54 protein-coding genes (2 of these 54 cut by a window edge) are annotated in these 56807 nt (G+C 66.2%); 29 read left to right on the forward strand and 25 right to left on the reverse strand.

Annotated features, from left to right (window positions below):
• A protein-coding gene (locus AC1MDG_RS20530; RefSeq protein ID WP_479806496.1) for a phosphotransferase enzyme family protein crosses the window boundary here: on the reverse strand, window positions 1-125 show its beginning. 916 nt of this gene lie to the left of the window's left edge; only the first 125 of its 1041 coding nucleotides appear in the window; its start codon is at window positions 123-125; the stop codon falls past the left edge of the window.
• A 300-nt stretch (window positions 126-425) separates the two neighbouring features.
• Here AC1MDG_RS20530 and AC1MDG_RS20535 point away from each other — a divergent pair, with 300 nt between their 5' ends.
• Together AC1MDG_RS20535 and AC1MDG_RS20540 are read left to right on the forward strand one after the other, a co-directional pair.
• Complete coding sequence (locus AC1MDG_RS20535) at window positions 426-1784, forward strand: aspartate aminotransferase family protein (RefSeq protein WP_479806498.1); 1359 nt, start codon at window positions 426-428, stop codon at window positions 1782-1784.
• A gap of 51 nt (window positions 1785-1835) precedes the next feature.
• Complete coding sequence (locus AC1MDG_RS20540; RefSeq protein ID WP_479806500.1) at window positions 1836-2579, forward strand: GntR family transcriptional regulator; 744 nt, start codon at window positions 1836-1838, stop codon at window positions 2577-2579.
• A 27-nt stretch (window positions 2580-2606) separates the two neighbouring features.
• Here AC1MDG_RS20540 and AC1MDG_RS20545 read toward each other — a convergent pair whose 3' ends face one another.
• Window positions 2607-3113 (reverse strand): hypothetical protein, encoded by a 507-nt coding sequence (locus AC1MDG_RS20545; protein WP_479806502.1) that lies wholly within the window; start codon window positions 3111-3113, stop codon window positions 2607-2609.
• Between the two features lie 160 nt (window positions 3114-3273).
• On the opposite strand from AC1MDG_RS20545, the gene AC1MDG_RS20550 reads away from it, so the two are divergent.
• The 3 genes from AC1MDG_RS20550 (at window position 3274) to AC1MDG_RS20560 (ending at window position 6645) form a co-directional block, all read left to right on the forward strand.
• A complete protein-coding gene (locus AC1MDG_RS20550) occupies window positions 3274-4182 on the forward strand; it encodes an SRPBCC family protein (protein ID WP_479806504.1) in 909 nt (302 codons plus the stop codon).
• 162 nt (window positions 4183-4344) lie between these two features.
• Window positions 4345-5655, forward strand: coding sequence for an HNH endonuclease (locus AC1MDG_RS20555; protein ID WP_479809152.1), 1311 nt, complete (start codon window positions 4345-4347; stop codon window positions 5653-5655).
• A 372-nt stretch (window positions 5656-6027) separates the two neighbouring features.
• The gene (locus tag AC1MDG_RS20560) at window positions 6028-6645 is read left to right on the forward strand and encodes a uracil-DNA glycosylase family protein (protein ID WP_043485421.1); all 618 of its coding nucleotides are present in this window, start codon (window positions 6028-6030) and stop codon (window positions 6643-6645) included.
• 7 nt (window positions 6646-6652) lie between these two features.
• Here AC1MDG_RS20560 and AC1MDG_RS20565 read toward each other — a convergent pair whose 3' ends face one another.
• Together AC1MDG_RS20565 and AC1MDG_RS20570 are read right to left on the reverse strand one after the other, a co-directional pair.
• Window positions 6653-7882, reverse strand: a complete 1230-nt coding sequence (locus AC1MDG_RS20565; protein ID WP_479806506.1) for a type II toxin-antitoxin system HipA family toxin — start codon at window positions 7880-7882, stop codon at window positions 6653-6655.
• Window positions 7879-8193: a type II toxin-antitoxin system Y4mF family antitoxin gene (locus AC1MDG_RS20570; RefSeq protein WP_479806508.1), complete on the reverse strand. Its 315-nt coding sequence runs from the start codon at window positions 8191-8193 to the stop codon at window positions 7879-7881. Before AC1MDG_RS20570 ends, AC1MDG_RS20565 begins: the two co-directional genes overlap by 4 nt.
• Window positions 8194-8380: 187 nt before the next feature.
• Here AC1MDG_RS20570 and AC1MDG_RS20575 point away from each other — a divergent pair, with 187 nt between their 5' ends.
• The 11 genes from AC1MDG_RS20575 to AC1MDG_RS20625 all read left to right on the forward strand — a co-directional run bounded on the left by AC1MDG_RS20575 (window position 8381) and on the right by AC1MDG_RS20625 (window position 21067).
• Window positions 8381-9076: a FadR/GntR family transcriptional regulator gene (locus tag AC1MDG_RS20575; RefSeq protein ID WP_043485427.1), complete on the forward strand. Its 696-nt coding sequence runs from the start codon at window positions 8381-8383 to the stop codon at window positions 9074-9076.
• Window positions 9077-9119: 43 nt separating this feature from the next.
• Window positions 9120-10163 carry an asparaginase gene (locus AC1MDG_RS20580; RefSeq protein WP_479806510.1) on the forward strand — a complete coding sequence of 348 codons (1044 nt, stop codon included), beginning with the start codon at window positions 9120-9122 and terminating at the stop codon, window positions 10161-10163.
• A gap of 66 nt (window positions 10164-10229) precedes the next feature.
• Entirely contained in the window at window positions 10230-11645 is a 1416-nt protein-coding gene (locus tag AC1MDG_RS20585) for an aspartate ammonia-lyase (protein ID WP_479806512.1), read from the forward strand.
• 27 nt (window positions 11646-11672) lie between these two features.
• Window positions 11673-13223 (forward strand): amino acid permease, encoded by a 1551-nt coding sequence (locus tag AC1MDG_RS20590; protein ID WP_052500650.1) that lies wholly within the window; start codon window positions 11673-11675, stop codon window positions 13221-13223.
• A 224-nt stretch (window positions 13224-13447) separates the two neighbouring features.
• On the forward strand, window positions 13448-14395 hold the full coding sequence (locus tag AC1MDG_RS20595) for an L-lactate dehydrogenase (protein WP_479806514.1): 948 nt from the start codon (window positions 13448-13450) through the stop codon (window positions 14393-14395).
• 105 nt (window positions 14396-14500) lie between these two features.
• The gene (locus AC1MDG_RS20600; RefSeq protein WP_479806516.1) at window positions 14501-14986 is read left to right on the forward strand and encodes a hypothetical protein; all 486 of its coding nucleotides are present in this window, start codon (window positions 14501-14503) and stop codon (window positions 14984-14986) included.
• Window positions 14987-15127: 141 nt separating this feature from the next.
• Window positions 15128-15748: a DUF305 domain-containing protein gene (locus AC1MDG_RS20605; protein ID WP_479806518.1), complete on the forward strand. Its 621-nt coding sequence runs from the start codon at window positions 15128-15130 to the stop codon at window positions 15746-15748.
• Between the two features lie 83 nt (window positions 15749-15831).
• Window positions 15832-16710 carry a F510_1955 family glycosylhydrolase gene (locus tag AC1MDG_RS20610; RefSeq protein WP_479806520.1) on the forward strand — a complete coding sequence of 293 codons (879 nt, stop codon included), beginning with the start codon at window positions 15832-15834 and terminating at the stop codon, window positions 16708-16710.
• A 116-nt stretch (window positions 16711-16826) separates the two neighbouring features.
• On the forward strand, window positions 16827-18143 hold the full coding sequence (locus AC1MDG_RS20615; RefSeq protein ID WP_043485456.1) for an ATP-binding protein: 1317 nt from the start codon (window positions 16827-16829) through the stop codon (window positions 18141-18143).
• A 64-nt stretch (window positions 18144-18207) separates the two neighbouring features.
• Window positions 18208-19473 carry a low temperature requirement protein A gene (locus tag AC1MDG_RS20620; RefSeq protein ID WP_479806522.1) on the forward strand — a complete coding sequence of 422 codons (1266 nt, stop codon included), beginning with the start codon at window positions 18208-18210 and terminating at the stop codon, window positions 19471-19473.
• Window positions 19474-19555: 82 nt separating this feature from the next.
• On the forward strand, window positions 19556-21067 hold the full coding sequence (locus tag AC1MDG_RS20625; protein ID WP_479806524.1) for a carboxylesterase/lipase family protein: 1512 nt from the start codon (window positions 19556-19558) through the stop codon (window positions 21065-21067).
• Here the strand turns inward: AC1MDG_RS20625 and AC1MDG_RS20630 are convergent.
• Together AC1MDG_RS20630 and gluQRS are read right to left on the reverse strand one after the other, a co-directional pair.
• On the reverse strand, window positions 21064-21669 hold the full coding sequence (locus AC1MDG_RS20630) for an HD domain-containing protein (protein WP_479806526.1): 606 nt from the start codon (window positions 21667-21669) through the stop codon (window positions 21064-21066). The genes AC1MDG_RS20625 and AC1MDG_RS20630 overlap by 4 nt on opposite strands.
• Window positions 21670-21678: 9 nt before the next feature.
• Complete coding sequence (gene gluQRS, locus AC1MDG_RS20635; protein ID WP_479806528.1) at window positions 21679-22575, reverse strand: tRNA glutamyl-Q(34) synthetase GluQRS; 897 nt, start codon at window positions 22573-22575, stop codon at window positions 21679-21681.
• 367 nt (window positions 22576-22942) lie between these two features.
• On the opposite strand from gluQRS, the gene AC1MDG_RS20640 reads away from it, so the two are divergent.
• The 3 genes from AC1MDG_RS20640 to AC1MDG_RS20650 all read left to right on the forward strand — a co-directional run bounded on the left by AC1MDG_RS20640 (window position 22943) and on the right by AC1MDG_RS20650 (window position 25630).
• The gene (locus AC1MDG_RS20640; protein ID WP_479806530.1) at window positions 22943-23410 is read left to right on the forward strand and encodes an Lrp/AsnC family transcriptional regulator; all 468 of its coding nucleotides are present in this window, start codon (window positions 22943-22945) and stop codon (window positions 23408-23410) included.
• A gap of 85 nt (window positions 23411-23495) precedes the next feature.
• Window positions 23496-24983: a WXG100 family type VII secretion target gene (locus AC1MDG_RS20645; RefSeq protein WP_479806532.1), complete on the forward strand. Its 1488-nt coding sequence runs from the start codon at window positions 23496-23498 to the stop codon at window positions 24981-24983.
• 86 nt (window positions 24984-25069) lie between these two features.
• Window positions 25070-25630 (forward strand): hypothetical protein, encoded by a 561-nt coding sequence (locus AC1MDG_RS20650; protein ID WP_043485465.1) that lies wholly within the window; start codon window positions 25070-25072, stop codon window positions 25628-25630.
• A gap of 31 nt (window positions 25631-25661) precedes the next feature.
• Here the strand turns inward: AC1MDG_RS20650 and AC1MDG_RS20655 are convergent, their stop codons facing one another.
• Entirely contained in the window at window positions 25662-26117 is a 456-nt protein-coding gene (locus tag AC1MDG_RS20655) for an Lrp/AsnC family transcriptional regulator (protein ID WP_479806534.1), read from the reverse strand.
• A gap of 105 nt (window positions 26118-26222) precedes the next feature.
• Here AC1MDG_RS20655 and AC1MDG_RS20660 point away from each other — a divergent pair, with 105 nt between their 5' ends.
• Window positions 26223-26918 (forward strand): LysE family translocator, encoded by a 696-nt coding sequence (locus tag AC1MDG_RS20660; protein WP_479806536.1) that lies wholly within the window; start codon window positions 26223-26225, stop codon window positions 26916-26918.
• A 16-nt stretch (window positions 26919-26934) separates the two neighbouring features.
• Here AC1MDG_RS20660 and AC1MDG_RS20665 read toward each other — a convergent pair whose 3' ends face one another.
• From AC1MDG_RS20665 to AC1MDG_RS20690, 6 genes are all read right to left on the reverse strand, one after another.
• Window positions 26935-27294 carry a nuclear transport factor 2 family protein gene (locus AC1MDG_RS20665; RefSeq protein ID WP_479806538.1) on the reverse strand — a complete coding sequence of 120 codons (360 nt, stop codon included), beginning with the start codon at window positions 27292-27294 and terminating at the stop codon, window positions 26935-26937.
• 94 nt (window positions 27295-27388) lie between these two features.
• Window positions 27389-28354 (reverse strand): hypothetical protein, encoded by a 966-nt coding sequence (locus tag AC1MDG_RS20670; protein ID WP_479806540.1) that lies wholly within the window; start codon window positions 28352-28354, stop codon window positions 27389-27391.
• A gap of 42 nt (window positions 28355-28396) precedes the next feature.
• Window positions 28397-28897 carry a DUF456 domain-containing protein gene (locus tag AC1MDG_RS20675; RefSeq protein WP_479806542.1) on the reverse strand — a complete coding sequence of 167 codons (501 nt, stop codon included), beginning with the start codon at window positions 28895-28897 and terminating at the stop codon, window positions 28397-28399.
• A gap of 126 nt (window positions 28898-29023) precedes the next feature.
• Complete coding sequence (locus tag AC1MDG_RS20680; RefSeq protein WP_479809153.1) at window positions 29024-30232, reverse strand: NAD(P)-dependent malic enzyme; 1209 nt, start codon at window positions 30230-30232, stop codon at window positions 29024-29026.
• A 321-nt stretch (window positions 30233-30553) separates the two neighbouring features.
• Window positions 30554-31120, reverse strand: a complete 567-nt coding sequence (locus AC1MDG_RS20685; protein ID WP_479806544.1) for a TetR/AcrR family transcriptional regulator — start codon at window positions 31118-31120, stop codon at window positions 30554-30556.
• Between the two features lie 161 nt (window positions 31121-31281).
• Window positions 31282-32583, reverse strand: a complete 1302-nt coding sequence (locus AC1MDG_RS20690; RefSeq protein WP_043485477.1) for an MFS transporter — start codon at window positions 32581-32583, stop codon at window positions 31282-31284.
• A 99-nt stretch (window positions 32584-32682) separates the two neighbouring features.
• Between AC1MDG_RS20690 and rraA the strand changes: the two genes are divergently transcribed.
• From rraA to AC1MDG_RS20705, 3 genes are all read left to right on the forward strand, one after another.
• On the forward strand, window positions 32683-33204 hold the full coding sequence (gene rraA / locus AC1MDG_RS20695) for a ribonuclease E activity regulator RraA (protein ID WP_479806547.1): 522 nt from the start codon (window positions 32683-32685) through the stop codon (window positions 33202-33204).
• A 116-nt stretch (window positions 33205-33320) separates the two neighbouring features.
• Window positions 33321-34985, forward strand: coding sequence for an MDR family MFS transporter (locus AC1MDG_RS20700; protein WP_479806549.1), 1665 nt, complete (start codon window positions 33321-33323; stop codon window positions 34983-34985).
• 245 nt (window positions 34986-35230) lie between these two features.
• On the forward strand, window positions 35231-36670 hold the full coding sequence (locus AC1MDG_RS20705) for a sugar porter family MFS transporter (protein ID WP_479806551.1): 1440 nt from the start codon (window positions 35231-35233) through the stop codon (window positions 36668-36670).
• 133 nt (window positions 36671-36803) lie between these two features.
• On the opposite strand, the gene AC1MDG_RS20710 is transcribed toward AC1MDG_RS20705, so the two are convergent.
• The 6 genes from AC1MDG_RS20710 to AC1MDG_RS20735 all read right to left on the reverse strand — a co-directional run bounded on the left by AC1MDG_RS20710 (window position 36804) and on the right by AC1MDG_RS20735 (window position 43085).
• The gene (locus AC1MDG_RS20710; protein ID WP_479806553.1) at window positions 36804-38030 is read right to left on the reverse strand and encodes an MFS transporter; all 1227 of its coding nucleotides are present in this window, start codon (window positions 38028-38030) and stop codon (window positions 36804-36806) included.
• Between the two features lie 25 nt (window positions 38031-38055).
• Window positions 38056-38505, reverse strand: a complete 450-nt coding sequence (locus tag AC1MDG_RS20715) for a MarR family winged helix-turn-helix transcriptional regulator (protein WP_479806555.1) — start codon at window positions 38503-38505, stop codon at window positions 38056-38058.
• 111 nt (window positions 38506-38616) lie between these two features.
• Window positions 38617-39147: an N-acetyltransferase family protein gene (locus AC1MDG_RS20720; RefSeq protein ID WP_479806557.1), complete on the reverse strand. Its 531-nt coding sequence runs from the start codon at window positions 39145-39147 to the stop codon at window positions 38617-38619.
• 24 nt (window positions 39148-39171) lie between these two features.
• Window positions 39172-40326 (reverse strand): mannitol-1-phosphate 5-dehydrogenase, encoded by a 1155-nt coding sequence (locus AC1MDG_RS20725; RefSeq protein WP_479806559.1) that lies wholly within the window; start codon window positions 40324-40326, stop codon window positions 39172-39174.
• Window positions 40326-42299, reverse strand: coding sequence for a PTS mannitol transporter subunit IICBA (locus tag AC1MDG_RS20730; RefSeq protein ID WP_479806561.1), 1974 nt, complete (start codon window positions 42297-42299; stop codon window positions 40326-40328). Before AC1MDG_RS20730 ends, AC1MDG_RS20725 begins: the two co-directional genes overlap by 1 nt.
• Before the next feature lie 57 nt (window positions 42300-42356).
• On the reverse strand, window positions 42357-43085 hold the full coding sequence (locus AC1MDG_RS20735; protein WP_043485492.1) for a TetR/AcrR family transcriptional regulator: 729 nt from the start codon (window positions 43083-43085) through the stop codon (window positions 42357-42359).
• Between the two features lie 161 nt (window positions 43086-43246).
• On the opposite strand from AC1MDG_RS20735, the gene ptsP reads away from it, so the two are divergent.
• The 5 genes from ptsP (at window position 43247) to AC1MDG_RS20760 (ending at window position 47508) form a co-directional block, all read left to right on the forward strand.
• Window positions 43247-44932, forward strand: coding sequence for a phosphoenolpyruvate--protein phosphotransferase (ptsP, locus tag AC1MDG_RS20740; RefSeq protein ID WP_043485493.1), 1686 nt, complete (start codon window positions 43247-43249; stop codon window positions 44930-44932).
• A gap of 33 nt (window positions 44933-44965) precedes the next feature.
• The gene (locus AC1MDG_RS20745; protein ID WP_479806564.1) at window positions 44966-45244 is read left to right on the forward strand and encodes an HPr family phosphocarrier protein; all 279 of its coding nucleotides are present in this window, start codon (window positions 44966-44968) and stop codon (window positions 45242-45244) included.
• 61 nt (window positions 45245-45305) lie between these two features.
• Window positions 45306-45704, forward strand: coding sequence for a helix-turn-helix domain-containing protein (locus AC1MDG_RS20750; protein ID WP_479806566.1), 399 nt, complete (start codon window positions 45306-45308; stop codon window positions 45702-45704).
• A gap of 98 nt (window positions 45705-45802) precedes the next feature.
• Window positions 45803-46033: a hypothetical protein gene (locus tag AC1MDG_RS20755; protein ID WP_011693832.1), complete on the forward strand. Its 231-nt coding sequence runs from the start codon at window positions 45803-45805 to the stop codon at window positions 46031-46033.
• Between the two features lie 107 nt (window positions 46034-46140).
• Window positions 46141-47508: an FAD-binding protein gene (locus AC1MDG_RS20760; RefSeq protein WP_479806568.1), complete on the forward strand. Its 1368-nt coding sequence runs from the start codon at window positions 46141-46143 to the stop codon at window positions 47506-47508.
• A gap of 9 nt (window positions 47509-47517) precedes the next feature.
• Here AC1MDG_RS20760 and AC1MDG_RS20765 read toward each other — a convergent pair whose 3' ends face one another.
• A complete protein-coding gene (locus tag AC1MDG_RS20765; RefSeq protein ID WP_043485500.1) occupies window positions 47518-48738 on the reverse strand; it encodes a PucR family transcriptional regulator in 1221 nt (406 codons plus the stop codon).
• A gap of 236 nt (window positions 48739-48974) precedes the next feature.
• On the opposite strand from AC1MDG_RS20765, the gene ald reads away from it, so the two are divergent.
• Window positions 48975-50093, forward strand: a complete 1119-nt coding sequence (gene ald / locus AC1MDG_RS20770) for an alanine dehydrogenase (protein WP_479806571.1) — start codon at window positions 48975-48977, stop codon at window positions 50091-50093.
• A 107-nt stretch (window positions 50094-50200) separates the two neighbouring features.
• Here the strand turns inward: ald and AC1MDG_RS20775 are convergent, their stop codons facing one another.
• From AC1MDG_RS20775 to AC1MDG_RS20795, 5 genes are all read right to left on the reverse strand, one after another.
• Entirely contained in the window at window positions 50201-51289 is a 1089-nt protein-coding gene (locus AC1MDG_RS20775; RefSeq protein ID WP_479806573.1) for a Gfo/Idh/MocA family protein, read from the reverse strand.
• 109 nt (window positions 51290-51398) lie between these two features.
• Window positions 51399-53108, reverse strand: coding sequence for an ABC transporter family substrate-binding protein (locus tag AC1MDG_RS20780; RefSeq protein ID WP_209741926.1), 1710 nt, complete (start codon window positions 53106-53108; stop codon window positions 51399-51401).
• A gap of 55 nt (window positions 53109-53163) precedes the next feature.
• Window positions 53164-55419, reverse strand: a complete 2256-nt coding sequence (locus tag AC1MDG_RS20785; RefSeq protein ID WP_479806575.1) for a dipeptide ABC transporter ATP-binding protein — start codon at window positions 55417-55419, stop codon at window positions 53164-53166.
• Window positions 55416-56432 carry an ABC transporter permease gene (locus AC1MDG_RS20790; RefSeq protein ID WP_479806576.1) on the reverse strand — a complete coding sequence of 339 codons (1017 nt, stop codon included), beginning with the start codon at window positions 56430-56432 and terminating at the stop codon, window positions 55416-55418. Before AC1MDG_RS20790 ends, AC1MDG_RS20785 begins: the two co-directional genes overlap by 4 nt.
• Before the next feature lie 2 nt (window positions 56433-56434).
• Window positions 56435-56807, reverse strand: the 3' end of a protein-coding gene (locus tag AC1MDG_RS20795) for an ABC transporter permease (RefSeq protein WP_479806577.1). It continues 614 nt past the right edge of the window; 373 of the gene's 987 nt are visible here — the last part of the coding sequence; its start codon lies beyond the right edge, outside the window; the stop codon is at window positions 56435-56437.

The raw sequence follows: 56807 nt of genomic DNA on the forward strand, positions 1-56807 counted from the left end.
ACGGTCCGGGCCGGATTGAGGCCCCAGGCGGATGTTACGGCGTCGCCGATCCACGCAGGGGCCGGTTCCCCGCGGCGCAGGCCGTTGAAGACGGCAAGCGGGGAAGTGTCTGTCATGGTGTTCATGGATGCTCCTCGGAGGCGAGGAGGGTTGGGCTCCAGTAGCGAGTATGGCACGGCAGAACCGGCCAGACCGCGCCGATCCGGAGGAATTTACGGCCTCGAAACAAAGCCGCGACTCGGAAACAAACCGTTCAATTTAGGGCCGCTTTTAGTAACGCCGCCTTAATGTGCCGGCGGTTTTCGGCGGCGACGCCCAAACATACTGGAAGGACAGAAATTCGATCCGAGGGTTGGGCCCGCCAGGACGACAATTGCACGCTTATGCACCGAACTCTTATGCACCGAACAGCGAGGACACCGACCATGGTCATCCGTTCCACCATCATGGACACCAACAGCTTCCGCACGGAGGACGCCGCCGGCCTCGATCCGGCGACGCGGCTGCTGACCGAGCGCAGGGACACCGTCCTGGGCGCCTCCTACCGGCTCTTCTACCGCAACCCGGTGCACCTGGTCCGCGGCGAGGGGCAGTACCTGTGGGACGCTGCCGGCCGAAAATACCTCGACGCCTACAACAACGTGGCCAGCCTGGGCCACTGCCACCCGGCCGTCACGGCAGCCGTGACCGCCCAGATGCAGCAGCTGAACACGCACACCCGTTACCTGCACGAACGGATCCTGGACTACACGGACGACCTCCTCTCCACCATGCCGGCCGAGCTCGACAAGGCCATGTACATGTGCACCGGCTCCGAAGCGAACGACCTCGCCATCCGCGTGGCCAAGGCGTATAGCGGCGGCGAGGGCATTATTGCCACCACGGAGGCTTACCATGGCACCTCCGAACTGACCTCGGGGGTCTCCCCGGCGCTGGGAACCGGGCAGCCGCTCGCGCCCACCGCCCGCCTTGTGGCAGCACCGGATGCCTACCGGCTGGGTGCCGAGGCCGGTCCGGACGGCGCCGGGCTCGGCACCTGGTTCGCCAACAGGATCCGCGCGGCGATTGCGGACATGGAGGCGAACGGCATCCGGTTCGCCGGGTTTATCGCCGACTCGATTTTCTCCTCCGACGGCGTCCTGCCGGGGCCGGCCGGTTACCTGCGCGAAGCAGCCGAGGTCATCCACCGTGCGGGCGGCATCATCATCGCGGACGAAGTACAGCCCGGTTTCGGGCGGACCGGCGAGGCGTTCTGGGGGTTCCAGCGGCACGGCATAGTGCCCGACGTCGTCACGCTCGGCAAGCCGATGGGGAACGGGATTCCGGTCTCCGGACTCGTGGCCAAGGCCGACGTCCTGGCCTCCTTCAGCGACACGATCCCCTACTTCAACACGTTCGGCGGCAACCCGGTTTCCATGGCTGCCGCCCAGGCGGTTCTGTCCACGATCCGCTCCGAGGGCCTGCAGGAGCACAGCCGGGTTGTCGGAGCGCACCTGCTTTCAGCGCTTGCCGGTTTGGCGGACACCCACGAGTCGGTGGGTGATGTCCGGGGCGCCGGCCTGTTCATCGGCTTCGAGCTGGTCAAGGACCGCAGCACCCGCGAACCGGACCGCGAGCTGGCGCTGGCCGTGCTGGAACAGCTCCGGGACCGCGGCGTGTTGACGTCCGTGGCAGGGCCGCACGGGAATGTCCTCAAGCTGCGCCCGCCGCTGGCCTTCCAGCCCATGGACATCGACTGGCTGGTGGGAGCCCTCGACGAGTCGCTTTCCGCACTCGGTGCCTAGTTTGTATATTTTGGGACGATGGTGACGGGCACAGGCGGAGAGCCGGACAGAATGACGGCTGCCGATGCCGCCCATGCGGCACTGGCACGGTTCGCGCGGGCGGAGATGTTTCGCCCGGGCGAACTGATGGGCAGTGAACGCGCTTTGGCCGAGCGGCTGGGCATTGGCCGCGCCGTCCTCCGGCAGGCGATCGACCGGATGGAGGCCGAGGGCACGGTCCGGCGGGTGCTGGGCCGCTCGGGCGGAGTGTTCTTCAACGACGGCCGCATCCAACGGCACCTGAACACCGTTGAGGGCGTGCCCCAGATGGTGCTGCACCAGGGCCGCGCCATCTCCACGACCGTGGTGCGCGCCGAGATGGGCCTGCCGCAGCCGGACGAGCGGCGGAACCTGCAGCTGAACGCGGGGGATGCAGTCCTGCGGATCCAGCGGCTGCGGCTGGTGGACGGGACCTCGTGGTCCCTGGACCTGTCCGTGCTGCCGGCCGCCCGCTTCCCGGGACTGCTCACCCATCCCCTGACGGGTTCGCTCTACCACCTGCTGACCACCGGGTACGGCCTGGAACTGGATCGGGCCGACGAGACGGTGGAGGCCGTGCCTGCCACGTCCGAGCAGGCGGGTGTGCTGGATGTGCCGCCGGGATCGGCATTGCTGGAAATCCGCAGGGTGGCCTGGGACGTACAGGGAACTCCGGTGGAGTTCGCACACGATTTCTTCCGCGCAGACCGTACGCGCGTTCACATGCAGAAGTACGGAACCAACTGGAAACGGACGGTGCGGCTGGGACGCGACTAAACCCTTGGCTTCTGTGCCGTCCGGAGCCTAGCCCTTGACCCGGGCCTGCACCAGGTTGGCGAACGGCAGGCGGCCGTACGCCTCCCGGAAGTCGGCGTGATACTTGGCCTCAGCCTGGTTAAGCCCGCCGGCGGGCAGCTCTTTCCAGGCGATGAGCAGGGACCTGGCGTTTGCGAGTTGCCAGATGAGCCGCCCGTCCCAGTGCCCGGGCGGCTTGCCGTTGCCAAAGTCGAGGAACTCCTGGATCTGCCGGCGCAGGCCGCGGTTGCCCTTGCTCCCCGGTCCGGCCTTTCCGACGTAGAGGGTCTCCGCACCGTCCACCCATTCGGCAGCGAGCTTTTCCGTGGGGAGCGAGGGGTCCTTTTTCTTGAATACCCCGGCCGTGCTTTTCGCCAGGAACTGCACCTGGAATCCGTCGGGCTGGAGGACGGCGAAGATACCTGGTGCCTGCGGAATCCGGTTGATTTCGACGTCAGCGATGGTCCTGAAACCGGCGAATCCGTCTTCCCGGAGCGCCTGTTTGGTGACCTGCATGGTGGGGTTCCTTAGCTCGTGAACTCGTGGAACGGCGGGGGCCGCCAAAGAAACTCTAGCCGGATGGCGGCATCAAAGTTATAGTAAGCATGCTGATTAGTTGGCGAAACCATCGTCATCGCCAGGCAACGTACAAACCGTCCTAGTCAAAGGAGACACCATGAGCACGAAGGTCGAGAAACGCATTCTGGTCAACGTCCCGGCAAGCACGGCGTACAACCAGTGGACCCAGTTCGAGGAATTTCCACACTTCATGGGTGGCGTGAAGAGCGTGACGCAGCTCAGCGACGACCGTCTTGAATGGGTGGCTGAGATTGCCGGTGTGCGCCGGCAGTGGGAGGCCAAGATCGTGGAGCAGGTCCCGGACCGCAAGGTCGCGTGGGCCGCAACTGAGGGCGCGACAAATGCAGGGGCTGTGACGTTCGAAGACGTGGGCGGCGGCCAGACCTCGGTGCAGCTGTCGCTCGAATACGAGCCGGAAGGCATCGTGGAGACCATCGGAGACAAACTCCATGTCGTCGACCGGCAGGTTGAGGGGGACCTGAAGAGGTTCAAGGACTTCATCGAGGACGAGGGCTACGCGAGCGGAGCCTGGCGGGGAACCGTCAACGAAGGCACCTCGACAGGGACTCCGGGAGTGGAGGCGGCCGCAGCTTCACGCGGCGATTCCGGCAAGGCCGGCGTCTCCGGAAAGGTCGCAGCCGGAGTCGGAGTCGCCGCGGCAGCGGCGGCAGGCGTGGCCGCGAGCATGCGGGACAAGGACGCGGAGCCCGCCCGCACCACGGCGCCCGTTTCAGGGACCCCCATCACCGCCGTACCGCCCACCAACGCTTCCGGCTATGTGGAACCCGCGGAAGCAGCTGGCACTGCATCCGGCGTCGGTTCCGGTTCCGCGTTGAGTGACGACCGGATTGCGAAGCCGTTCGACCAGACCAACGGCCTGGTCGATTTCGAAGGCGACTCGGATGAGACCGCCGACAGCGACACGCGAAGCGCCGCCGAGCGCAGGGACGAAGAGAACCGCGACGGCGGCCTTCCGCCTGCGGCTGGAAGCCTCGGCCAGCACTAGGAGCGCAAACAAGGGGCGTCGCCTCGGGTCCCGGGACCTGAAGCGACGCCCCTTCCCCATGACCACTTAAATGTCGGCGGTCGCGGGGAAACTTAATGCATGGAGCGCGGTCAGGGACCTGAGCGAGTCTCGAATACAACGGGCGGTGTGTCGGTCACGGAAATGATCCGCACACTGGCTGACACGCGGCCGGCCGCGGACAGCGCAGGGATGATCGACCAGCTCCGTGAACTTGAGGATCTGAAATCCGCTGCCGCCGCGCGGCAGGCCCGGATCGCGGTCGCGTTCGACCTAAAGCAACGCAGAGAGCAGGCCCGCGCTGGCGTCCCCACCGAGCAGCTCGGTACCGGTGTCGCTGCGCAGATCGCTCTCGCCCGGCGGGAATCACCGGCCAAAGGCAGCCGGCTCCTGGGCCTGGCGAAGGCGCTCGTCACCGAGATGCCGCACACCCTTGCCGGCCTGCAGTCGGGCCAGCTCAACGAATGGCGTGCCACGCTGCTGGTGCGTGAGACCGCATGCCTGTCCGCGGCTGACCGCAGTGCCGTCGACGAGGAGTTGGCGTCCGACGTCGGGACGTTAAGCGGGGCAGGCGACCGCGCCGTTATTGCCGCGGCGCGGTCCGCCGCCTATCGGCGCGATCCGAGGTCCGTTGCGGACCGCGCCAGCCACGCCGCCGCCGAGCGCCATGTCAGTCTCCGCCCCGCGCCCGACACCATGTGCTATCTGACGGCGTTCCTCCCGGTCGCCGAGGGCGTGGCCGTCCAAACCGCCCTCAGTAGACACGCCGACACGTTCCGATCCGACGGAGACGCTCGTTCCCGCGGCCAGCTCATGGCAGATGCTCTAGTTGAACGAGCCACGGGAACGGAAGGTGGAATCAACGGAGTCGAGATCCAGCTTGTCATGACCGACCGCACACTGTTTCAGGGAGACAGTGAACCGGCCCGGCTTGCGGGCTACGGAGTTGTGCCTGCGGGGTGGGCGCGGAAGATCGTTGCCCGGGATCAGGTCAAGCCCATGAACCTGTGGCTCCGGCGGCTTTATACCGCACCGCGAACCGGGGAACTCGTGGCGATGGAGTCGAGGGCACGGCTCTTCCCGCCGGGACTGCGCCGCTTCATCCAAGTGCGGGACCACACCTGCCGCACGCCATATTGCGACGCCCCGATCCGGCATCTGGACCACGTCTTCCCCTGGCACAGCGGCGGCACGACGAGTGAAAGCAACGGCGCGGGGCTTTGTGAAGCATGCAATCACACCAAAGAAGCCCCGGGGTGGAGCGCCCACTCCCGTCCAGGAGCCCGGCACACACTCCAACTGACAACACCTACCGGGCACAGTTACGAGTCCACGGCCCCGCCGTTGCCGGGACATGAGCCTCCCGAAAGAGCAGCATCCCGCCACCGCCGTGAGCTCAGGCACCGGGCCAAGGCGCTCAAGCGCGTCAGGATAAGGGCCGCGGCCGCGGCGTGAGGGGGCGGCGGGTTATCCGGCTGACGCGCGTACCAATCAGAGCGCTGACGCGCACCTGAATCACCGCACCGGAATCACAAAAGACCGTCTTAAACAGCAAAGACCTGCAGGTACCTTCGCGATCTCGCTATGAGACGGCCCGGACATTCGCATGTCCCGAACGGCCCGCGTTATCTGAACGGTTACCTGCAGGCGCTTTAAGCGTACGCCCGGGCGGGCCTCCTGAAAATAGGTCGGGAGCCTCTTGCCGTGAAGCCCGGATGCGGTGCGGGAACCACCTCCTTTGGAAATCCGCTGAACATCAACCCCGGCCAAAAGCGTAGAGTGGAACCAGACGCCTGATTCTGGACGCCGTGTGCTGAGGGAGAAATCGTGACGATTGACTGGGACGAAAAAAAGGCCCTGCTGCAGGAACCGAACATCGCTGCTGTAACCCAGCTTTGCGACGAACTCATGGAAAAGAAGCCGGGATCCGTAGTCCCGTACATCGACCCCGTCCATGACGAGGACGAATGCAGGATCGTCAGTCTCCATGTCAGCCCGGGCAAAGGCACCGAATCGGGCTTCGTTTCGCATTTCAACGACGATGAAGCAGCCCGGCGGGCCACGTCAATCTACGAGATCGTGGAACTCGACCCCCGGTACGTCATGCCGTGGAACGCCTACCCCTGGGTACGCGATCCCGATCTCCCCTCCGCCCTCAACGTCCAGGAAAAGACGGACGGCCTCCGTCCCTTCCGCCAGTTCCTGAAGATCAACAGGCGCGTCTCGGCCATCATCGCCCATGGCACGGACGCCCAGACCTTCCTGACCCTCTTCGAGAAGACGTACCACCAGTCCCTGAAGAACTCCGGAATCAAGATCTACAAGGCCAGCGCCCTCGGCGGCCGGGCCTTCGCGGTTTCAGCGAACAAGCAGGAAGAACTTCTGAGCAAGAGCGTCGAGATCTACCGGGACGCGATGCAGCGCGCCGGGATCCAGCACCTCTAATCGCTTCCTACGCTTCCAGCAGCCTGCGCCGGTGCCTGAGCTCCTTGAGCCACTGCCTGGTGACCATCGACGAAAACGGTGAGGCGCCGTCGTCGTTCGTTCCGGCAAAAGCCGTACCCGCCTCAAGGTCGGCCACCAGCGGACCCGACGCCTTCAATCCCAGCTCCAGCACCTGCACGGCGGCGCGTTCCGCCAGCCCCAGGCCGGCGGCCCATGCCAGGAAATGCTTCCGCGAGATCCCGGTCCGTTTGCCGTCCAAGGTCAGGGCGAGCGTTTTGTCCCCGTAAACCACTGTGGAGGGGATGTCGTAGACCGGCGCGATGGACCACTCCCCCGACGGCTGCTGCACCATCGACACATTCTTGGCGTGCAGATCGCCGTTCCCGCTCAGCCACGCGAACGCCGCCTGGATGGCCAGGTTCCGCAGCGCCGGCAGCGGTGCCGCGCAGTACTCCGCGAGGGCGCGGCACACCTGCCCGTACGCCACGTTGTACTTGTCCGCGGGATACAGCCCCAGCACCTGGGCGCCGTCCTCGACGGCGAGCCGCTGCACCGCACCGTGCGCACCGCCCGCCAGCGGGATCCGGTCGAACCGCTCCACCAGGAGCCCCGGCCGGCCTTCGACATCCCGGATCAGCCGGACCTTGCTCAGCGGAATCCGCAGTTTGGCGGCATAACGGAACATCACCAGCTCGTTCTCCACCACATGCGGGAACTCCGGCGCATTGAGCTTGAGAATGTAGCGCCTGCCTGCACTGGCCACCGGCATGGAGATCATCCCGGCGGAGAGCTTGTCCTGCACCCCCGCGAGGGCCACGGGGTCGATCAGCCCGGAGTCGCCCAGCAGTGCGTCGAAATCGACCGGCGCCTTCGGGTTCAGCTCGACGGCGTGTTCGTCCGGGTCCAGCGGCTCACCGTGGCCAATGATCTGCACATCACCCACCGGGTTGGCGCCGGCGGCGATCAGGAGCGAGAGTTCGTCATCAACGCTGGTCTTCACCGATCGCCGCAGCGCATTCAGCCGCCTGCCCTCCGGCAGGAGGCCGGTGAAGTACGGCGGCGCGGCCCCCGCCGCGGACAGCACCGGCTCGGTGCCCAGCGGCAGCGAGCTGGCGACGGCGGGACCTCCCGCCGCGAGGTATGCCGGCAGGTAGCTGAACCTGGTGCCGCCGTCGTGCCGCTCCAGCCGCGCGGCCAGGACACCGGCCTTGTAAATATCTGCGACGCGGTGCCTCATGACCGGCCTTCGGGCAACCGCTTGACGGCGGCGGATCCGCCCTCAGCGGTGCGCGGGCCGTTATGTGCGCGGGCTCCGTCAATAGCGCGGGCCGCGGGGCGCGCCCGCGTGGTCAGCTGAAGCTCCAGGCCCAGCGTCTCCAGCAGCGCCAGAAGCGAGTCCAGCTGCACGCTGCGCTTCCCCTGTTCCACGAAACGGACGAAGCGCTCCGACACCCCGGCAAGGTGGGCAAGGTCGTACTGCGTCAGCCGCAGGGCTGCGCGCCTGGCTCTGACCTCGGCCGCGAGCCGGTCAGCAAACTCCTCTGTCATGCCCGACCCTTCCGATAGGCACGATCGTACCGTTTCTGCTCTGATTCCAGTGTAGGGTCCTCGGCCCGACCCGGTAAAGGGCGAAATCGGAATGAACGTGCCGAATACCCGTGGTGCGGGCCCGGTCGGCCTTGGAGCGGCCCGGCTCACAGTTGACACCTCGTGTGACCCGTGCCATATTTTAAGCGTGAACCTGTCAGACAGCCGGACAGCAGGACAGCCCCTCGCCCGCCTCAGCGCAGCCGAAGCCGTCTTCAACGTCCTCCGCACCGACATCGAGTCCGGCAAGCTCGAAATCGGTGCCAAACTGAGCTCCGAAGCCACGCTCTCCCAGCAGTACGGGGTGAGCCGTTCCGTGGTCCGTGAAGCGCTGCGCTCGTGCAACGCCCTCGGCCTCACCACCACCAAAACCGGCCGCGGCACCTTTGTGGTCGCCAACCGGGTAGCCAAGGACCTGGTCCTCGGCCAGTACTCGGCCCTGGACCTCACCGAGGCCCGCCCGCACATCGAAGTTCCGGCCGCCGGTCTGGCCGCCGAGCGCCGGACGGCCGAAGAACTGGAAGGCCTGCGGGATATTGTGGCCGCCATGGCCGCCGAGGACGACCCCGAAGCCTGGGTGGCCCTCGACTCCAGCTTCCATGCAGCCATCGCCCGGGCCAGCCACAACAAGGTGTTCGAAAACGTGGTCTCCGACATCCGCGACGCCCTCGCGCACCAATCCGAAACCCTCAACATGGTGGCCGACCGCCAGCACGCCTCGGACCAGGAACACCAGCGGATCCTGGCCGCCATCGAATCCGGCGATGCCGCCGAGGCCAGCGCCGCAATGCAGGAACACCTGCATGCCGTCGGCGTCGCCCTCGACTCCATCCTCAGCCAATAACCGCAACACCCAACCGACGCCAGTCACCGATCCCAAGGACTCCATGCTCTCCCCTGCCTTGCCCGTCCACGCCCAGGCCCCGGCCCCGGACCTCACTGCCTTGCCGCAGCACGTTCCCCTGGCCGTGCAGACCCGCGACGGGCTCGTGGAAAGCATCCACTACGGCTCGGTGATCGCAACCGCCCCGGACGAATCAGCCGATGGCGGCCTCCGCACGCTGTTCTCCGCGGGCGCCCCGCTGGCACCTTTCTACCCGCGCTCATCGCTCAAGCCGCTGCAGGCCGTGGCGATGGTCCGTGCCGGCCTCAACCTTCCGGCCGACCTCCTGGCCCTCACCGCAGCCAGCCACTCAGGGGCAGCAATGCACCGTGACGGCGCCCTCCGCATCCTCGAAATGCACGGGCTGACGCCCGAGGCGCTGGAAAACAGCACCGACCTGCCATACGGGCCGGACGAACGTGAGGAATGGCTCCGCAACGGCGGCACGGCCACCCAGCTCACCCAGAACTGCTCCGGCAAACACGCCGCCATGGCCGCGACCTGCGTCATCAACGGCTGGCCGGTCAGCGGCTACCTGGATCCGGAACACCCGCTGCAGCAACTCGTGGCCGCCACCGTCCGGGAACTCACCGGCGAAGAGCCCGAGCGGACCAGCACCGACGGCTGCGGCACCCCGCTGTTCGCCCTCACCCTCCGCGGCATGGCCCGGGCCTTCGGGCGCCTTGCCGCCGCAGTGCTGACCGATCCCGGAAGTCCGGAAGCCACCGTCGGCCGCGCCATCATCCAGCACCCCGACATGGTGGCGGGCGAAGGCCGCGATGTCACCGAATTGATGCGCCTGCTCCCCGGCGCGGTGGCCAAGGACGGTTTCGAAGGGGTCCAGCTCGTGGGCCTCCCGGACGGCCGCGCCGTGGCCGTGAAAATTTCCGACGGCGGGGACCGCGCCCGCATGCCGGTCACCGTCCGCGCACTGGAGGCCCTCGACGTCGACACCGCACCGCTGGCGGGCATCGCCACGGCAGCCGTCCTGGGCGGCGGCCGTCCCGTCGGCGAGCTGACTGCAACCGCCTTCCTCCCGGCAACCTAGCCGCCCGCCCCAACCTTCCAACCTCCCCCGCCACGCCACGCCACGCCACGCCTCCCGAGGATACCCATGACCGAAACCGCTTCCCCCGCCGCCTTCCGTTCCGAGCATGATCTCCTGGGTGACCGGGACGTTCCCGCCGCCGCGTACTGGGGCGTGCACACGCTCCGGGCCGTGGAGAACTTCCCCATCACCGGCCAGCCGCTCTCCACCAACATGTACCTGGTCCGCGGGCTCGCCGCCGTGAAACTCGCAGCCGCCCGCACCAACCACGAACTCGGCCTCCTCGACGCCGAACGCGCCCACGCCATCGAAGCCGCCTGCACCGACGTCATGAACGGCAAACTCAACGACCAGTTCGTCGTCGACGTCATCCAGGGCGGCGCCGGAACCTCCTCGAACATGAACGCCAACGAGGTCATCGCCAACCGCGCCCTGGAAATCCTCGGACACCCCAAAGGCCACTACACCCGCCTGCACCCCAACGACCACGTCAACCTCTCCCAGTCCACCAACGACGTCTACCCCACCGCGGTGAAACTCGGCACCATCTTCGCCGCCCGCGAACTCCTCGCCGCCCTGGCCGAACTCCAAGACGCGTTCGCCGCCAAAGCCACCGAATTCCGCACGATCGTCAAAATGGGCCGCACCCAGCTCCAGGACGCCGTGCCCATGACCCTCGGCCAGGAATTCGGCTCCTACGCCGTCACCATCGGCGAGGACCGGCTCCGCCTGGCCGAAGCGGACCTGCTGATCCACGAAATCAACCTCGGCGCCACCGCCATCGGCACCGGCCTGAACGCCCCGGCCGGCTACACCGAAGCAGCCTGCCGGCACCTGGCCGAGATCACCGGCCTGCCCCTGGTCACCGCGCCGGACCTCATCGAAGCCACCGCGGACGTCGGCGCCTTCGTCCACCTCTCCGGCGTCCTCAAACGCGTCGCCGTGAAACTCTCCAAAATCTGCAACGACCTCCGGCTGCTCTCCTCCGGCCCCCGCGCCGGCCTCGGCGAAATCAACCTCCCCGCCGTGCAGTCCGGATCCTCCATCATGCCCGGCAAAATCAACCCGGTCATCCCCGAAGTCGTCTCCCAGGTCGCCTACGAAGTCATCGGCAACGACGTCACTATCACCATGGCCGCCGAAGCCGGGCAACTCCAGCTCAACGCCTTCGAACCCGTCATCGTCCACAGCCTCCACAAGAGCATCTCCCACCTCGAAGCCGCCTGCCGCACCCTCACCGCACGCTGCATCCGGGGCATCACCGCCAACACCGAACACCTCCGCCTCACCGTGGAACAATCCATCGGCCTCGTCACCGCCCTGAACCCCCACCTCGGCTACACCACCGCAACCGCCATCGCCCAGGAAGCCCTCGCCACCGGCAAAGGCGTCGCCGAACTCGTCCTCGAACACAACCTGCTCACCGCCGAGCAACTCGAAGACCTCCTCAGCCCCCAACGCCTGGCCAACCTGAGCAAGTAGTCCCCAACCGAACCGCGAAGGACCCCCATGACACAGCCCCAGCAGGACACTGCCCAAAAGCAGGTCATCACCGACCACACCATCCCGGCGCACGCCCACGCCTCCGAAGCCTCCCTCCACCGCGAGGATGAGGGCTACCACAAGGGACTCAAGCCCCGGCAGGTCCAAATGATCGCCATCGGCGGCGCGATCGGCACCGGTCTCTTCATGGGTGCCGGCGGCCGGCTTGCCACTGCCGGGCCGGCCCTCATCATCAGCTACGCCGTGTGCGGCTTCTTCGCCTTCATGATCCTGCGCGCCCTCGGCGAACTCGTGATGCACCGCCCCTCATCCGGATCGTTCGTCTCCTACGCCCGTGAATTCTTCGGCGAGAAGGCCGCGTTCGTCACCGGCTGGCTGTACTGGCTGAACTGGGCGATGACCGCGATCGTGGACATCACCGCCGTCGCGCTTTACATGAACTTCTTCAAGAAGTACTGGGCACCCATCGCGGACGTTCCCCAGTGGACGTGGGCACTGACCGCCCTGATCCTGGTCCTCGGCCTGAACCTGATCTCCGTCAAGGTCTTCGGCGAGCTTGAGTTCTGGTTCGCGCTCATCAAGGTCGTTGCCCTGGTCACCTTCCTGGTGGTGGGTATCTACTTCGTCATCTTCGGCACGCCGGTGGACGGCCAGGAAGTGGGCTTCAGCCTGATCGCGGACAACGGCGGCTTGTTCCCCAACGGCCTGCTTCCGGCGATTGTCGTCATGCAAGGCGTGGTGTTCGCCTACGCTTCCATCGAACTGATCGGCACCGCGGCCGGCGAAACCGAGAACCCGGAAAAGATCATGCCCCGGGCCATCAACACGGTCATCTTCCGTATCGCGGTGTTCTACGTCGGCTCCCTGGTGCTGCTCTCCCTGCTCCTGCCGTACACCTCGTACAAAGCCGGCGAAAGCCCGTTCGTCACGTTCTTCGGTTCCATCGGGGTTGAGGGTGTGGACGCCATCATGAACCTGGTGGTCCTCACCGCGGCGCTGTCCTCGCTCAACGCCGGGCTGTACTCCACCGGCCGGATCATGCGCTCCATGTCCGTTGCCGGATCCGCGCCCAGGTTCGCTGCCCGCATGAACAAGGCCGGCGTCCCCTACGGCGGCATTGCCCTGACCGCAGCCGTAGCCGTCCTCGGTGTGGTGCTCAACGCCGTCGTTCCCGCCGAAGCCTTCGAAATCGTCCTGAACGTGGCGTCCCTGGGCATCATCAGCACCTGGGCCGTGATTGTGATGTGCCAGATGCAGCTTGCACGGCTCGCCAAGCGCGGCGAGCTCCTCCGGCCGGCGTTCCGGATGCCCGGCGCGCCGGTGACCGGCTGGATCACGCTGGCCTTCCTGCTGGCCGTTCTGGTGCTCATGGCCTTCGACTCACCCGTGGGCACCTGGACCATCGCCTCGCTGGTCATCGTCATCCCGGCACTGATGCTGGGCTGGCGCCTCTGCCGGGAACGCGTCCTGGAGATCGCCGCGGTCCGCGACGGCTTCACCGGCCCGTACCCGCTCGTAGCCAACCGCCCGGGCCCGGGGGCGAAGAACAAGAGCTAAACCCTCCGCCAGCCACGCGTTCCCACCAGCGCGAACGGACACTTGCGGCCCTGAAATCCTCGGATTGACGGGCCGCAAGTGTCCGTTCGCGCTTTGGCGCCGTGGCTTAAGCGTCCGTTCGCACTGGTGTGTGGCGGCTGCTATATCGGTACCATGAAGCCATTGCGGGCAGTTGCACCATCAGCGCGCGTCCTGGAACTCCGGGGCCGGGAAAGAGGTAGCTCATGTCAGGATCCAAACTTGCCGTGGTGGGCGCCGGAAGCGTGGGCACCTCGCTGGCCTACGCCGCCCTGATCCGCGGTTCGGCCAGCAACATCGCCCTGTTCGACGTCAACGCCCTCAAAGCCGAAGCGGAGGTCCTGGACCTTGCCCACGGCACCCAGTTCGCCGCCGCGGCTGCCACCGTCGCCGGCGGCGGCGACATCTCCGTGACGGAAGGCGCCGACGTCGTTGTGATCACTGCCGGCGCGAAGCAGGCTCCGGGCCAGACGCGCCTGGACCTGGCCGGGACGAACGTCGGCATCCTCGAACAGCTCATGCCGCAACTTCTTCAGCACGCCCCGGATGCGGTCTACGTCCTGGTCACCAACCCCTGCGACGTGCTCACTGTCGCGGCGCAAAAGATCTCCGGACTGCCCCCGGAGCGCGTCTTCTCCTCCGGTACCGTGCTGGATACCTCAAGGCTGCGCTGGCTGCTGGCCCGCCGCGCCGGCGTCTCGGTGGCCAGCGTCCATGCCAGCATGGTGGGCGAGCACGGCGACACGGAGTTCCCGGTGTGGTCCGGTGCCACCATCGGCCCCGTCCCCATCCTCGACTGGGAGGCTGACGGCGAACGCATCTTCACCCCGGAATACCTGGCCGAAACTGCCCGCGAGGTGACGCAGGCGGCCTACAAGGTCATCGCCGGCAAGGGTGCCACCAACTACGCCATCGGGCTCTCCGGCGCACGGATCGTGGAAGCCCTGCTCCGGGACGAGAACGCCGTGCTGCCCGTGTCCACCGTGCTGGACGGCCCCTACGGAATCTCCGGTGTGGCGTTGTCCCTGCCCAGCGTCGTGGGGCGCGGCGGCGTGCACCGCGTCCTTCACACGCCCATGGACGACGGCGAACTGGCGGCCCTGCAGCATTCGGCGGACACGCTGCGGAACGCAATGGGTACGCTGGGAATCTAAGAGCCGCACTCTTCGTTGAACGATGCGGGATCTACAGCCACTGCGCACTGAACCAAGGGAAGGGAGAACGCTGTGTTTCACATTGCCGGCTCCCTATCTTTCCCTGTGAGTCGCCTGCTTCGGACCGCACTGCTTCTGGGCGTCCTCGCAATCCTGGCAGGATTCATCGGCATGCACGTCTTAGCGTCCTCGCACACCCAGCACGGCGCGGGCGCCTTGGCGTCGGTTCCCGCCGGCGCCCACGCAAGCCACGCCGCGGCGCCGAGTGCAGCGGCACCTACCGCGCCGCATGCCATGGCGGACGGCACAGTGCACGCCGCAGCCCTGGACCCGGCCTCGGCCCGGCCCATGGGCAGCAGCGCACCGGAACCGCCGCCGTCGTGCGTCTCCACCGGCGAAACCGGTGAGATGTCGGCCCCGCACGCAAGCTGCATTCCTGCACCGGCCACCGCAGGCCTGTCCGCGCCGCCCCCGGGCTCCGCATCGTTCGCCGGCCCCGAACCGGCCGCGCATGCCGGCGGGGTGCTGTACGCCTCCACACACGTGCCCGGCAGTCCAACGCCCGGCGAACTCTCCATTAGCCGGACGTAAAACCGGGAGCTGCACCGTGGCGCTTCCGGTGCTTCCGCCTGACCCTGGATGCCGGCTCCCCGCGTTGACCCCCCGCGCCCCGAAGCCCGGCAGCCGCCCCTCCCGGCGCCCCATGCCGGATTCCCGAAGGACACCATTCACATGAAGAAACCACTCACCCTTTCAGCCGCTGCCCTGGCCGCCGTCATCACGCTCGCCGGTTGCGGCTCGAACGCCACCACCGGCTCCTCAACGATGCCCGCGGACCACGGGGCAATGAGCTCCAGTTCCGGGCCGGCGGGCGGCCCCGACGCCATGGGCCACAACTCGGCGGACACGTTGTTCACCCAGTCCATGATTCCGCACCACGCACAGGCGGTGGAGATGAGCAACATGATGCTCGGCAAGCAGGGCGTCAACCCGGCCGTCACCGAACTGGCCACCAAAATAAAGGCCGCACAGGGCCCGGAAATCGAGCAGATGAACGGCTGGCTCAAGGGCTGGAATGAACCCACTGCCATGGCCGGGCACGGCGAAGCAGGCCACAGCATGTCCGGCATGATGAGCGACGACGACCTCAAGGCACTCGATGCTGCACAGGGCAAGGAAGCTGACAAGCTGTTCCTCACCCAGATGATTGCGCACCACGAGGGCGCCGTGCAGATGGCAAAGGCCGAAATAGCCGACGGGCAGAACAGCGACGCCGTGAAGCTCGCCCAGGAAATCGTTGCCGCCCAGGAGGCCGAAATCAAGCAGATGCAGGACCTGCTGGCGACGCTTTAGCCCGCCGGTCCCCGGCGCCGGACCGGACCGCACCTGGTCCGGCGCCACCTCCCTTCCCACCTCAAGCTGCCGGAGCCCCCGCCATGACCTTTGCCCATGCCGCCCGCCGCACCGGCCTCACCGCCGTCGTAGCGGGCCTCCTCCTGGTGCTTGCCGGCTGCTCAGCCGGCCAGCAGCCCAATACTGGGAAAACCAGTCAGCAGGCGCCCCAGCGAGGCCTGCCCAACAGCCACGTCCACGGCCTGACCGTCAACGAGGCGACCGGTAAACCTCTCCTCGCCACCCACGACGGCCTATTCGACCTCTCGGCAAACCCCGCGGTCCGGATCGGGTCCGGCCACGACCTCATGGGGTTCACTGCCGGGCCAGACCACGGCACGTTGTACGCTTCAGGCCACCCGGAGAAGGGCTCAACGCTCCCAGACCCGCTGGGCTTGATGCGTTCCACCGACAACGGCGCCAACTGGGAGCCCCTCTCCAGGCAGGGGGAATCAGACTTCCACGCCCTGACCACCACCAGATCCAGGATCGTTGCGTTCGACGGCGCCCTTCGCATCAGTGCCGATGGAAAGTCATGGCAAAAGATGCCGGTCTCCTTCGTTCCTGCCGCCCTGGCTGGCAGCCCGGGCGGCGAAGTAGTCCTCGCCACCACCGCGGAGGGGCTGCAGCGCTCCGCTGACGGCGGCAGCACGTGGACGCTGAACCGGGCGGCCCCGGTCCTCCGGTTTGTGGCCTTCGGCGGCAACAACGACGTTGTAGGGGTGGAGCCGGGCGGTGCCGTCCACCAGTCCAGCGACGGTGGTGGCAGCTGGGTTCGGCGGGGAACCCTCCAAGGCGAGGTGTACGCCATTGACGCGTCGGCCGGCACCGGCGGCACCGTCCGTGTGTGGGCTGCCACGTCCGCCGGGCTCCTGGAGTCTGCCGACGGCGGGGTCACCTTCCGGCCCTACAGCCCGTCCTAGCGGCCGCCCGGCGGCGTAATGCAACGCCGCCGCAACCCCGGGCGGGGCAGGTTCGCATATGCTCAGCTGAGAAGTTCACGCTGGCTCAACGACGAACCACCACAGGAGAAACGCTCATGACCACCTGGCGGATCAGGGATTTCCATTCGGCCGACCTTGACGGCATCCTGCACCTCTGGGAATCGCTCAAGGCCACCAACGTGGAGCCCGTCTACGCGCTCTCCGAGGTCCTGGCCTCCTGCGAAAAGGACCACGCCGTGGTGGCGGTGCAGGGCGATATGGTGGTGGGCGCCGCCGTCGGACGCGCCGCGCACGACCAGGGCTGGATCGTCTTCCTGGCCACGCTCCCCGAATACCGCGGCCGCGGGATCGGCACCTCGCTGCTGGCCGCCGTCGAAAACCGGATGGCCCCGCACGGGCTGAACAAGCTGTCCGCACTGATGCCCGAGTCCGAAACCCGGGTGGAGGCGTTCCTCAGCCGCGGCTTCGTGCTCAAGAAAAACCTGCGGTACTTCGAACGCACCATTCCCGTCCAGCGCCAGGAACTCGAACCCCTGGGCCTCCTCGGCGGCCGCATCCTGGCCCGCGACCTCTGGGAGAACGTGGCGGGCATGCGCAACGAAAAGGAACTGCTGGAACGCCGGCTGGTGCTGCCCCTGGCCGAGGCGGACCTGGCGGACGAATTCGGCGTGGTGCCGCCGCGCGCCGTCGTGCTCTTTGGCCCTCCTGGCACCGGCAAAACAACGTTCGCGAAGGCCATCGCGTCCCGCCTCGAATGGCCGTTCGTGGAAGTATTCCCCTCCCGGCTCGCCGCCGATCCCAAGGGCCTGGCCGGCGCCCTCCGCGAAACTTTCCTGGAGATCGCCGAACTGGAACATGCCGTGGTGTTCATAGACGAGGTGGAGGAGATCGCCTCCCAGCGCTCGGGCGAACCGCCGTCCCCGCTGCAGGGCGTCACCAATGAACTGCTGAAGATCATCCCGGCCTTCCGCGAACAGCCCGGCCGCCTGCTGGTGTGCGCCACCAATTTCATCCGCGCCCTGGACACCGCCTTCCTGCGCCACGGCCGGTTCGACTACGTGATCCCCATCGGCCTTCCCGACCGCCAGGCGCGCGAAGCCATGTGGCAGCGCTTCATCCCGGCCACCGTGGTGGACGACGTGGACATTGAGCTGCTGGTGGACCGCACCGAGGGCTTCTCCCCCGCGGACATTGAGTACGCGGCCCGCAGCGCCTCCCAGCGTGCGCTGGAAAAGGCAGTGTACGACGACGGCGGACTGGCTTCCGGGGGCGACGTTTCCGTCCGCGCAGCGGTCCGGAAGGGCCCCGCGACCCAGGACTACCTCGACGCCATCGCTGACACCCGGACCACGGTAAGCAAGGAGGTCCACCAGGACTTCCTCGAGGACATCGACTCGCTGGGCCGGGTGTAGCAGGCCGATCTTCACAGTGGGGCGCTCTGGAGCGGCCGCCGCTCCCGGCGGTACCCTTTGAGCCATGTCCAACAATCCCCTCCGGCATGCCATGGCCCGCATGGGCGGCCGCGACCCGCATGAGCAGCACCGGGCAGCCACCCCGCTGGAGCTGTTTTTCGATCTCACCTTTGTGATTGCGTTCGGAGTGGCCGGAAGCCAGTTCGCCCATGAGATCGCCGAGGCCCACTTCGGTGCCGGGCTACTGGGGTTCTCCTTCACGATGTTTGCCGTGATCTGGGCATGGATCAACTTCACCTGGTTCGCCAGCGCGTACGACACGGACGACTGGGTCTTCCGCGTGGTCACCATGATCCAGCTGCTGGGCGTCCTCATTCTGGCCATGGGGATCGAGCCGCTGTTCCACTCGCTGGTGGAGGGAGACCATGTGGACAACGCCGTGATCGTGGGCGGCTACGTGATCATGCGCCTGGCCCTGGTGTTCCAGTGGCTGCGTGCGGCGCGGCAGGACCCGGGCCGCCGCCAGACCTGCCTGCGCTACGCAACCTACCTTGGCGTGGTGCAGCTCGGCTGGATCGCAGTGCTGATCATCCAAGCGGACCTGCTGACCACCATCCTGATGACCGTGCCCCTGTACGTCCTGGAAATGGCGACGCCGTACGTGGCCGAACATTCAATGCGGACCCCGTGGCATGCGCACCACATCGCAGAACGCTACGGACTGCTGGCCATCATCGCCCTCGGCGAATGCCTGATCGGTGCCATCGAAACGCTCCGGGCCATCGTGGCGAACCATGGCTGGAGCGTGGACGCTGCACTCGTGGGCTTCGGCGGCACCGCACTGGCCTTCGCCATGTGGTGGATCTACTTCATCCTGCCCGCGGGCCGGGCCCTGCACCTCCAGCGGCACCGATCATTCTTCTTCGGCTACGGCCACATCCCCATCTTCGCCGCCATCGCCGCAACAGGTGCCGGGCTGCACGTTGCGGCCTACTACATCGACCACGAGGCCCACATCAGCGCCGCCGTGGCCGTGGCCAGCATCGCGGTGCCCGTGGCCCTGTTCAAACTCTCCCTGACGTGGCTGTACAGCGTGATGATCTGTGTGGACCGCACCGTCATCGCCGTGGCCGCCGGCGTCCTCGCCGCGCTTGCAGGCAGCGTGGGGCTGGCCGCCGCCGGAGCCTCGGTGCCCGTCTGCCTGCTCGTTATCGTGGTGGTTCTCGGTGCTTCCATCGTCATTGACGAGAAGCGCGGCACCGGCAAAATGAGCGCAGCACTGGAGCGCATGGAGCGGGAAGTCTCGACGGGCTCGACCACCAAGGGGTGACCTTCGGCCCTTCAACCGCACCGCTTCGTCCTGCCAGAGTGGAGGCAAACCCCGGAAACCCCAGGCCGTGGAGGTGCCACGCATGGACACTGTCGTCAACACCACGCATGGCCAGTTACGCGGCAGCATGGCCGGCGGCGTGCACCGTTTCCTGGGCATCCCCTACGCCGCGCCGGCGTCCGGTGCGCACCGGCTCCGCCCGCCGCAGCCGGCGCAGCCCTGGAACGGAGTGCGCGACGCCACTCAGTACGGCGCAGCCCCCTTCCAGCTGGCTCCCCCGGAAAGTGCGGGCACGGAGTGGGACACCGCGCTGGCCGGCGAGGACTGCCTGAACCTCAATGTCTGGACGCCGGACCCCGGCAGCGCGGGGCTGCCGGTAATGGTCTGGATTCAGGGCGGCGCGTTCGAAATCGGCTCGACGGCGGCGTATGACGGACGGAACTTCGCCCGGGACGGCGTCGTTTGTGTGGTGATCAACTGGCGGGTAGGCGCCGACGGGTTCCTGGACCTGGGCGACGGTCAGGCCAACGTCGGTCTCCTCGACCAGGTCGCGGCCCTGCGCTGGGTCCGCGAGAACATCACAGCCTTCGGCGGCGATCCCGGTAACGTTACCGTCTTTGGGCAGTCCGCGGGTGCCATGAGCATCGGCGTTCTCCTGTCGATGCCCCGCGCGGAGGGGCTGTTCCGGCGCGCCATCCTGCAGAGCGGCGCTGCCCACCACGTCCTCCCCGCCCAGAGCGCCCATCGTATCGGCCGGTCCCTTGCCGAGAAGCTTGGGGTGCCGCAAACCCGGGAGGCAATGGCGGCAGTACCCGCCCAGCGGTTCCTGGCGGCGCAAGCGGAGCTGAAGGCGGATCTCCTTGCCCGCCCGGACCCGGCGCACTGGGGACATGAGGTGTTGGCCAGCTCGATGCTCTGGCAGCCGTCGATCGACGGTGATGTCATTCCCCGGCGCCCCATTGACCGTATTCGTGCCGGCGCCAGCGCGGCAGTGGACCTCATGGTGGGCACCAATACCGAGGACTGGAAGCTGTTCCTTGCCATCACAGGCGTGATCGCGAGGGTCACGGAGCAGGACCTGGCGGAGTCGAAGAGCGTGGACGGCTTCCCGCCGATTGGCGCGTACGGGCTCCCCGCCGGCATTGCCCTGCGCGATTACCGGTCCCATTACCCGGGCAGTTCCCCCGGCGAATTGCTTGCCGCTGTGGAAACCGACTGGTGGGTGCGGATTCCGGCGATCCGCCTCGCGGATGCCCATGCGAAGGAGGCGTCGCTGACCTCGGCACGAACGTACATGTACGAGTTCGCCTGGCCTGCCCCTGGCCTCGGCGCAGTCCACGCCGTGGACGTGCCGTTCGTTTTCGACACCCTGGACAAGGACTCCAGATTGTTCGGACCGCTGCTCGGGCCGAACCCGCCGCAGGAGCTGGCTGATGCCATGCACGCCGCGTGGATCTCCTTCGCTTCTACAGGCGACCCGGGATGGCCGGGCTACGATCTCGAGCGCAGGACCACCATGCTGTTCAACACCGAGTCACACGTCGTCTACGACCCCCGGGCGTGGGAACGGGGCCTCTGGGAGGGCGTCCGCTAGGACTCGTAGGACAGGTTCTCGTAATCGGTGTCGTCCGCCTCGTCCAGGCGGTCGTCCAGTTCCTCGAGCAGCCACGGGTTCACCCGGGCCAGGACCATCCGGACCTCTTCCACCGGAACAGCGTTGTAAAGCACGGGCCGGGCCTCGTCGTAGCGGGTGACGGGCGGCTTGTCCGGCCACTTTTCCGCCAGGGCCTTGACGCGCTCGGGCAGCGAGTTGTGGGCATTGTCAGCGATTTTGACCAAGGTGGCGTCGTGGTCCTCGGCGATGAACCGGATGCCGGCCTGGTAATCGTCGGGGTTGTCATGCAGGCGCTTGGTGACCCGTTCGATAATGCCGACCGCGCGTTCGGAAACTCCCATCTCCAGCAGGGCCTGCCGCGTGATGGGGGTGTCCTCGGCAATGTCGTGGAGGTAGCCGGCAATCCGGATGTCGTCGTCGAAGTCCGCCAGGGCATCACCCACGGCAAGGACGTGTTCGCGGTACGGCCGCTTGAGTTTGTCCTTCTGGCGGTTGTGGGCAACTTCGGCGAGGACCTTGGCCGTCTCAACAGTGAATCGTGGCTGGGGGACGCTAGCGTCCGTGGTTCCTGTTTCTGGCATGGTTCCAGCCTACGCGCCTGCGTCCGGCACGCCGGGCCACACCCACGGCTCCCTCGGCAGCGCTGCGGGGTCAAAGGACGCAAGGGCACGGGCCAGCGGTCCGGCCGGGAGCCCGAGCGATTCAAGGATGATGTCCCGGACGCGGCCGGCATCCAGCCCGGCAGATGCTAAATCCGCCAGCGTCACGGCGCCGTCGCGCTTGGCCAGCCGGGCGCCGTCGGAATTCACCACCAGCGGCACGTGTACATATTCCGGTACCGGAATATTCAGCAGGGAAGCCAGGTAGGCCTGCCGCGGGGTGGACGGGAGCAGGTCGTCCCCGCGGACCACCTGGTCAATCCCCTGGGCGGCGTCGTCCACCACCACCGCGAGGTTGTAGGCGGTCACCCCGTCATTGCGGCGGAGCACAAAGTCATCCACGACGCCTGTGTACGTGCCGTGCAAACGGTCCTGCACGGTCCAGTCGGCCACTGCCGAGCGCAGCCTGATCGCCGCGGGACGGATGGTCCTTTTGAATTCACGCTCGGCCGGGTCGAGGTTCCGGCACGTCCCCGGGTACGCACCCTGCGGGGCATGCGGAGCTGACGGCGCCTCCTGGATTTCGCGCCGCGTGCAGAAGCACTCGTACGTCATGCCCGCGGCAGCGAGGCCACGGATCGCTTCCGCGTACAGCGGCCCGCGTTCCGTCTGGCGTACGACGCCGCCGTCCCAGGTCAGGCCGATGGCCGCCAGATCGCGGAGCTGCTCCGCCTCAGCGCCGGCACGGGCACGGTCCAGGTCCTCCACGCGCATCAGGAACCGCCGGCCGGTGGAGCGGGCGAACAGCCAGGCCAGCATGGCTGTCCTGAGGTTTCCCACGTGGAGTTCGCCGGAGGGGCTTGGAGCAAAACGGCCGGCTGAAGTCATGGCACCAGCCTAATCCGGACAACACAAGAGCCCCTCAGCTACCGAACACTCCGGTGGTCCGGCGTCGGTGGCTCAGGGGCTCTTGCCGTGCCGGGACCGGGAGCGCAGCTCCGGACCCATTGCACAGCTTTGCGATGAGCGATTGCGGAATGACGATGCGTGAACAAGAGTCAATCAGCGGCAGCGTCCTTGCGGGAAGCCTGTTCCAGGGACCGGGTGGTGTGCCGGGGCTCCTGTAGCCTGCGGGATCCGGCGGTAGCCTTCGTCCCTTGTTGCCATCATTTCACCAGAAGCCCTACAGTAGGCGCAACGAGCTGGCGCTTCATTGATCAGACTGATCAATGAACGAGCGACAGTCAGGCAGGAAGTGGTCAGATTGCAGGAACTCGATCCCACGGACCGGCGGATCCTCACCGCACTGGACGACGACCCCCGGGTGCCCATCATGGTGCTAGCGCAGAAGCTGGGCCTGGCGCGCGGAACGGTGCAGTCGCGCCTGGAAAGGATGACGGCGTCCGGCGCCCTCCGCCCCAACAGCAGCCGTGTGCTGCCCTCCGCGCTGGGCCGCGGCGTGGCCGCGGCAGTGAGCGCCGAACTGGACCAGAGCCACCTGAACGAGGCCATCGCCGCGCTGCGCAAGATCCCCGAAGTACTGGAATGCCACGCGCCCGCCGGTGACACCGACCTCCTCATCCGTGTGGTGGCCAAAAGCCCGGACGACCTCTACCGCGTATCCGAGGAAATCCGGCTGTGCCCCGGCATTGTCCGCACGTCCACGAGCATGTTCTTGCGGGAGGTCATTCCGTACCGAACCACCGGGCTGCTGGGCGCCTGAATCCGGGGATGCTTGGGGAGTCCTCCCCATCGCCGCCTGTCCGCCAAAGCCGTTAGGCTGGCCGTGGACTTCAACAGGGGGAAACATGGCGGGGAACTTCTACGGCGCTGACGTCGCGCAGCTGCGCCAGCTCGCCAAGGACTTGGCGAAAGGTGCCAGCCGCCTGGAACAACTGGGGCAACAGTTGGGCGGCTCCATCACCTCCAGCCCTTGGAAGGGCAACGACGGCGAGCGCTTCCGCAGTGACTGGAACGGCTCCCACGCGAAGGCGCTCAGGGCTGCGGCTGCCGGCATCCACAGCGCATCCAAAGCGCTGCTGCAGAACGCCGACCAGCAGGACCGGGCCAGCACCGGTTCGACCGGCGGCGGGGCAGGCAGCGGAAGCGGCGGCAACCCGACGGACGGCGCCGCACAGGAACTGACCGACAAGCTCAACGGCATGACACCGGACGAACGTGATGCCTACCTGAAGTCCGAGGAATTCCAGCAGTGGGTCCGGCAGAGCCAGGGCAACGCAGATGCCGCAAAGGGCGTCCTTGACGGCCTCGTGGACTCGGGCGCCATGGCCCCACTGGACGCTCATGGGAACAAGAACGGCTACGGGCAGTTCCTGCAGCAGTACTGGGCCGAGTCCGCAATGCGCGAGGCGGGGATCGACCCCAACCGCTGGAATCCGTCTAAGGGCGTTGACTACAACCGGGCCGACATCCACAAGGTTTACGCCTTCTACGCTGAGCTGTACAAGAACGATCCGCGAATGGAGTGGATCGGTATGGCCAACCAGGTGGGCCCGACCTTCATCGCCGGTTTTGAGGACCTAGCTGTTCTCCGGAAGGCAGCCGCGGCGGGCGAGGACTTGTCAGAACAGCTGGATGGCACAGACCCGGCGCAACGGAGCTGGATCACGCTGCTGGCTTCCCTGGGTGAGTCCGACCTCGCCTTCTACGAGACGACGTTCCTCGAAATGCAGAAGGAGATCTTCTCGGATATCGGATCGCAGCACTTCGCCTATCAGCAGGGCGGCATGGAAGAAATCAAGAGGATGAAAGACTCCGGCGTGGTATCTCCGCGCATGAATACTGCCTGGACCAGCTTGGATTCCGTCCCGCGGTACCCGGGTCCGGAGGGGTACCACCAGCTGAGCCCCGCCCAGCAGGCAGCCCTTCACAAGGCGTCGTACAGCATGGCAGACCAAGAACAGAACCACGTCATCGCGGATGACTACGACAACATCCGGAGCCGCCCGACCGGAGAAGCCTTCACAGCGGCTATGACATGGGTGGGAGATCCCAGCATCGTTGGAGCAAAGTCCTACTATGAGCAGTTCCCGGCCGCGGAGCCGTACTTCGACATAAGCCGGTTTCCGCCGGCCGGCATCGACATCCACCTAGGCAACATCTCAAACCGCGACGACCGGTGGGCCCTCATTGATCAGGACACCCTGAAGGCTTACGAGGATTGGCTGCACGCAGAAAAAAACCCGTACGGTGAGATGGTAGAACCCATGCCCCAACGAGTCGAGGAGTACCGGAAGGTGCCAGTTGCTGTTCGAGCCGTAGTGGGTGCGTTGTGAGGTGTCGTTCGATAGTTGCACTCTTGTGCAGCGCGCTCCTGTTGTCTGGCTGCGCATTTACACCCTCCCAAGAGAAGGAGCCCATCGTGGCCAGCGGAAACTCCCAATTCACCAAGAACGGTATCGAGGCGATGAAAGAGAGCCAAAAGGTGAGCTTCGATTTCACGGCACTGCCACTGGACATGGCGGCGCTGGGCCTGGACGAGGATTCCGATGGAGCCATGGTCGCGACCGATACCGACCGGCGGATGAAGGTCGCAATGACGACGCCCAACGGAGTGGTTGAGATGGAGACGGACACCATCCGCGTTCGAGGTGGAGGTGTTGAGAACAAAGTGGACAGCGTCGACATCTTCATCAACTACCCGGACGCCCAGGATGCCAATTCCGAGATCGAACGGGCCGCCAACGAGCTCGGGATTATCCCCTTGAAAAATGCCCCGACCATTGGCCCGGAGTTCAAGGACGGCTCCGGCAAGGAAACATGGAACCCCGGGTACGGCAACGCCACCGGCACCGTCTTCGCGCTGTCAATTATGTCCAACCACACCACCGGGCGGATGACCTTCATCTACACCGTTTTCCTGTCAGAGGAGTTCTACACCCCTGAAGCCAAGGCACAAATCGCGGAGACCGGCAGGTACTGAACCCGGACCCACGGACTGAGACGGCCCCGGCCTAAACCGGCGGCCCGGCGTTCGACTTCAGGTTCTTCATCACCAGTGTTGACGTCAGCCGTTCCACGCCGGGCAGCGAGGTGAGCTCTGCGTCGTAGAAGCGCTGGTACGCCGGCAGGTCCTCCGCGATGACTTTCAGCAGGTAGTCCGGCGAGCCGAACAGCCGCTGCGCCTCCACAATGTTGGGATTGTCCGCCACCCGGTTCTCGAAGATCTCCATGGTGGGCCGGTCCACCTGCCTCAGGGTCACGAAAACGATCGCTTCGAAACCGAGCCCCACGGCGGACGGGTCGATGTCCGCGCGGTACCCCCGGATCACGCCCGATGCCTCAAGATCGCGGAGCCTCCGATGGCACGGTGCCACCGTCAATCCCACCTTTGCGGCCAGTGCGGTCGCCGTCATCCGCCCATCCTCTTTGAGGTGGCGCAAGATATTTCTGTCAATGTGGTCAATCACGCAATTATCTTACCGTTGGGACGCATTTCCTGAGTAAATCAGGGAACACTTCTGCCGACGATTTGCCTAGAGTTTCTCTTATCAGCACGTCGTAGGAGGCCGCCCGTGAATTCCCAGTTGTTCCTTGCATTCCTGGTGGTGGCCGGCGCCTTGGCCTGCACGCCCGGCGTGGACTGGGCCTACTCCATCGCGGCGGGCCTGAAAGAGCGCAGTTTCGTCCCGGCGGTAGCGGGTCTTTGCGGGGGCTACGTCCTGCACACGGTGCTGATGGTTGCCGGCCTGGCCGCCCTGCTCGCCGGACTTCCCGGCGTGCTCGGCTGGCTGACCGTTGCCGGCGCCGCCTACCTGCTGTGGCTGGGCTTCGGGACCATCCGGTCATGGCGCGGAGCCACCTTCGGCACCGGAGTAGCGTCCCCGGAAAGTTCGACGGCGGGAGGCCCTGCGGGCACCGCCGTCGCGCCGGCGGAGTCCAACCAGTTCCGCACCTTCCTCCAGGGCGTGGGCACCAGCGGGATCAATCCCAAAGGCCTGCTGTTCTTTGTGGCCCTGGTTCCGCAGTTCGTCAGCCCCGAGGCGTCCCTCCCGGTTCCGATGCAGTCCGCGCTGCTGGGCCTGACGTTCGTCCTGCTGGTGGCCGTCGTGTACACCTGCGTGGCGTTGCTGGCCAGGAAGCTGCTGCACTCACGCCCCGGAGCTGCCCGGCGGGTGACCCTTGCCAGCGGAATCATCATGGTGGCACTCGGAACAGTACTGCTGTCCGAACAGCTGATTCCCATGGTGACCGGGATCGCCTGGCAGTAGTACCTGCAACACCCGCCTAGATCTTGCGTTCCATGAACCATTCAGTAAAGGCCGCGGCACGCCCGTCCGGTCCGAGCCGGACCACCCAGAGGTTCTCGTAGCTGGGGCGGTCCCCCAGATAAGTGGTGCGCCCCTGGACGAAATGCAGGTCACCGTCCGAGCCGAGGGGCGACCACTCGAAGGTCCATTCGTCGGGCTCATCCGCAGCGGTCAGCCAGCGTTCCACGATCTGCTCGTGCCCGCGCCAGGCGTCCGGGTCGTATGGCCGGGTGGCGTACACGGCATCCTCGGTGAAGAGCGCCCGGATGTCCTCCGCCTTATTCGTGGTCCATGCCGTGATGTACTTTTCCATCCACTGCTTGATTGCATCGCTCATTGGTCCGTTGTACCGCGGCCCGGCACCCCCCACAAGGGCCCGGCTGCCAGGAGCCCGGCTGCCAGGGGCCCGGGGCCGGATCAGTCCTGTCCGCTCATTCCCGGTCCAGCTGTTTCCATTCCTGCTCCCAGAGCCTGCGCTCCTCAACGTCCTTGCGGATGACCTCGAAAGTCTCGAGTTCGGCGGGCCGGCCCCGCAGCCAGTCCCGCGGGTTCAGGGACTTGCGGCCGTTGTCCAGCAGCAGCAGGGTGCGGTCCGTGAGGGCATCGTTGCGTAGCGCAAGATGGGTCTTCCGGCGCCGCAGCACCTCCTTCAGGGCCGACTGGGCCGAAGTGTTGGCTCCCAGCCGCCGGAGGGAACGGGCGCGGACCAGCAGCAGCGCTGCCGCGAGGTCATCGGAATTGAGCAGACCCTCGGTCCAGACCACCACCTCCTTGTCCCGGCCCAGGGAGTGCGCCAGCGAGCAGCGGGCCAACGCTGCAGGAAGCGACGGCGGCAGCGCGGCCACCGTTTGCAGCGCGGCCTCAAGGTGGCCCGTTTCCCGCAATGAGTGGGAAAGCGCCAGGAACACGGCCTCCTCGCTGAACAGCACCGGAACGTCCATGCGTTCGGCAACTTCAACCCGGGTGACCACGCGCGTCAGGTAGCCGGACGCGAACTGGTTGGCGTCGTCGTCGTTCCTGGTGGTGAGGCCCCGCTGCAGGAGCTCCGAGGCACGCAGGTAGCCGCCCTGCTTGTACGCGAGCAGACCGGCCATGACGTAGCAGAGCCCGGCCCAGCCGGGATAGGCACGGCCTGCGGCAATCAGCCGGTTGGGGTCGGTGTTGTGGAAGATCGCGTCATAGACGGCCTTGGCAGCTTTCCCCGGGAGCCGCTTGAGCCTGGGGACCGGGCCGTCCACGCTGAGGAGTGCAGCGTTCCGGCCGCCCAGGGCGCTCTGCAGGATCCCGCCCACGCCGTCGGCGATGTCACGCACCGGCGTCCGGACCTGGGCGTCGCCGAACGGGGTCAGGTCGCGGTTGTCGCGATAGATCGGTCCTGAGGTCTGTCCGGCGCTCATTCTTCCATGCTAGTGGTGCACGCTTGGCGGCCGCTGGGAGGACTAACTGACCGCGGCCACCCAGACGCCGATCACCCAGGTGCTCGCGGCAAGGCAGGCCAGGCCGAACTCCACCAGCATGCCCACGCCTGTGGCTTTCAAGGCTGCCCAGCTGGTGGTCATGGCGGTCCGGAAATCGCGGGTGCGGTGGGACTCGCTGAGCAGCAGGCCGGCGGCGAACCCCACGAAAAGGCCCACCACCGGAATGAGGAACATGCCCACCACGCCAAAGACGAGCCCTGCCGCCACGCTGCGGCTGGGGATGCGGTGTTCCCGGAGCTTCCGTCCCGTCAGCACGGCGCTGGCCGCCATTCCCGCCAGCACGAAGGCCAGGCCCACGCCGAACACCACCCAGCCGGCCGTTCCGGCGCCGCCCCAGATGGCCCAGGCCAGCAGGCTGAGTCCGATGAGGATGCTGCCCGGCAGCACGGGGATAACAGTGCCGGCGACGCCCACCAGGATGGCAAGGCCGCAGAGGACAGTCACGAGGATCTCGGGGTTCATGCCCCCAGTCTAGGGTTGCCCGGAGAAGGCACGGGGACAACGCCTGCTTTCACAAACGACGACGGCGGTGCCTCCCCAGCACGGGAGGCACCGCCGTCGAACTTCCTGGCGGAGGATACTCCGCGGTTACTCCGCTTCGACCGCTGCTGCCACGGCGGCGGAAACGGCCGGAGCGACGCGCGGATCCAGCGGGCTGGGCACGATGTAGTCGGCGGACAGCTCGGGTTCGGCCAGCTCAGCGATGGCGCGGGCTGCGGCAAGCTTCATGGCGGGCGTGATCCGGCGGGCACCGGCGTCCAGCGCCCCGCGGAAGATTCCCGGGAAGGCCAGCACGTTGTTGATCTGGTTGGGGAAGTCGCTGCGTCCCGTGGCCACAACGGCTGCGTAACGCGAGGCGACCTCCGGGAGGACTTCGGGGTCCGGGTTGGAGAGCGCGAACACGATGGAGCTGTGGTTCATGAGCTTCAGGTGCTCCTCGTCCAGCTTCGAGGAGGATACGCCGATGAACACGTCGGCGCCGAGCAGCGCTTCGCCGGGGCCGCCGGTGATGCCGCGCGGGTTGCTGCGCTGCGCCATCTGCGCCTTCTTGCTGGCGGGATCGGCGGCAATGTCCGCGCGGTCCTTGTTGATGACGCCGCGTGAGTCAAGCAGGACGACGTCCTGGATGCCGGCGGTGAGCAGGATTTCGGCGACGGCGATGCCGGCGGCGCCTGCACCGGAAACCACCACGCGGAGTCCTTCGAGTTCGCGGCCGGTCACCTTCGCGGCACCGGTCAGCGCTGCGAGGGCCACGACGGCGGTGCCGTGCTGGTCATCGTGCATGACGGGGCAGTCCAGGGCCTCGATGAGCTTTTCCTCAAGCTCGAAGCAGCGCGGAGCGGAGATGTCCTCCAGGTTCACGGCGCCGAAGCTGGGGCGCAGGCGGACGAGGGTCTCCACGATTTCGTCCACGTCGGTGGTGTTGAGGACCAGCGGGATGGAGTCCAGGTCGCCGAAAGCCTTGAACAGTGCGGACTTGCCTTCCATGACAGGCAGGGAGGCGCTGGGACCGATGTTGCCGAGGCCCAGCACGGCGGTGCCGTCGCTGACCACAACAACCAGGCGCTGCGCCCAGGTGAGGGTCTTGGCGAGTTCCGGCTCGGCGTGGATGGCGCGGCTGACCTGGGCCACACCCGGAGTGTAGGCAATGGAGAGATCGCGCTTGCTCGCGAGCGGGACCGTGCTGGAGATGGACAACTTGCCGCCCTGGTGGGCTTCGAAGATCTCCTGGTCGGTCAGCACGGTTGACTCGTCGGCGGAGGCGGTTCCGGCGGAAACGCCGTCGGCGGAAGAGATGGTTTCAGTGGACACGTCGTTGTCTCCTGGGGCTAGCCGTGGGCGCACGGCACAAAAAGGCTCAAGCACATAGGAGGCTCAAGATGGGCGTGCTGGAAATTCTGCGGCCCAAGGGATGGTGGGGCCGCGGTGAAGCTCCTGCGAGGTACGGGCTGCTACCCACTCCGGTCCTGCAATGGTAAAGCGATGCGCGGGAGGTGAATGGACACTGGGCCGACCACCGGACGTGATAAAACGTTTTATCATATCCATGAGTGACTCACGTCACTTAAATTTGCCGCAGAACGGCCCATGCTGGTCTAGACCAGTTACGGAGTACTGCTAGCACCGGGTGAGCAGTGAACAGGCTTTCTTCAGGTCTTCCTCCGCTTCGAACAACGACAGCCGGCGGCAGCGCACGGCCTGCACCAGGCCGGAAACGGTCAGCAGCAGCACACGTGACTTGGCGGCGTCGTCACTTGCCACGGTGACCGCCTGCTCGGCGATGACGTCGATCTCCCGCAGGAGGACCGTGGTGTCCTTGTCCTTCGCGTAGATGCCCTGGCTTAGGCACTGCTCCACGGCCGGCTGCATCAGCCGCATGTGGAAGATCTCCATCATGACGCCCGTCAGGGAACGGACGCCGGATTCGGGCCAGCTTCCCACCTGCAGCTCGCCCAGCTGCTTCCGGTACAGGCCCAGCATCAGATGGGTGGGGGAAGGAAAATAACGGCACAGGGTTCCCAGCGGGACATTGGCCTTGGCGGCCACCTCGGACAGGCTCACGGAATCCAGCCCTTTACGGGCGAATCCTGCCGCGGCATCCAGGATCCGGGCGTAGCGGATCTGCTGTCTGGGCAGGGTCGGCGGCAAGGCCATGGGGGGAAGATCTGGATTGAGTTCAAGCATCAGCAGCGTTCCGGGAGTGGGTTTCGTTCAGCGGTCAGGCGATCCCCATCAGAGCACTGCCGCAGCAATTCGAGTCCACTATACGGCACCGGTCTTGGGGCCAACCTGTGCGCCGATTACTCAAAACGGTGTGGCCCCGGACCGTCGCAATGCGCCTGGTTTTAGTCCACGCCCTTGATCTTCACCACGAACACCGCGCCCAGCAGTCCGATCACGGCGGCGGCGGAAAACAACGTGACGTATCCCCCAAAGTACTGGATGGACAGGAAAGCGATCGCCGGCGCGAACACCTGCGGTAGCGAGCTGGCCACATTGATGACCCCCATGTCCTTGCCCCGGTCCGCCGCCTGCGGGAGCACCTGGGTCAGCAGCGCAAAGTCCACCGCCAAATACGCCCCGAATCCAATACCCAGAACCGCGGCCCCGGCCAGGGCACCCGGCCAGACCGGAAAAAAGGCCATGATCAGTGCCGCCATGGCGATGGTCACGGAAGAGACGATCACGAACGGTTTGCGCTTGCCCACGCGGTCGCTCCACGGACCTGCCAGCACGGCCGTGATCATTACCATGACCGCATAGATTCCGGTGAGGATCAGCACTCCCAGCGCCGGTTCCTCATGCCCGATGATGTCCCGGAGGAAGAAAAGAAGGTACACGATGGTCAGCTGGTTTCCGACGTTCATCAGGAAGCGCGTGAGCCAGGCCCAGGCAAAATCAGGATGCCGAGCAGGGCTGATCCAGAAGCCCTTGGCGAAGGTCTTCCAGTGGAACGGCGGGCGGGCGGACAGCGGCAACACGGGATCATTCCGGTGAAACAGATAGGGCAGGATGGACAGCAGGAGCGCTGCGGCGCAAAGCCAATACCCCACCATGTAGTTTCCTGAGACGACGGCACCGAAAACGGCGCCGATGAGTATGCCCACGGTCTGGCCCATGGCCGCAAGGCCGCCCACGGTGGCCCGCTGCGGCACCGGCACTCGGTCCGGGACCGCCGCCGTAATGGCTGCGTAGGCTGCGTTGGCTCCGAGTTGGACCAGGCACCAGAAGAGGACCATCAGTGCGACGGCAGTCGCACCGGACATGGCCAGAAGTGCAGCGGTAGCCAGGATCGCCCCCGCCAGAACCCAAGGGGCGCGCCGGCCGAAACCAGAGACCGTGCGGTCGGACAGCGCCCCGAAGAGCGGATTCGCCACCAACGAAACAGCAGCGCCACAGCCGGTCACGAGGGACAGGATGGCTTCCTTGCTGGGCGCGTCGATGCTGATGGCCTGCTGGCCGATGAACACGTTGATGGGGCCGAAGAAGGCGGCGTTGATCCCAACATTGACCAGCACCAATCCGGTCACCCAGCGCGCGGTGACCTTCCGCTCCGGTTCGGCGAGCGCAGCCGTCGAACCTCCGCCGGGCAACGCGGCAGTGCCGGAAGGATCCGGGACGTGCCCCGGCAGATCGGACAGACTCATTGCGGCTCCCCCAGGAACTGATGATTGGTGTCCGATCAGACTATCGTGGGCATCACAGCCCGCGTGCGGGTTGTCCACAGCCGATTCCAAGGAGGACCCGTGACCGCTTCCGCAGACACGCCAGAGACCGACAACGCAGGCATCCCCGAGAGCCGCAGTATCAACACCGCCGACCTTTACGACGAACGGGGCGAGGAACTCGATTCCATCGCGCTCCAGTTCCAGTCGCTGGGCGGCCTCTCGCACTTCAGCGGGCCGGCCCGCACCATCCGATGCCTTGAGGACAACGCCCTGGTCAAGTCCACTCTTGGAACTCCGGGCGACGGCGCAGTGCTGGTGGTGGACGGAGCCGGTTCCCTGCGGACGGCCCTGATGGGGGACATGATCGCAGCGAGCGCCGTCGCAAACGGCTGGGCCGGCGTCGTAATCAACGGGGCCATCCGGGACCGCGAGGTCCTGGCCGACCTGCCGCTCGGCGTCAAGGCGCTCGGCAGCAATCCGCGCAAAAGCGCCAAAACCGGTGCAGGCGAAACGGACGTGGAACTGGACATCGACGGCGTCAAGGTGCGTCCGGGCGCCATGATCTGGTGCGATCCGGACGGGATCCTGGTGGAACGCTGAGGTAAATTCCTCATTTCGCAGGGGCTTCGCAGGGCCAAGGGAACAAATCGCACCGTAAGATAGTTACTGAGAGCAACTATCAAGCTTGATCCCCTTTTCTTTGTAATGGAGCAGTCATGTCCAAAACCGCCGCCGGGCCCGTATCCGGGGACGTCCTGACGAAGCGTCAGACCATCACAGTGATGGTGGGTCTCATGCTCGGCATGTTCCTTTCCTCGCTGGACCAGACCATCGTGTCCACGTCGATCTACACCATCGCCAACGACCTCGACGGGCTCTCCCTGCAGGCCTGGGCCACCACCGCGTACCTGATCACGTCCACGGTGAGCACGCCCCTGTACGGCAAGCTCAGCGACATCTTCGGGCGCCGGCCGCTTTACCTGGCCGCGATCGTGATCTTCCTGGCGGGGTCCCTGTACGCCGGCTCGGTGCATTCCATGACCGAACTTGCCATCGCCCGCGGCATCCAGGGTATGGGCGCCGGCGGCCTGCTGGCCCTCGCGCTGACCATCATCGGCGACATTGTTGCCCTGAAGGACCGGGCCAAGTTCCAGGGCTACTTCATGTCCGTCTTCGGCATCTCCTCCGTCCTTGGCCCCGTGGTGGGCGGCGCCTTCGCCGGGTCGGCGAACATTCTGGGCTTCGACGGCTGGCGCTGGGTGTTCTTCATCAACCTGCCCATCGGCCTGGCCGCACTGGCTGTGGTTTTCCTCTACCTGCACCTGCCCGCCAAGCACGTCAAGCAGAAGATCGACTACTGGGGCGCCGCGGCCATCACGCTGGCCATCGTTCCGCTGCTGCTGGTGGCAGAACAGGGCCGCAGCTGGGGCTGGACCTCGGCGGCATCCCTCCTGTGCATCGGACTGGGCCTGGTGGGCATCATCGCGTTCCTGCTGGCCGAGAAGCGCGCCGGTGACTACGCCCTGATACCCCTGCGGCTCTTCCGGAACCTCACGTTCGGCCTCTCTTCATTGCTGAACTTCATCATCGGCATCGGCATGTTCGGCGCAATCGCGATGCTTCCGATGTACCTCCAGCTGGTCAAGGGCCTCACCCCCACCGAAGCCGGCCTGATGATGATCACCTTCACCGTGGGCATCCTCACCGGTTCCATCACCGCCGGACGGACCATCTCCGCGTCCGGCACCTACCGGATCTTCCCCATCCTGGGCACCGCCGTGCTGACCGCTGCGGCCCTCGTGATGGGCTTCTCGCTGGGCGTGGACACCGGGCTCTGGGTTCCGGGCGTCATAGCGGTGTTCTTCGGCCTCGGCCTGGGCTTCTGCATGCAGCCCCTCACGCTGGCCATGCAGGTTTCCGTCCCGCCGAAGGACATGGGCGTGGGCACCTCCTCCGCGGCGTTCTTCCGGTCCATGGGCGGCGCCGTAGGTACAGCGGTCTTCATCTCCATGCTGTTCAGCCTGGCCGCGGACCGCATCGCCACGGGCATGAAGGACGCCATGCAGAACGCCGACTACCTCAAGGTCCTGAAGGACCCCGCCGTGGCCGCCGATCCCGCCAATGCCAAGCTCTATGAGTTCTTCCAGAACGGTGCCACCAACGACTCCCTCAACGACACCAGCTGGCTGCACACGGCCAACCCCGTGCTCACCCGCCCCATCACCGAGGGCTTCGCGCAGTCGATCGACGCCGTGATGCTCACCGCGGCAGTGCTCACCGGGATCGCCTTCCTGATCAGCTTCGCGCTGCCGAAGAAGAAGCTGACGGATCCGAAGGCAGCTTCGCACGAAGCAGGATCTGAGTCCGTCCCGGCCCACTAGGCCCTTACCGCGCATGCACGTCACGGCAGGCAGCCTCTCGGGCTGCCTGCCGTTGTGGTGTCCCCCGTGTTTTTCGACGACGGCGGCAGCGCCCCGCCGTCGCCGGCCCGCGCCCCTAAGTGGAACCGCAGAGCGTGAAGTGGCACACTGTTTAGCGCGTGTGCGCCGGCCAGCAGGGCCGGTTCCGTGGTCAACGATGTCCGCACAGCTAAAAACCCAACGCATCAAAAGCCCAAGGGAGATCCATGTCCACATCCAGCACCGAAGGCCGCCCTGGCGTTCCCCGCAAGGTGATCGGCCTCGCAATCGCGGGAGCGGTGGGCGGGTTCCTCTTCGGCTTTGACTCCTCCGTCGTTAACGGCGCAGTGGACGCGATCAAGGATGAATTCGCCCTCAGCGAGGCCGTCACCGGCTTCGCCGTGGCAGTAGCACTCCTGGGCTGCGCGGCCGGCGCCTTCCTGGCGGGCAAGGTGGCCGACAAGTACGGCCGCATCCCTGCCATGAAACTCGGCGCCGTCCTGTTCCTGGTGAGCGCCGCCGGCACCGGCTTTGCGTTCGGCGTCTGGGACCTGATCTTCTGGCGCCTGGTGGGCGGGCTCGGCATCGGCCTGGCGTCCGTCATTGCCCCGGCATACATTTCGGAGATCTCGCCGCGGCACGTGCGCGGCCGGCTCGCGTCGCTGCAGCAGCTTGCCATCACCACGGGTATTTTCGCAGCCCTCCTCTCGGATGCCCTGTTCGCCAACTCGGCAGGCGGCGCGGACCAGCCGCTCTGGCTCGGCCTCGAGGCCTGGCGGTGGATGTTCCTCGCCGGCGCCGTGCCCGCCGTCGTCTACGGCTGGATCGCTTTTACCCTGCCCGAATCCCCGCGCTTCCTGGTCTTCAAGGGCAAGGAGGACGAGGCACGCAAGGTGTTCGAAACCATCGCCCCGGCAGAGGACACCGACCGCCACATCCGCGAAATCCAGTCCGCCATCGAGGAAGACAAGCTCGCGGGCCAGAAGGGCTCGCTCCGCGGGAAGGTCTTCGGCCTGCAGGCCGTGGTGTGGATCGGCATCACGCTGTCCGTGCTGCAGCAGTTCGTGGGCATTAACGTGATCTTCTACTACTCCACCACCCTGTGGAAGGCCGTGGGCTTCCAGGAGAAGGACTCGCTCACCATTTCGGTGGCCACGTCCGTCACCAACATCCTGGTCACCCTCGTAGCCATCGCGCTGGTGGACCGCATCGGCCGGCGCCCCATCCTGCTGGCCGGCTCCGTGGGCATGGCTGTTTCGCTGGGGGCCATGGCCCTGGCGTTCGCCTCGGCCACGGGATCCGGCGAACAGATCTCGCTTCCCGGCGCCTGGGGCCCGGTTGCCCTCGTGGCCGCGAACGTCTTCGTGGTCAGCTTCGGCGCCTCGTGGGGCCCGCTGGTGTGGGTGCTGCTGGGCGAGATCTTCCCGTCCCGGATCCGGGCCCGTGCCCTGGGCCTCGCCGCGGCTGCCCAGTGGATCGCCAACTTCGCCATCACCCTGAGTTTCCCCGTGATGGCGGCAGGTTCGCTGCCGCTGACGTACGCCATGTACGCACTGTTCGCGGCGGCGTCGTTCTTCTTCGTGATGTTCAAGGTGCCGGAGACCAACGGCATGTCCCTGGAGCAGGCGGAAACGCTGTTCGTGCCGAAGGGGACCGTCAAGGTCTAGGCGTCCGGCTCCGGCGCCCCCGGACGCTCTCTCACTTGTTGCGCATAAAACACCAACGCTCTCTCACCCGCTGAACCGGGGTGAGAGAGCGTTTGTGGAAAAGCGTCAAAAAGTGAGAGAGCGTCCGGTGGGGTTAGACCACATGGGGTTCGTGGGCCGCCAGGTAGCGGCGTCCGCCGAAGGCAATCGCGATGGCCACCGCCATGGCCAGCGCCCCGGCGAAGAACGGAACCTGCGGACCGAAGTGCTCACCAAGCTGGGCGGCAGCGAAGGGCGCCAGGGCACCGCCCATCCAGCGCACGAAGTTGTAGCCGGCGGACGCCACCGGCCGCGGCGAGTCGGAAACGCCCATGGCCAGTTCCGTGTACACCGTGTTGTTGATGCCCAGCAGCGCCCCGGAGACGACCACCAGTACGACGACGGCGGGAACCGAGTGCCCGGCGGCCAGTCCGAGCCCGGCCAGGTCCAGCATCAGGACGGCCAGGGTGCCGGTGAGCACCTTGGTGGCGCCGAACCGGTTCTGCAGGACGGGCGCCACAAAGACCGAAAAGACCGCGACGGCCACGCCCCAGCCGAAGAACACCCCGCCGATGCCGTAGGCGTCCATGCCGAGGATGAACGGCGTGAAAGCCAGGATGGTGAAGAAGCCGTAGTTGTAGAACAGGCCGCTGGCCGCCGTCGTGCGCAGTCCCTTGTGGCCCAGGGCGAGCAGCGGATCGCGGAGCCGGACCTTCCGCTCGGGCAGGGGCGTTTTCGGGAGCAGCGCGATCAGGGCGATAAAGGCTGCTGCCATGAGCACGGCGGTGCCGAAGAACGGTGCCCGCCACTGCCAGCCGCCCAGCAGGGCGCCCAGGAGCGGGCCGAGGGAGATGCCAAGGCCCAGTGCCGCTTCGTAGAGGATAATCGCCGTTCCGGCCCCGCCACTGGCCACGCCCACAATGACGGCGAGGGCGGTGGCCACAAAGAGCGCGTTGCCCAGGCCCCAGCCGGCGCGGAAGCCGATCAGCTCACCCACACTGCCTGACATTCCGGACAGGGAGGCGAAGACTACGATCACCGCCAGGCCGATGAGCAGGGTCTTCTTGCCGCCGATCCGGGACGACACAAAGCCGGTGATCAGCATGGCCACCGCGGTGACCATGAAATAACTGGTGAACAGCAGCGACACCTGGCTGGGAGTGGCATCCAGGTTCTTGGCGATCGCCGGGAGGATCGGATCCACCAGGCCGATGCCCATGAACGCGAACACCGCGGCGAGGGCCGTGGCCCAGACCGCCTTTGGCTGCTTGAGCAAGGAGGCCTTCTCGGCTTCCAGGGTTTCTTCTACTGCTGGCCGCGTGGCGGCGAGCTGGCCTTCCATGAAGGGCACTCCTAAATCTTGGGTGTTAGTTGTGAAGTGTTCCGTTGATCTTTTCGATCACCGGCAGCGCGGCGGCGAGGGCCCGCCGGTCATCGTCGGTGAGCGTTTCGAGGATTCCCGCCATGACGGCATTGCGCCGTTCATTGGCGGAGTCGACGGCGGCACGGCCTTCCGCCGTCAGCACAACCCGCACGGCGCGCGAATCGTCCGGGTCGGGGTCGCGGCGGACGAGGCCGGCCTTCTCGAGCTTGATGATCTGCTCGGTGGCGCTGGGCACCCGGACGCCGAGGTTCCTGGCAATTTCGCCGACCCGGACGCCGTCGCCGAGGAGCATTTTGAGTGTGCTGAGCTGCGCGGCGCTGAGCTCGCCTTCCGCGTCAAGGCGGCGGACGAGGTAGACGCTGTGGCGGAGCGCTTCCCGGAAGTCCTGGGCGAGGGAATGCAGGGCGGCAGGAGCGGGCTCAAGGCTGTTCATAGTTAGGTAGCCTAACAGTTAGGGTACCTAAAAACCAGCCGGACGCTCTCTCACTTGTTGCAGGAAAAACCCCAGCGCTCTCCTCTCTCACTCTGGCGGCCTCACGGGACCTCAGAGCGGGAGTTTCATGCCTTCATGGCTGGCTTCGAATCCCAGGCGTTCGTAGAAGCGGTGGGCATCCTTACGCGATTTGTCGGTGGTGAGCTGCATGAGCGAGCAACCCCGCCGGCGGGACTCGTCCGCTGCCCAGATGACCATGGCGGCGCCGATCCCGAGGCCGCGCATACCTGCCGACACGCGGACGGCTTCGATCTGGCTGCGCCAAGACCCCCGCCGGGAGAGGCCCGGGATAAAGCTCAGTTGGAACGTGGCCACAATCGTTCCGTCCAGCTCCCCCGGCTCCAGTAGTTCGCCAACCACCAGAAGGTGGGCCGGGTCTGTGTCGATCGCCTCGAAGGCACGCTCATACGGATCCATATCCGAGGTGTCTTCGCGGATTGCACCCAGCCGGTCGTCAGCCAGCAGCTCCAGGATCCTCGGCAGGTCCGCCCGCGTCGCGTGGCGGAGGCGGAAGGTGCCGCCGTCGACGTCGAGAGTGAACAGGGCGTGCCGCTCGGGCTGGTCTTGTTGCTCGGAAGTCACGCGTCCAGCCTGCCACAGCCAACGCTAAGCCTTGACCTCCGCTTTGACCTCTTCCACCAGCGCCTCGACGGCCGCGAAGAGCGGATGTTCTGGCGTCAGGCCGGTCACCTTCTCCGTGGCCTCTGCAGCCGAGGACGATGCCACGATCTGCGCCAGCTCAGCCGCCTCCGCGTCGGCGGGATCGTTGAAGCGCAGGGCAGCGGCAATGGCTCCCAGCAGCGCCTCGGGCACGATTCCGCGTTCGGCGAGTTCCGCGGCCGGGCCGATGAAGCGCTCGTGCCGGCTGAGCTTGCGCAGCGGCGCCCTGCCCACCCGGTTCACGGTATCGGGCAGGTGCGGGTTGGTGAAGCGGCCCAGGATCTTCTCGACGTAGGCTTCCTGCTCCTCGCGGTTGAAGCCGTGCTTGTGGATCAGCAGCTCCTTGGTCTCATCCAGGACGGCGCGCACATCCGCGGCGACGTCCTGATCGGCCATGGCCTCGGAGATCTTGCCAAGCCCTGCTTCGAACCCGAAGTACGCAGCCGAGGCGTGTCCGGTGTTCACGGTGAACAGCTTCCGCTCAATGTACGGCTCCAGGTTGTCCACAAACGTGGCACCCGGGATGACCGGCACATTGTCCCCGAAGGGGGTGCGGTCGATGACCCACTCGTAGAACGTCTCCACCGTGACATCCAGGCCCATGCCCGGCTCCTGGTTGGGGACAATCCGGTCAACCGCCGTGTTGGCGAACACGGCCGCGGCCTCGAGCGGGCCGGCCGCCGGATCCCACTGCGCCGCCACTTCGTCCCGCAGGATGTCCGTGGCGTTGATGGCGTTCTCGCACGCCATCACCTGCAGCGGAGCCAGCCCGGCAGCCCTCGCGGCAATCCCCTTGGCAATCACGGGCGCCACGAACTTCAGGATGTGCGGACCCACCGCGGTGGTGACGACGTCCGCCGTCGCGATTTCCGCCACGACGTCCGCCTCCTGGGTTCCGGAGTTCAGCGCCCGGAAGTTGTCCACGGTCCGGACCGTGGGGTTTTCCCCCACCTCGTGGACGTCGTAGCTGTCCGCGGCGGCGAGCTGCGAGATCAGCTCATCCGCGACGTCGGCAAACACAAGCTCATAGCCTGCCTGGTGCAGCAGCAGGCCCACGAAGCCCCGGCCGATGTTCCCGGCCCCAAAATGGACAGCCTTCACTATGCGTTGACCTTTCCGAACAGTTCCAGCACTTCGTCCACCGTGGTGGCCGCCTCGAGCTGGGCCACCTGGGCCTTGTTGGTGAAGACCTTGGCGATGGAGGACAGGATCTGCAGGTGCTCATTGTTGATTCCGGCCACGCCCACCACGAACTTGACCTCCTTGCCGTTCCAGTCGATGCCGTTCGGATAACGGATCACGGACACGGCGGACTTCATGATGTGGTCCTTGGCGGCATTGGTGCCGTGCGGAATGGCCAGGAAGCTGCCCATGTACGTGGACACGGATTCCTCGCGTTCGTGCATGGCATCGAGGTAGCCGCTGTCCACGGCGCCGCGGTCCAGCAGCAGCCGGCCCGCTTCGTCGATAGCGGCATCACGGGTGGTGGCGGTGCCGTTGAGCACAACGCTGTCAGCCACCAGGATGTCCGACGGCGGTGCGGCTTCAGCAGTTGCCGGGGCGGCGGTTGCCACTGGCGCCGCGACGGCAGCGGGAGCCGCTGCGCCACCCGTTCCTTCGGTGTTGCTGCTCTTGACCAGCTCCACGATCTCGTCGTAGCGCGGGCTGTTCATGAAGTTGTCCACGGACACGTGTACGGCACTGGCTGTAGCGGGCTTGGCCCGCTCGGTCAGGTCCTGGTGGGTGATCACAACATCGTAGGTGTCGCTCAGGTTGGCGATGGCGGAGTTGGTGACCTTGACGTCGGGGAAGCCGGCCGCCTTGATCTTGTTCCGCAGCACCGAGGCGCCCATGGCGCTGGAGCCCATGCCGGCGTCGCAGGCGAACACGATGTTCTTGATGGGACCTGCCATGACGGCGGTGGTTGCCCCGGCACCGGTCAGGGTGGAGGAGATGGAGCTCTTCTTGCCCTTCATGGATTCCATCCGGGAAGTGGCGGCGCTCAGGCTGTCCTCCTCGGTTTCACCCACGGGGGTCTTGCTGGACTTCAGGATCACCGAAGCGATGAGGAAGGACACCGTGGCGGCGAGCAGCACGGACAGTGCCACCCCGAAGTAGCTGTCGCTGGCTGTCGCGGCGAAGACGGCGATGATGCTGCCCGGGGCCGCCGGGGAGCGGAGGCCGGCGCCGGTGAGCACCAGCGTGAAGATGCCGGTCATGCCGCCGCCGATTGCGGCCAGGATGATGATGGGCTTCATCAGCACGAACGGGAAGTAGATTTCGTGGATGCCGCCAACAAACTGGATCAGGGCGGCGCCGGGGGCTGACGCCTTGGCCAGGCCCTTGCCGAAGATCATGTAGGCGAGCAGGATGCCCACGCCGGGGCCCGGGTTGGCTTCGAGCAGGAACAGGATGGACTTGCCGTTTTGCAGTGCCTGTTCCGTTCCCAGCGGCGTCAGGATGCCGTGGTTGACGGCATTGTTCAGGAACAGGACCTTGGCAGGTTCGATGAAGATGCTGGTGAACGGCAGCAGGCCGTTGTTGACCAGGAATTCGACGACGGAGCTGGCCCCGTTGCTGAAGGCCTTCACCACCGGGCCGATTACCAGCATGCCCACGATGGCCATGGCCGCGGCCACGATGCCCGCAGTGAAGTTGTCGATCAGCATCTCGAAGCCCGGCTTGACCCGGCCTTCCCAGATCTTGTCCAGCTTCTTCATGATCCAGGCGGTCAGCGGGCCCATGATCATGGCGCCGATGAACATGGGGATGTCCGTACCGACGATCACACCCATGGTTGCGGCCGCGCCAACAACACCGCCGCGGACGCCGTGGACCATGCGGCCGCCGGTGTAGCCGATCAATAGCGGAAGCAGGAAGGTGATCATGGGGCCGACGAGCTTGGCCAGTTCCTCATTGGGAGTGAAGCCAGCCGGAATGAAGAAGGCCGTGATGATGCCCCAGGCGATGAAGGCGCCGATGTTGGGCATGATCATTCCGGACAGGAACGTCCCGAATTTCTGGACGCCAACCCGCAGGCTGGTGCGGGGTTTTGCAACTGTCTCTGTTGCCATGTGATTTCCTAACCGTGATTCCTGCTGCACCGCAGGATGGTCCGATATTTTCGACGACTAGCTGGTGGAACTGGTGGAGATCCGGTGGAGCCATTCGAGAAAGAGCTTGAGTTCCGAGCTGGAGAGCTGATCCGAGTGCGATGCCTGGAGCGCGGCGTTCAAAGCGATTGCTGCGACTACTACCGACGATTTCCCGGACGTATCGGGGCCGGCGCCATTTGCCTGCTCCGCGGACACCGCGAAAATCATGGCGTCGCGGGTCATGGTGGACAGTTCAAGGTTGCGTTCCGCGGCAGGCTCCGCGATCAGCATGAGCGTCACTCCCACGTTCGCCGCCAGGATGCTCCTGGCCGCCTCACGCGGTTGGACGTTCAGCTGCCCCGCCACAGCAGCTTTGTTCAGCATTTCCTCCATGAGGGCCTCGGCATCGGCAACGATGGCCGGACGGCTCTCAGGACGAATGTTGCCAAACATGACCAAATACAATTCCGGCTGGTTCAGCCCGAACTGGACATGGTTGTCCCACATCCGTCGGATGTCTTCCAGCGGATGTCCGGACGGCGCGAAGTCGCGTTCGCCGGCCACATATTCTTCGAAACCCGCCGCGACGACGGCGTCGAACAGCCCTTCCTTGTCACCGAAGTGGTGATACAGAGTGGGAGCGGAGACCCCTGCCAGCTGGGTGATCTGGCGAGTGGAAACAGGCGCGCCCCCGGAGTTGGCCAGCAACTCGGCTGCCGCACGCAACAACCTCATTTTGGGCGGTAGCTGGCCATCGAAACTCATAACCGCTACCCTATCACCTATAGCACCGCTATATGAACTGCATCACATACAATTTTTTCAGGCACCGCAAAAGCCGTCGGACGTAGCCGTCGCGACGGTCCGGGCAATCGCCCGGGCAACGAATGGCGGGGCCTGCTTACGGCAGAGAACGAGGACCTTCAGTGCAGAACTTCCAAGGAGTAGGCGTCAGCCCCGGCCGGATCATCGGCACCATCCGCCAGATGCCCAAGCCCATCAGTGAGCCGCCGGCAGGCGAACAGCTGCCCGCCGGCGTCACGGCCGAGGACGCGACAGCCGCCCTCAAGGCGGCCTCCCAGGCCGTGCACGACGAACTGAAGGCCCGGGCCGCCCACGCCACGGGTGACGGCAAGGCCGTCCTGGAAGCCACGGCACTGATGGCCAAGGACACCATGCTCATCAAGGGCGCGGCCAAGCTCGTTGCCCGCGGCGTCTCGAGTGAGCGCGCCATCTGGGAGTCCGGCTCCTCCGTTTCTGAAATGCTGCACAACCTGGGCGGCTACATGGCCGAGCGTGCCACGGACGTCCTGGATGTGCGCGCACGCATCGTCGCCGAGTTGCGGGGCGTTCCCGCGCCGGGCATCCCCGCCTCCAGCACACCGTTCGTCCTGGTGGCCGAGGACCTGGCGCCCGCCGACACCGCAACCCTGGACCCGAACAAGGTCCTGGCACTCATCACGGCCGGCGGCGGCCCCCAGTCCCACACCGCGATCATTGCCCGCTCCCTTGGCCTGCCGGCCGTGGTGGCGGCAGTCGGAGTGGACGAACTCCCGGACGGCACCGAGGTCTATGTGGACGGCGCGGCCGGCACCATCACGGCCGAACCCGACGAATCACTGCGTGCCGCAGCGGAAGCATGGGCAGCCACTGCTTCCCTGCTCGCCGAGTTCAGCGGAACGGGCGCGACGGCGGACGGCCACCTCGTGCCCCTCCTCGCCAACGTTGGCGGGGGCAAGGATGCCGAGGCGGCCGCCAAACTGGGCGCCCAGGGCGTGGGACTGTTCCGCACCGAATTCTGCTTCCTGGAACGGGACACCGAGCCCACCGTGGAAGAGCAGGCAGCGGCCTACAAGAGCGTCTTCGATGCCTTCCCGGGCAAGAAAGTGGTGCTGCGGACGCTCGACGCCGGCGCCGACAAACCCCTCCCCTTCCTGACCGACTCCACCGAGCCCAACCCGGCCCTGGGGGTCCGCGGCTACCGCACGGACTTCACCACCCCGGGCGTCCTGGACCGCCAGCTGGAAGCGATCGCCCAGGCCGAGAAGCAGTCCGAAGCGGACGTGTGGGTCATGGCCCCGATGATCTCCACGGCGGAAGAGGCCGCCCGTTTTGCCTCCATGTGCGCCGACGCAGGGATCAAGACCCCCGGCGTGATGGTGGAAGTCCCCTCTGCCGCGCTGACGGCCGAGGCGATCCTGCGCGAGGTGGGCTTCGCCAGCCTCGGCACGAACGACCTCACGCAGTACGCCATGGCGGCGGACCGGCAGCTCGGCCCGCTGGCCGCACTGAACACCCCCTGGCAGCCCGCCGTGCTGCGCCTCGTCGGGCTCACTGTTGAGGGCTCGCGCGCAGAGGGCCACAACAAACCCGTGGGCGTCTGCGGCGAAGCGGCGGCGGACCCTGCCCTCGCCGTCGTGCTGACCGGGCTGGGCGTTTCCACGCTGTCCATGACCGCACGGTCCCTGGCGGCCGTGGCTGCGGTGCTCAAGACTGTCACGCTGGCCGAAGCGCAGGACCTGGCCAAACTGGCATTGTCCGCACCGAGTGCCACCGAAGCCCGGGCATGGGTCCGCGAAAAGCTGCCCGTACTCGCCGAACTCGGCCTCTAACAGCCGCCCACCGACAATCCATCAGGAGAAGCAATGCCAGAACGTACCGCAACCATCGCCAGCCGCTCCGGCCTCCACGCCCGCCCTGCCGCGCTGTTCGCCGAAGCGGCCGGCAATGCCGGCGTTGACGTCACCATTTCCATGCAGGGCGAGCCGGCGGAGGAAGCCCTCGACGCCGCCAGCATCCTTTCGCTGATGACGCTGGGGGCGGCCAAGGGCGACGTCGTGGTGCTGCGGGCCGACGGCGACGGCGCAAACCAGGCACTGGATGCGCTGGTCACCCTCTTGGAGACGGACCTCGACGCCGAATAGCGGCGTCGTTACTGGACCATCGATACCGGCCGGCTCACGCCGGGGGCGCTAGGATTTCCGCATGGCACTGATTGCTCCCCGCGTGACGGCCGGGCTCCCCGGCGACGAAGCCCTGAAACTGCAGCATGCCCTGAACGGCAGCCACGACATCACCGTGTTTGTGGATGGCACGGTCCACCGGCTGCCGCCCCAGGCGCGGGACGCCGTCGTGGACCTCCTGAGCCGCTTCAGCCGCGGCGAGGCAGTGACGGTCAGCAGCGTTGAAGAAATGCTGACCACGTCACAGGCCGCGGAACTCGCCGGAATTTCGCACACGTACCTTCGCAATATGACGGACCGCGGGGAAATTCCGGTGGAGTACCGCGGCACGCACCGGAGGATCCGGCTGGCGGCCATCATGGAATGGCTGGAGTCGCAGAAGAAGGCCAAGGCACCCGGAAGCGGGGACCAGCCGCTTTGATGTAGCCCGGGATGCAATTTGTGAAGCAGTGATAAGGATCAAGCAACGATCCCCGCTTACCGCCGGAACGCCGCAAAGGCCGGGGTTACCCTTTATTCGTGGGTAAGTTCAGAGGGTGGCACATTGTGGCGGGGTTCGCCGCCATGCTGCTGACGGCCGCCCTTGGAACGGCCATGGGGCTGAATAATACGGCCGCATTCATGGCCAGCTGCGTAGCTTTCGTTGCCGTCTCGAAGGGCCTGGAAAGCCACCTCGCCCGCCGCCGTCGCGAAGCCGCTGTCCGCCTCCTCGAGCAAAGCCAGTCGCGAACCTCAGTGGAAGACCGCTGACGCATCTGAACCATGGATGGCCATTGACACGGAGCGGAACCGCTCACAGACTTGTTAGCGATAACAAGCAGCCGATGCCCCCGGTGGTCCGGCGCGAAAGGGATGCAATGCGCACTGAGGTCAGCGAACTGCCCGGGCTAAGCGGAAGCGCCAGAGCCGGCAACGCCGCTCCGGAACTGAACTGGGCCGGAAATTACCGCTATACGGCGGCTTCGATCCGCCGCCCCCGGACCCTCGAGGAAGTCCAGGAGGTGGTGGCCGGCGCCTCGAAAATCCGCGCCCTGGGCTCCCGGCACTCGTTCAATGCCATCGCCGACTCCCCCGGATCGCTGGTCTCGCTCGAAAACCTGGACCCCGGCATCCGCATCGACGCCGCAGCCCGCACCGTCACGGTCTCCGGCGGAACCCGCTACGGAACCCTGGCGGAGACGCTGGAGGACAACGGATTTGCACTGCCCAACCTTGCCTCCCTCCCGCACATTTCCGTCGCCGGAGCCATCGCCACCGCAACCCACGGCTCCGGCGACGCCAACGGCAACCTGGCGACGTCCGTCGCAGCACTGGAAATCGTGGCAGCGGACGGAACCGTCCACCACCTCACCCGCGGCGGCTCGCCCGACTTTGACGGCGCCGTCGTCGGCCTCGGAGCCCTGGGCGTCGTCACCAAGGTGACGCTGGACATCGAACCCACCTTCACTGTCCGGCAGGACGTCTTTGAAGCCCTGCCCTGGGAGACGGTTCTGGGAAATTTCGACGCCGCCACCTCCAGCGCGTACAGCGTCAGCCTGTTTACGGACTGGAGCGGGGACGCCGTCGCGCAGGCCTGGCTCAAGAGCCGCGTTTCCGGCCCGGCAGCCGGTGGCGCCGCCGGCACAGCCCGCGCTGATTCAGCGTTCGCCCGCGGGGCCTTCGCCGGCGCCACGTTCTTCGGCGGGACGCGGGCCGCCGTCGCCCGGCACCCGCTGCCCGGGGTCTCGGCCGAAAACTGCACGGAACAGCTCGGGGGCCCGGGGCCCTGGTCCGAGCGGCTGGCGCACTTCCGCATGGCCTTCACGCCCAGCAGCGGCCAGGAACTGCAAAGCGAATTCTTCGTCCGCCGCGAACACGCTGTGGCCGCCATCGGGGAGCTCCGTGCCCTTTCGGACCGCATCACCCCGCTGCTGCTCGTCTCGGAGATCCGCACCGTGGCGGCGGACAAGCTCTGGCTCAGCACCGCGTACGGCCAGGATTCAGTGGGGTTCCATTTCACCTGGAAGCAGCGGCAGGACGAGGTGGAGAAGTTGCTCCCCGTGATGGAGGAGGCACTGGCGCCGTTCCACGCCCGGCCGCACTGGGGCAAGCTGTTCCATGCAGACGCCGACGCCGTCGCCGGGCTTTACCCGCGCTTTGCCGACTTCACGGACCTCGCCGAACGGATGGACCCGGAGCACAAATTCCGTAACGAATTCCTGGCCCGGAAGGTCTTTGGGGAGTAAGAGCGCGCGCTAGATCCTCGGCCGCCCGGACCAGCGGCGGGCTTTGAGCGCAGCGTGGAGTTCCAGCCGGACCATGCCCTTCAGCGGGTCCACGCCGAGGACCTGCCTGATGCGGCCCAGCCGGTTGTAGATGCTGCTCCGGTGCAGATGCAGCCTGGTGGCAACATCCTGCACGGAACCGTCATTGTCGTACAGGAGCTCCAGAACGGGCAGGAGCTCACCGTTCCGGTCATGGTCTTCCAGCATGCGCCAGTACACGGACCCCGCGTCGGCCCAGGCACCGGCACCGCCGCCGGCGGACGCCAGCAGCTGATAGACGCCCGTGGCACGGCAGTCCACCAGTTCGCCCAGCTGGGGATCCACTGCGGCTGCCTGCGCAGCCTGTTTGGACTGCAGGTAGGCATCCGCCAGTTCACGGGGCTTCGCGAAGCCCTCGCTTGTTCCGAGGATGATCCGGTGCACCGGCCGCCCGGACCGCTTGGCGAGTTCCAGCTGGTAGTGGACCAGGACCTGCGCGTGGGCTGCACGGCCGGTGGATTCCCGGAACAGGATCACGGCGTGGGTTTCCGTTCCGGCGCTGAAAAGCGCAGCGTCCACCCCGATCGTGGCCTGCAGCGCCGAGGACCGGTGGATCAGCGTTGAAGCAATGGGGTCGGAGCCCTCGGCCCAGCCGTCGGCGTCGAGCACCGTGACGAGCTGCCAGGGGCCGCGCCCCTGGACTTCTTTCCAGCCGGCCACCGCGGCCACCGCGTTGGCCTCGCCGCGGCAGGCGCTCAGGAACTCCTGTTCCCTGCGGCGCCGGAACTCGGATTCGGCAGTGTTCGACTCGAGCAGCAGCCCGGACAGCAGCTCCAGCTCGTCCCGGACGCCGGGCAGCTGGGTGAGGATCGCCGTCGCGCTCTGGTCTTCAATGTCCTGTTGCACCCAGAGGTAGCCGACGCGGAAACCGCGGACCAGCAGCGGCACGCAGACGCGTCCCAGCATGCCCAGCTCCTCGTTGGCGGGAACGACGACTGGACGCACCGCCGTCGCGATGCCGTGCGAGAGCTGCCAGGCCTTCACGTCCGCCGGGACGCGCTTGCTGAGCAGGAAATTCACCCGGACCCGGTCCGCGTGGGACTGGTTGGAGCTGTAGGCGAGCAGGACGCCGTCGAGGTCCTCGAGCGACAGCCCCCGTCCGAGCTTTAGGGCTACCTGCTCCACGAGCTGTTCCACATCCTGCTGGTGCATGGTTGCCACCTTACTGCCCGTCGCCGCCGGAACGTGAACGGACACCAGGCGACACCTGACGCTTCGCGGCTCGACAGATGTCTAGGCGGGAATTCCAAAAACCCCGGCAACACGCGGAGGCCCGCCTGCCAGGCCCGGGGCGTCCTGTCGGCTACCTCACACGCGGATTTATTCTGGAAGTACCAGTTCCCCCGCACATTCGGCCCACAAAGGCCACCAACAACGGAGCCCAAGAAATGATCATCGGCGTCCCCAAAGAGATCAAGAACAACGAATTCCGCGTAGCCATCACCGCCGCTGGCGTGCACGAATTCCGCACCCACGGCCACACCGTTCTGGTGGAGCGCGGCGCAGGCCTTGGCTCCGGAATCACGGACGAGGAGTACGCCATCGCCGGCGCAGAGATCGTCACCGAAGCCGATGACGTCTGGTCCCGCGCCGACATGGTCATGAAGGTCAAGGAACCCATCGCCGCGGAATACCACCGCTTCCGCAAGGGCCTGATCCTCTTCACCTACCTGCACCTCGCCGCCGAGCCCGAACTCACCCGGGAGCTCATCAACTCCGGCGTCACCGCGATCGCCTACGAGACCGTCCAGGAAGGCCGCACCCTGCCCCTGCTGGCCCCGATGTCCGAGGTTGCAGGCCGCCTGTCCGTCCAGGTGGGCGCCACGTCGCTGATGGCCCCCGCCGGCGGCAAGGGCGTCCTGCTCGGCGGCGTCCCCGGCGTGCGCCCGGCCAAGGTTGTTGTCCTCGGCGCCGGCGTGGCCGGCACCAACGCCGCAGCGATGGCCCTGGGGCTCGGCGCGGACGTCACCATCCTGGACATCAACATCAACCGCCTGCGTGAACTCGACGCCCAGTACCAGGGCCGCCTGAAGACCGTTGCGTCCAACAAGTACGAGATCGAAAAGTCCGTCGTGGACGCGGACCTGGTGATCGGCTCCGTCCTGATCCCGGGCGCCAAGGCCCCGAAGCTGGTCACCAACGAGCTTGTTGCCCGGATGAAGCCCGGCTCCGTCCTCGTGGACATCGCCGTGGACCAGGGCGGCTGCTTCGAGGACACCCACCCCACCACGCACCAGGAACCCACGTACAAGGTCCACAACACGATCTTCTACTGCGTGGCAAACATGCCGGGCGCGGTCCCGAACACCTCCACCTACGCACTCACCAACGTGACCCTGCGCTACGGCGTGGCCCTCGCCAACCTGGGCGTCAAGGCAGCGTTCGAGAAGGACCCGGCACTGGCTTCCGGCCTCAACATCGCCGCCGGCCACGTGGCACACCACTCGGTCTCCGAAGCGCACAACCTGCCGCTCGTAGCTGACTGGCACGAACTGGTCTCCGCGTAGTCCTTTAGTTCGTCCTGCCGCGCTGGACGACACACATCCTCGGCGTGCTCGCTCCTTCGTCGCTTAGACGCACGCTGCCGGATGTCTGTCGTTCAGCGCAGTCTTGGTTAAGCCCTGCGCGTCGCCAGTTCCCGTGCTTGTTCGATGAGTTTGAGGACTTCGATCGGGCCTGCCGCGTCTACTGGTAGCGGCAGGGACGAGGTGGCGCCGCCGTCGTGGATTTTGTCGGCAAGGATCCGGTAGAACTCCGGGTACGCTCCCCGCTCGGTGGACAGCCGGTCCAGATGTCCGTCGCGCCCCAGCGATCCGGCCCATTCGGCGTCCTCCACACCGTATTCCTCGTCGAGGGGCCCTCCCCCGGCCACAATGTACGGCTCCTGCGGGTCGACGCCGTGTTTGGTAAAGCCGCCTTCCGACCCCAGAAGCCGGTAGCGGGGTCCCTGCTGGGCGCACAGCATGTTCATCCAGAGATGGCTGATCACGCCGGATTCGTGCTGCAGTGCCACAAAGACGTCGTCGTCGGTCTTTTCTCCCTGCCGCCGGGCCCGGAGTTCCGCGTGCGTCACCGTGGCGGGTCCGAACAACTGCAGGGCCTGGTCCAGGAGGTGGGATCCGAGGTCAAAAAGCACCCCGCCGCCGTCGTCCGCGGTGGCGTCCGCTTTCCACGCCTTGGAGACTTCGGGGGACCAACGCTCAAACCGGGACTCGAACCGGGTCACGTTGCCTAGGGCGCCCCCTTCCACCAGCCCCCTCACCGTGAGGTAGTCGCCGTCCCAGCGGCGGTTCTGGAACACAGTCAGCACCCGTCCCAGTCGCGCGGCAAGCTCCAGAAGTTCCTGTCCGTCGGCGCTGCGCACCGCAAAAGGCTTGTCAACGACGACGTCGAGCCCCGCCTCCAGCGCGGCTTTCGTCAGCGGGTAGTGCGTGGCCGGCGGCGTCCCCAGGACCAGCAGGTCCAGCTCGCCGGCGATCGCCAGGATGTCGTCAGGAGTGTTTACCAGGCGCGCGGCCGGGTAGCTGCCGGCCGCGTCGGACTGCCTCCCGGCGTCGGACGTTGCAATGACGTCCAGGGAGTAGGCCTGATTGGCGGCGATCAACGGGGCGTGGAACACCCGGCCGGACAACCCAAAGCCGGCCACCGCCGTCCGGATCACGGGCTTGCCCTGGCCGGTGCCCGGAGTTGCTGCTGTGGTCATGGAACCAACGCTACCCCCGGAGAGGAGTTACGGGGACGGCGAAGGCCGGCACCCCCGTGTGAAGAGATCACGGAAATGCCGGCCCTGGCGTTAGCGCAGCGTTGCTTTGTTACTTCTTCTCCCAGCCGAGGCTGGTCCAGTCCGGAACCTGGGACAGGCTCTTGAACAGGGACGGGCCGTAGTTTGCCAGGCCCGTGCGGACGAACGAGATCTGCGGTCCGTTCATCACAACACCCATGGAGAAGTACTTGGCCATGTGCTTCCTTTCAACCTCCATGGCCGCCTTGTTGCGCTCGGCGTTGTCCTCGATGCTGCTGAGGGCCTTGATCTCGGCGTCCAGCTCCGCGTCGCCCAAGCCGTTCTCGTTGGTCTTGGAGTCGTAGAACTGCTTGACCGCGTCCGTCGCGTCAGCGCCGACGGTGTAGCCGGAGACGCTCAGGAAGAAGTCGCGGCTTCCCAGAACCTTGCCGAAGTCGGCGGAGGCGCGCTGGTCGATCCCTACGTCCATGCCGCCGGCCTGGAGCTGCTTCTGCAGGGTCTGCACGAACGCCAGGGTGGTGGGGTCGTCGCCGAAGTTGCTGATCTTGAAGGCGGCCGGGACGCCGTCCTTCTCCATGATGCCCGCTGCATTGGGCTTGTAGCCGGCATCGGTCAGTACCTTCTTGGCTGCTTCGGCACCGGATTCCGTGGCCGGGTAGTTGTCCTGGTAGTACTTGGAGAACGGCAGCAGCATCATGGAGCCGGAGCTGGTCTCTTCCCAGTTCAGGCCGTTGAAGCGGACCTTGCGCAGCGCTTCGCGGTCCACGGCGGTGAAGATCGCCTTGCGGATGGCGACGTCGGTCATCGGAGCCTTCTGGGCGTTGAGGTTCAGGCCGCCCGCGAACAGCCGCTGGCCGCGGCGGACCTCTGAATCCTTGGTGCCGTCGAGCTGCTTGTACAGCGCGATGGTGTTGGCGGAGACGCCATCGATTTCACCGTTCTTGAACGCTGCAATCTGGGCGCTGGTCTCCAGCTGGCGGAACACCACCTTGTCCAGCACCGGCTTGGTGCCCCACCACTTGTCGTTCTGCGCCAGGGTCACGGTCTTGGCGGCGCTGTCGTACTGGTCCAGCTTGAAGGGGCCGGCCATCCATTCCGGGTGCATGTCGCCGGTAAAGCCGGTGTTGAAGATTTCCGGCGTATTCACGGCCGGGTGGATCAGGCCCGTGAAAAGGGCATCCAGGGGGAATACCGGCTGGGTGGTGGTGACCACAACTTCCTTGTCGCTGGAACCAGCCTTCACGGAGTCAACGAACTCGTACGCGCCGGAGCTGACGATGTCGATGTCCTTGTTTTCACCCTTGAGCATGTTCCAGGTGTTCTGGAAGGCCTTGACGTCGATCGGCGTGCCGTCGTTGTAGGTGGCTTTCTCGTTCACCTTGATGGTGATGGTCTGCTTGCCGTCTTTGACCTCGCTCTTGACGTCTTCGCAGAAGTCCTTGTTCGGCGTGGCCGTGCCGTCGAAGTCGAAGTTCCAGCAGCCCCAGGTTCCCGCACCATCGATGGGGCGGTGCAGCGCGGTGTTGTCCGCACTGTTGCCGTTGTTGGAAAAGCCGTTGAAGTCCGGACCGATGTTGCCCAGCGGAAGCGTCACGGTGCCGCCCGGCTCAAGGTCCTTGGCGTCCTTGGCGTTGATGCTGATCAGCTTGGTGAGGTCGCTGCCGGCTTCCTGGCCTTTGCCTGCCTCGGGGCCGGAGGAGGTCCCGCCTCCGCCGCAGCCTGTGAGCGCAAGTGCAGCCGTTACGGCGGCCACCCCGCCAATCTTGGTCAGATTCTTCATGGTTTTCCCTTCATTTTTTGGTGCGAGAGTTGGTGCTTTGGGGGATTCGGGCAAGTCATGGGCTTTCGTGGACAACAAGCATGTCCGCGTCGAGTTCGCCGTCCGGGAAGAAGCAGGCGAACTGCTGGTCCGTCGCCGGCCGGCCGGCGTCTTGGGCCGGCGCCGGGGCCGATCGCGGCGGGGCGACAGTTTCCAGGGGCGGCTCGAGCGTGAGGCATTTTCCCTGCTTCACGGCGGGAAGCGCGGCGAACACCGGGCAGCGGGTGGCGAAGTTGCAGCCCTTCGGCGCATCCAGCGGCGAGGGGAGATCCCCCTGCAGGATGATGCGTTCGCGGGTCCGTTCCAGCTGCGGGTCCGGCACCGGGATCGCGGACAGGAGTGCCCGGGTGTAGGGGTGGCGCGGGTTGTCGAAGACGCTGTCCACGTTCCCGATTTCCACGATCTTGCCCAGGTACATCACGGCCACGCGGTTGGAGATGTGGCGCACCACGGAGAGGTCGTGCGCCACCATGAGGTAGCTCAGGCCGAGTTCTGCGCGTAGCTTGTCCAGCAGGTTGATGACGCCCGCCTGCACGGACACGTCCAGCGCTGACACGGGCTCGTCGAGGACCACCAGCTTGGGATTGACCGCGAGCGCGCGGGCAATGCCGATGCGCTGCCGCTGGCCGCCGGAGAACTGGTTGGGGAAGCGGTTGACGTGATCCGGCTGGAGGCCAACCAGCTCCATCAGTTCCATGATGCGTTTCCGGATCGCGGGCTTGGCCAGGCCGGCGTTCTCGAGCGGCTCGGACAGGACTTCAAAGACCGTGAAGCGCGGATCGAGTGCACCGGTGGGGTCCTGGAACACCATCTGGAGTTCCTTGCGCATGGCAGCCTTGGTCCGGGCATCGGACGCCGCCTTGTTGCTCAGCCCGCCGATGGTCACCTCGCCGTCCTGGTCCTTGTGGAACTCCATGATTTCCAGCAGGGTGGTGGTTTTACCGCAGCCGGACTCGCCCACGATTGAGAAGCACTCGCCTTCGCGGATATCGAAGCTCAGCCCGTCCACGGCCTTCACCGTGCCGATCCGACGTTTGATGAGCGAGCCCTTCAGCAGCGGGAAGTGCTTCCGGACGTCCCGCAGTTCCAGGACTGTCCTGCGCTCCTGCCGCGGAACGGCATCGAAGCGGGAGACCGGAACGGCCGGGGCCTGGAAAATCTCGTGGACATCCACTTCCGCGCCAAGGGAGTCCGTCTTGATGCAGGCCGCCTTGTGGGCGCCGCTGCCGGCGGGGCCGTTCCCCGCTGCCCGCGGTCCGCTGACCGGCCACAGCTCCGGTTCGCCCTGCAGGCAGGCGTCACTCGCCAGGGGGCACCGGGGCGCGAAGGAACACCCGGTGGGGGCGTGGATCAGGTTGGGCGGAATGCCCTCGATGGGCACCAGCGAGGACTTTTCCGCGACGTCCACGCGGGGCACTGCGCCCAGCAGGCCCATGGTGTAGGGCATCCGTGGGCTGTAGTAGATGTCGTCCACGCTGCCGGTCTCCACCGGCTTTCCCGCGTACATCACCATAATGTCGTCCGCCATGCCGGCCACCACGCCGAGGTCGTGCGTGATCATCACGACGGCGGCTCCGGTCTCTTCCTGCGCGGTGTGGAGCACCTCCAGGACCTGCGCCTGGATGGTGACGTCCAGCGCCGTCGTCGGCTCATCCGCGATGAGCACCCGCGGGTTGTTGGCAATCGCGATGGCGATCATCACGCGCTGGCGCATGCCGCCGGAAAATTCGTGTGGAAACGCCTTCAGGCGGTCCTTCGGGCTGGGAATGCCCACCATGCGAAGGAGTTCGACGGCGCGGGCCTCCTTGGCCTGTTTGCTCATCTTGGGGTGGTGGACCGTCAGCGCCTCGATGATCTGGTGGCCCACCGTGTACACGGGCGTCAGGGAAGAGAGCGGGTCCTGGAAGACCATGGCGATGTCGTTACCGCGGTACCCGCACATGGCCTTGTCACTGAGGCCCAGCAGTTCCTTGCCGTTCAACCGCACCGAGCCGGTGACCTCGGCCGTCGCGGGGAGCAGGCCCATGATGGCCAGGGAGGTCACGGATTTACCTGAACCGGACTCCCCCACGATGCCCAGGGTCTTGCCCGGAAGGAGGTCGAAGTCCACGCCGCGGACCGCGTGGACAACGCCGTTCTCCGAGTTGAACCGGACGTTGAGGTCCCTGACGGACAGGACGGCATCCGCGGGGCCATCACCCGGCGCGTGCAGCCCTGCGACGTGCAGTCGTTCCGCAGTCGTTTCCGTGCTGGCGGTGGTTTCGCTGCTCATTTGCTCTTCTTTGCTGTGGTCTTGGGTGTATTGCCCGTCCGGGCCATTCCCTTTTTGGCGCTGCCCTTTTTGGCGCTGCCCACGGAGCTTGAGCTGGGATCGAACGCATCGCGCAGCCCGTCATTCATCATGGCCAGCGAACCCGTCAGCAGGAACATCACCACCAGCGGAACCCAGAACATCCAGGGAAAGGTGGACACCTGCGACGTGGCTTGGCCTATCAGCACGCCCAGGCTGACATCGGGGACCTTGATGCCGATGCCGATGAAGGAGAAGGCGACCTCAGCCAGGATGGCTCCGGTCACGCCGCGGGTGATGTCCAGGACCAGCAGGGATCCGATGTTGGGCACCAGGTGCCGCCAGACGATCCGACGGGCGGGGATGCCCATGTATTGGGCGGCCTTGACGAAGTCCCGCTGCATCAGCGACATCGAGAGGGAACGGATGAGGCGCGCGGTACCCATCCAGCTGAAGACCAGGAGCACGATGATCAGCAGCAGCCAGCTGGGAAGGTTCTCGCGGAGGCCGTTGCCGCCGCCGCTCGTGGCCACCGCAACCACCAGCAGGGCCGGCATCATGATCAGGGCCTCGAGGACAAAGAGCATGACCTTGTCCACCTTGCCGCCGAAGTACGCCATGGTGCAGCCGTAGACGGCAGCGATCAGCACCGAGTCCAGCCCCACCACCAGTCCGATGAGGATGGAGATCCGGGTGCCTTCCACCACCAGGGCGTAGAGGTCGATGCCCGCCTGGGACGTGCCCAGCAGGTGCTCCGCGGACGGCGGCATGCCGATATTGAAGGGGTCGATGGTTTCCTTGTCCCAGGGGGAGAAGAAACCTCCCACGAAGGAGAAGACCGTAAGGGCAATGAAGATGACCAGGCCGGCAACAGCTGTCTTGTTCCGCAGGAAACGACGCAGGATGATCGCGGATTTGGCGATTACGACGTCGTCGTTCTCGATCCTTGCTTCCTCGGCGACGGCCGCGGGGTCTATCGCGTTCAGGTTGGTCATGGCTACTGCACCCGCACTCTCGGGTCGACAAGGGTGGTGGCGAAGTCCGCGAGGATGGCTCCGATCGCGAAAATCACCGAGCCGTAGGCCAAGGTGGCCGTGGCCGCGTTCACGTCCTGCAGGGCGATCGCGTCGATGCTCCAGGAGCCGACGCCGTGCCAGGCGAAGATCTTCTCGGCAAAAAATCCGCCGGCGAAGATGGCCGGAATGGTGAACGCAATGCTTTGCGCCACCGGGATGAACGAGACCCGAAGGGCATGGCGGGTGATGGCCTGGTTGCGGGTGAGGCCCTTGGCCCGGGCCGTCCGGACAAAGTCGGCGTTGACGTTGTCCAGCAGGTACTGGCGCTGGGCGATCTGGTAGGTCCCCCAGCCC

The organism is Arthrobacter sp. AIWTK1 (assembly GCF_056680535.1).

Excerpts from the sequence above, each read along its gene's own strand:
- AC1MDG_RS20535 (WP_479806498.1), top strand. The coding sequence starts at position 426 with ATGGTCATCCGTTCCACCATCATGGACACCAACAGCTTCCGCACGGAG.
- AC1MDG_RS20540 (WP_479806500.1), top strand. The coding sequence starts at position 1,836 with ATGACGGCTGCCGATGCCGCCCATGCGGCACTGGCACGGTTCGCGCGG.
- AC1MDG_RS20545 (WP_479806502.1), bottom strand. The coding sequence starts at position 3,113 with ATGCAGGTCACCAAACAGGCGCTCCGGGAAGACGGATTCGCCGGTTTC.
- AC1MDG_RS20550 (WP_479806504.1), top strand. The coding sequence starts at position 3,274 with ATGAGCACGAAGGTCGAGAAACGCATTCTGGTCAACGTCCCGGCAAGC.
- AC1MDG_RS20555 (WP_479809152.1), top strand. The coding sequence starts at position 4,345 with ATGATCCGCACACTGGCTGACACGCGGCCGGCCGCGGACAGCGCAGGG.
- AC1MDG_RS20565 (WP_479806506.1), bottom strand. The coding sequence starts at position 7,882 with ATGAGGCACCGCGTCGCAGATATTTACAAGGCCGGTGTCCTGGCCGCG.
- AC1MDG_RS20570 (WP_479806508.1), bottom strand. The coding sequence starts at position 8,193 with ATGACAGAGGAGTTTGCTGACCGGCTCGCGGCCGAGGTCAGAGCCAGG.
- AC1MDG_RS20580 (WP_479806510.1), top strand. The coding sequence starts at position 9,120 with ATGCTCTCCCCTGCCTTGCCCGTCCACGCCCAGGCCCCGGCCCCGGAC.
- AC1MDG_RS20585 (WP_479806512.1), top strand. The coding sequence starts at position 10,230 with ATGACCGAAACCGCTTCCCCCGCCGCCTTCCGTTCCGAGCATGATCTC.
- AC1MDG_RS20590 (WP_052500650.1), top strand. The coding sequence starts at position 11,673 with ATGACACAGCCCCAGCAGGACACTGCCCAAAAGCAGGTCATCACCGAC.
- AC1MDG_RS20595 (WP_479806514.1), top strand. The coding sequence starts at position 13,448 with ATGTCAGGATCCAAACTTGCCGTGGTGGGCGCCGGAAGCGTGGGCACC.
- AC1MDG_RS20605 (WP_479806518.1), top strand. The coding sequence starts at position 15,128 with ATGAAGAAACCACTCACCCTTTCAGCCGCTGCCCTGGCCGCCGTCATC.
- AC1MDG_RS20610 (WP_479806520.1), top strand. The coding sequence starts at position 15,832 with ATGACCTTTGCCCATGCCGCCCGCCGCACCGGCCTCACCGCCGTCGTA.
- AC1MDG_RS20615 (WP_043485456.1), top strand. The coding sequence starts at position 16,827 with ATGACCACCTGGCGGATCAGGGATTTCCATTCGGCCGACCTTGACGGC.
- AC1MDG_RS20620 (WP_479806522.1), top strand. The coding sequence starts at position 18,208 with ATGTCCAACAATCCCCTCCGGCATGCCATGGCCCGCATGGGCGGCCGC.
- AC1MDG_RS20625 (WP_479806524.1), top strand. The coding sequence starts at position 19,556 with ATGGACACTGTCGTCAACACCACGCATGGCCAGTTACGCGGCAGCATG.
- AC1MDG_RS20630 (WP_479806526.1), bottom strand. The coding sequence starts at position 21,669 with ATGCCAGAAACAGGAACCACGGACGCTAGCGTCCCCCAGCCACGATTC.
- gluQRS (WP_479806528.1), bottom strand. The coding sequence starts at position 22,575 with ATGACTTCAGCCGGCCGTTTTGCTCCAAGCCCCTCCGGCGAACTCCAC.
- AC1MDG_RS20645 (WP_479806532.1), top strand. The coding sequence starts at position 23,496 with ATGGCGGGGAACTTCTACGGCGCTGACGTCGCGCAGCTGCGCCAGCTC.
- AC1MDG_RS20665 (WP_479806538.1), bottom strand. The coding sequence starts at position 27,294 with ATGAGCGATGCAATCAAGCAGTGGATGGAAAAGTACATCACGGCATGG.
- AC1MDG_RS20670 (WP_479806540.1), bottom strand. The coding sequence starts at position 28,354 with ATGAGCGCCGGACAGACCTCAGGACCGATCTATCGCGACAACCGCGAC.
- AC1MDG_RS20675 (WP_479806542.1), bottom strand. The coding sequence starts at position 28,897 with ATGAACCCCGAGATCCTCGTGACTGTCCTCTGCGGCCTTGCCATCCTG.
- AC1MDG_RS20685 (WP_479806544.1), bottom strand. The coding sequence starts at position 31,120 with ATGCTTGAACTCAATCCAGATCTTCCCCCCATGGCCTTGCCGCCGACC.
- AC1MDG_RS20690 (WP_043485477.1), bottom strand. The coding sequence starts at position 32,583 with ATGAGTCTGTCCGATCTGCCGGGGCACGTCCCGGATCCTTCCGGCACT.
- AC1MDG_RS20700 (WP_479806549.1), top strand. The coding sequence starts at position 33,321 with ATGTCCAAAACCGCCGCCGGGCCCGTATCCGGGGACGTCCTGACGAAG.
- AC1MDG_RS20705 (WP_479806551.1), top strand. The coding sequence starts at position 35,231 with ATGTCCACATCCAGCACCGAAGGCCGCCCTGGCGTTCCCCGCAAGGTG.
- AC1MDG_RS20710 (WP_479806553.1), bottom strand. The coding sequence starts at position 38,030 with ATGGAAGGCCAGCTCGCCGCCACGCGGCCAGCAGTAGAAGAAACCCTG.
- AC1MDG_RS20715 (WP_479806555.1), bottom strand. The coding sequence starts at position 38,505 with ATGAACAGCCTTGAGCCCGCTCCTGCCGCCCTGCATTCCCTCGCCCAG.
- AC1MDG_RS20730 (WP_479806561.1), bottom strand. The coding sequence starts at position 42,299 with ATGGCAACAGAGACAGTTGCAAAACCCCGCACCAGCCTGCGGGTTGGC.
- AC1MDG_RS20735 (WP_043485492.1), bottom strand. The coding sequence starts at position 43,085 with ATGAGTTTCGATGGCCAGCTACCGCCCAAAATGAGGTTGTTGCGTGCG.
- AC1MDG_RS20745 (WP_479806564.1), top strand. The coding sequence starts at position 44,966 with ATGCCAGAACGTACCGCAACCATCGCCAGCCGCTCCGGCCTCCACGCC.
- AC1MDG_RS20750 (WP_479806566.1), top strand. The coding sequence starts at position 45,306 with ATGGCACTGATTGCTCCCCGCGTGACGGCCGGGCTCCCCGGCGACGAA.
- AC1MDG_RS20760 (WP_479806568.1), top strand. The coding sequence starts at position 46,141 with ATGCGCACTGAGGTCAGCGAACTGCCCGGGCTAAGCGGAAGCGCCAGA.
- AC1MDG_RS20765 (WP_043485500.1), bottom strand. The coding sequence starts at position 48,738 with ATGCACCAGCAGGATGTGGAACAGCTCGTGGAGCAGGTAGCCCTAAAG.
- ald (WP_479806571.1), top strand. The coding sequence starts at position 48,975 with ATGATCATCGGCGTCCCCAAAGAGATCAAGAACAACGAATTCCGCGTA.
- AC1MDG_RS20775 (WP_479806573.1), bottom strand. The coding sequence starts at position 51,289 with ATGACCACAGCAGCAACTCCGGGCACCGGCCAGGGCAAGCCCGTGATC.
- AC1MDG_RS20780 (WP_209741926.1), bottom strand. The coding sequence starts at position 53,108 with ATGAAGAATCTGACCAAGATTGGCGGGGTGGCCGCCGTAACGGCTGCA.
- AC1MDG_RS20785 (WP_479806575.1), bottom strand. The coding sequence starts at position 55,419 with ATGAGCAGCGAAACCACCGCCAGCACGGAAACGACTGCGGAACGACTG.
- AC1MDG_RS20790 (WP_479806576.1), bottom strand. The coding sequence starts at position 56,432 with ATGACCAACCTGAACGCGATAGACCCCGCGGCCGTCGCCGAGGAAGCA.